This window comes from Serratia sp. G204Y (assembly GCF_051172435.1).
Taxonomy (GTDB): Bacteria; Pseudomonadota; Gammaproteobacteria; order Enterobacterales; family Enterobacteriaceae; genus Serratia; species Serratia sarumanii.
In genome coordinates this window covers 1,632,140-1,687,476 of record NZ_JBPIZA010000001.1, presented here as the reverse complement: position 1 = coordinate 1,687,476, position 55,337 = coordinate 1,632,140, and the positions used below count along the sequence as shown (strand labels likewise).

At 61.4% G+C, this 55,337-nt stretch carries 52 protein-coding genes and 1 pseudogene (1 of these 53 cut by a window edge); 20 read left to right on the top strand and 33 right to left on the bottom strand.

The genetic code is table 11. The annotated features are described in order from the left end of the window. Nucleotides 1-349: 349 nt before the first annotated feature. Entirely contained in the window at nt 350-1,231 is an 882-nt protein-coding gene (locus ACSBQQ_RS08200) for a nucleoside-specific channel-forming protein Tsx (protein WP_004941293.1), read from the top strand. Nucleotides 1,232-1,284: 53 nt separating this feature from the next. Here the strand turns inward: ACSBQQ_RS08200 and ACSBQQ_RS08195 are convergent, their stop codons facing one another. Beyond that, nucleotides 1,285-1,464 carry a hypothetical protein gene (locus ACSBQQ_RS08195; protein WP_025160261.1) on the bottom strand — a complete coding sequence of 60 codons (180 nt, stop codon included), beginning with the start codon at nt 1,462-1,464 and terminating at the stop codon, nt 1,285-1,287. A gap of 443 nt (nt 1,465-1,907) precedes the next feature. On the opposite strand from ACSBQQ_RS08195, the gene ACSBQQ_RS08190 reads away from it, so the two are divergent. Both ACSBQQ_RS08190 and ACSBQQ_RS08185 read left to right on the top strand, forming a co-directional pair. After that, nucleotides 1,908-2,393: an anti-virulence regulator CigR family protein gene (locus ACSBQQ_RS08190; RefSeq protein WP_033646351.1), complete on the top strand. Its 486-nt coding sequence runs from the start codon at nt 1,908-1,910 to the stop codon at nt 2,391-2,393. Between the two features lie 114 nt (nt 2,394-2,507). Then, complete coding sequence (locus ACSBQQ_RS08185) at nt 2,508-3,038, top strand: chorismate mutase (RefSeq protein WP_048321491.1); 531 nt, start codon at nt 2,508-2,510, stop codon at nt 3,036-3,038. 3 nt (nt 3,039-3,041) lie between these two features. Here ACSBQQ_RS08185 and ACSBQQ_RS08180 read toward each other — a convergent pair whose 3' ends face one another. From ACSBQQ_RS08180 to hutC, 4 genes are all read right to left on the bottom strand, one after another. Beyond that, on the bottom strand, nt 3,042-4,577 hold the full coding sequence (locus ACSBQQ_RS08180; protein WP_048321492.1) for a serine hydrolase domain-containing protein: 1,536 nt from the start codon (nt 4,575-4,577) through the stop codon (nt 3,042-3,044). Between the two features lie 245 nt (nt 4,578-4,822). After that, on the bottom strand, nt 4,823-5,626 hold the full coding sequence (gene hutG / locus ACSBQQ_RS08175) for an N-formylglutamate deformylase (RefSeq protein WP_047567892.1): 804 nt from the start codon (nt 5,624-5,626) through the stop codon (nt 4,823-4,825). After that, nucleotides 5,623-6,846, bottom strand: coding sequence for an imidazolonepropionase (gene hutI, locus ACSBQQ_RS08170; protein WP_060425648.1), 1,224 nt, complete (start codon nt 6,844-6,846; stop codon nt 5,623-5,625). Before hutI ends, hutG begins: the two co-directional genes overlap by 4 nt. Before the next feature lie 157 nt (nt 6,847-7,003). Beyond that, the gene (gene hutC / locus ACSBQQ_RS08165; RefSeq protein WP_033638258.1) at nt 7,004-7,759 is read right to left on the bottom strand and encodes a histidine utilization repressor; all 756 of its coding nucleotides are present in this window, start codon (nt 7,757-7,759) and stop codon (nt 7,004-7,006) included. A gap of 180 nt (nt 7,760-7,939) precedes the next feature. On the opposite strand from hutC, the gene ACSBQQ_RS08160 reads away from it, so the two are divergent. The 3 genes from ACSBQQ_RS08160 (at nt 7,940) to ACSBQQ_RS08150 (ending at nt 10,944) form a co-directional block, all read left to right on the top strand. After that, nucleotides 7,940-9,310, top strand: coding sequence for a formimidoylglutamate deiminase (locus ACSBQQ_RS08160; protein WP_060425649.1), 1,371 nt, complete (start codon nt 7,940-7,942; stop codon nt 9,308-9,310). Then, complete coding sequence (locus ACSBQQ_RS08155; protein WP_060425650.1) at nt 9,310-9,873, top strand: HutD/Ves family protein; 564 nt, start codon at nt 9,310-9,312, stop codon at nt 9,871-9,873. Before ACSBQQ_RS08160 ends, ACSBQQ_RS08155 begins: the two co-directional genes overlap by 1 nt. Nucleotides 9,874-9,942: 69 nt before the next feature. Next, nucleotides 9,943-10,944, top strand: coding sequence for a LacI family DNA-binding transcriptional regulator (locus tag ACSBQQ_RS08150; protein ID WP_060418472.1), 1,002 nt, complete (start codon nt 9,943-9,945; stop codon nt 10,942-10,944). 41 nt (nt 10,945-10,985) lie between these two features. On the opposite strand, the gene ACSBQQ_RS08145 is transcribed toward ACSBQQ_RS08150, so the two are convergent. The 4 genes from ACSBQQ_RS08145 to pckA form a co-directional block, all read right to left on the bottom strand. Beyond that, complete coding sequence (locus ACSBQQ_RS08145; protein WP_060425651.1) at nt 10,986-12,428, bottom strand: glycoside hydrolase family 32 protein; 1,443 nt, start codon at nt 12,426-12,428, stop codon at nt 10,986-10,988. Continuing rightward, a complete protein-coding gene (locus ACSBQQ_RS08140; protein WP_060428563.1) occupies nt 12,425-13,684 on the bottom strand; it encodes an MFS transporter in 1,260 nt (419 codons plus the stop codon). The genes ACSBQQ_RS08145 and ACSBQQ_RS08140 overlap by 4 nt, the downstream gene beginning before the upstream one ends. 168 nt (nt 13,685-13,852) lie before the next feature. Next, on the bottom strand, nt 13,853-15,157 hold the full coding sequence (locus ACSBQQ_RS08135) for an MFS transporter (RefSeq protein WP_060425652.1): 1,305 nt from the start codon (nt 15,155-15,157) through the stop codon (nt 13,853-13,855). Between the two features lie 207 nt (nt 15,158-15,364). Then, nucleotides 15,365-16,984 (bottom strand): phosphoenolpyruvate carboxykinase (ATP), encoded by a 1,620-nt coding sequence (gene pckA / locus ACSBQQ_RS08130; RefSeq protein WP_033653893.1) that lies wholly within the window; start codon nt 16,982-16,984, stop codon nt 15,365-15,367. Nucleotides 16,985-17,416: 432 nt separating this feature from the next. On the opposite strand from pckA, the gene ACSBQQ_RS08125 reads away from it, so the two are divergent. Both ACSBQQ_RS08125 and ACSBQQ_RS08120 read left to right on the top strand, forming a co-directional pair. Further along, nucleotides 17,417-18,760 carry a 2-hydroxycarboxylate transporter family protein gene (locus ACSBQQ_RS08125; protein ID WP_033638272.1) on the top strand — a complete coding sequence of 448 codons (1,344 nt, stop codon included), beginning with the start codon at nt 17,417-17,419 and terminating at the stop codon, nt 18,758-18,760. A 47-nt stretch (nt 18,761-18,807) separates the two neighbouring features. Next, a pseudogene (locus ACSBQQ_RS08120) lies at nt 18,808-19,020 on the top strand (M10 family metallopeptidase C-terminal domain-containing protein); the annotation flags it as partial. Nucleotides 19,021-19,293: 273 nt separating this feature from the next. Here the strand turns inward: ACSBQQ_RS08120 and ACSBQQ_RS08115 are convergent. Further along, the gene (locus ACSBQQ_RS08115; RefSeq protein ID WP_004931526.1) at nt 19,294-19,503 is read right to left on the bottom strand and encodes a hypothetical protein; all 210 of its coding nucleotides are present in this window, start codon (nt 19,501-19,503) and stop codon (nt 19,294-19,296) included. A 157-nt stretch (nt 19,504-19,660) separates the two neighbouring features. Here ACSBQQ_RS08115 and ACSBQQ_RS08110 point away from each other — a divergent pair, with 157 nt between their 5' ends. Continuing rightward, on the top strand, nt 19,661-19,813 hold the full coding sequence (locus tag ACSBQQ_RS08110) for a hypothetical protein (protein ID WP_162846222.1): 153 nt from the start codon (nt 19,661-19,663) through the stop codon (nt 19,811-19,813). 38 nt (nt 19,814-19,851) lie between these two features. On the opposite strand, the gene yniD is transcribed toward ACSBQQ_RS08110, so the two are convergent. Beyond that, a complete protein-coding gene (gene yniD / locus ACSBQQ_RS08105; protein WP_223307179.1) occupies nt 19,852-19,944 on the bottom strand; it encodes a small membrane protein YniD in 93 nt (30 codons plus the stop codon). Nucleotides 19,945-20,282: 338 nt separating this feature from the next. On the opposite strand from yniD, the gene ACSBQQ_RS08100 reads away from it, so the two are divergent. Together ACSBQQ_RS08100 and ACSBQQ_RS08095 are read left to right on the top strand one after the other, a co-directional pair. Beyond that, complete coding sequence (locus ACSBQQ_RS08100) at nt 20,283-20,675, top strand: ASCH domain-containing protein (RefSeq protein ID WP_033638276.1); 393 nt, start codon at nt 20,283-20,285, stop codon at nt 20,673-20,675. A gap of 4 nt (nt 20,676-20,679) precedes the next feature. Further along, nucleotides 20,680-21,279: a hypothetical protein gene (locus ACSBQQ_RS08095; RefSeq protein ID WP_033646337.1), complete on the top strand. Its 600-nt coding sequence runs from the start codon at nt 20,680-20,682 to the stop codon at nt 21,277-21,279. A 55-nt stretch (nt 21,280-21,334) separates the two neighbouring features. Here ACSBQQ_RS08095 and ACSBQQ_RS08090 read toward each other — a convergent pair whose 3' ends face one another. From ACSBQQ_RS08090 to yebS, 10 genes are all read right to left on the bottom strand, one after another. Next, nucleotides 21,335-21,574, bottom strand: a complete 240-nt coding sequence (locus ACSBQQ_RS08090; RefSeq protein WP_004931517.1) for a DUF1480 family protein — start codon at nt 21,572-21,574, stop codon at nt 21,335-21,337. Between the two features lie 135 nt (nt 21,575-21,709). Continuing rightward, nucleotides 21,710-22,645 carry a Csu type fimbrial protein gene (locus ACSBQQ_RS08085; RefSeq protein ID WP_033638278.1) on the bottom strand — a complete coding sequence of 312 codons (936 nt, stop codon included), beginning with the start codon at nt 22,643-22,645 and terminating at the stop codon, nt 21,710-21,712. A 20-nt stretch (nt 22,646-22,665) separates the two neighbouring features. Continuing rightward, on the bottom strand, nt 22,666-25,086 hold the full coding sequence (locus ACSBQQ_RS08080) for a fimbria/pilus outer membrane usher protein (protein ID WP_170929826.1): 2,421 nt from the start codon (nt 25,084-25,086) through the stop codon (nt 22,666-22,668). 67 nt (nt 25,087-25,153) lie between these two features. Further along, the gene (locus tag ACSBQQ_RS08075) at nt 25,154-25,918 is read right to left on the bottom strand and encodes a fimbrial biogenesis chaperone (protein ID WP_033638279.1); all 765 of its coding nucleotides are present in this window, start codon (nt 25,916-25,918) and stop codon (nt 25,154-25,156) included. 24 nt (nt 25,919-25,942) lie between these two features. Beyond that, entirely contained in the window at nt 25,943-26,491 is a 549-nt protein-coding gene (locus ACSBQQ_RS08070) for a Csu type fimbrial protein (protein WP_086557004.1), read from the bottom strand. A 5-nt stretch (nt 26,492-26,496) separates the two neighbouring features. Continuing rightward, nucleotides 26,497-27,000, bottom strand: a complete 504-nt coding sequence (locus ACSBQQ_RS08065; protein WP_154632409.1) for a Csu type fimbrial protein — start codon at nt 26,998-27,000, stop codon at nt 26,497-26,499. A 2-nt stretch (nt 27,001-27,002) separates the two neighbouring features. Then, on the bottom strand, nt 27,003-27,542 hold the full coding sequence (locus ACSBQQ_RS08060) for a Csu type fimbrial protein (protein ID WP_033638282.1): 540 nt from the start codon (nt 27,540-27,542) through the stop codon (nt 27,003-27,005). Between the two features lie 274 nt (nt 27,543-27,816). After that, nucleotides 27,817-29,253: a 16S rRNA (cytosine(1407)-C(5))-methyltransferase RsmF gene (gene rsmF / locus ACSBQQ_RS08055; RefSeq protein WP_060428567.1), complete on the bottom strand. Its 1,437-nt coding sequence runs from the start codon at nt 29,251-29,253 to the stop codon at nt 27,817-27,819. Nucleotides 29,254-29,355: 102 nt separating this feature from the next. Continuing rightward, nucleotides 29,356-31,986, bottom strand: a complete 2,631-nt coding sequence (locus tag ACSBQQ_RS08050) for a PqiB family protein (RefSeq protein ID WP_033638759.1) — start codon at nt 31,984-31,986, stop codon at nt 29,356-29,358. After that, nucleotides 31,955-33,202 (bottom strand): membrane integrity lipid transport subunit YebS, encoded by a 1,248-nt coding sequence (yebS, locus tag ACSBQQ_RS08045; RefSeq protein WP_060428618.1) that lies wholly within the window; start codon nt 33,200-33,202, stop codon nt 31,955-31,957. Before yebS ends, ACSBQQ_RS08050 begins: the two co-directional genes overlap by 32 nt. A gap of 255 nt (nt 33,203-33,457) precedes the next feature. Here yebS and ACSBQQ_RS08040 point away from each other — a divergent pair, with 255 nt between their 5' ends. From ACSBQQ_RS08040 to ACSBQQ_RS08020, 5 genes are all read left to right on the top strand, one after another. Next, nucleotides 33,458-33,955: a GAF domain-containing protein gene (locus ACSBQQ_RS08040; protein ID WP_033638286.1), complete on the top strand. Its 498-nt coding sequence runs from the start codon at nt 33,458-33,460 to the stop codon at nt 33,953-33,955. Between the two features lie 96 nt (nt 33,956-34,051). Then, complete coding sequence (proQ, locus tag ACSBQQ_RS08035) at nt 34,052-34,762, top strand: RNA chaperone ProQ (protein WP_060441846.1); 711 nt, start codon at nt 34,052-34,054, stop codon at nt 34,760-34,762. 19 nt (nt 34,763-34,781) lie between these two features. After that, nucleotides 34,782-36,830 (top strand): carboxy terminal-processing peptidase, encoded by a 2,049-nt coding sequence (gene prc, locus ACSBQQ_RS08030; protein ID WP_033638289.1) that lies wholly within the window; start codon nt 34,782-34,784, stop codon nt 36,828-36,830. 309 nt (nt 36,831-37,139) lie between these two features. Beyond that, entirely contained in the window at nt 37,140-38,018 is an 879-nt protein-coding gene (htpX, locus tag ACSBQQ_RS08025; protein ID WP_033638291.1) for a protease HtpX, read from the top strand. A gap of 237 nt (nt 38,019-38,255) precedes the next feature. Further along, a complete protein-coding gene (locus tag ACSBQQ_RS08020) occupies nt 38,256-38,963 on the top strand; it encodes a hypothetical protein (protein WP_060387635.1) in 708 nt (235 codons plus the stop codon). A gap of 100 nt (nt 38,964-39,063) precedes the next feature. Here the strand turns inward: ACSBQQ_RS08020 and ACSBQQ_RS08015 are convergent, their stop codons facing one another. Then, nucleotides 39,064-40,458, bottom strand: a complete 1,395-nt coding sequence (locus ACSBQQ_RS08015; RefSeq protein WP_033646331.1) for an MFS transporter — start codon at nt 40,456-40,458, stop codon at nt 39,064-39,066. A 231-nt stretch (nt 40,459-40,689) separates the two neighbouring features. On the opposite strand from ACSBQQ_RS08015, the gene kdgR reads away from it, so the two are divergent. Further along, the gene (gene kdgR / locus ACSBQQ_RS08010) at nt 40,690-41,481 is read left to right on the top strand and encodes a DNA-binding transcriptional regulator KdgR (protein ID WP_048321503.1); all 792 of its coding nucleotides are present in this window, start codon (nt 40,690-40,692) and stop codon (nt 41,479-41,481) included. A 46-nt stretch (nt 41,482-41,527) separates the two neighbouring features. On the opposite strand, the gene ACSBQQ_RS08005 is transcribed toward kdgR, so the two are convergent. The 5 genes from ACSBQQ_RS08005 to phnR all read right to left on the bottom strand — a co-directional run bounded on the left by ACSBQQ_RS08005 (nt 41,528) and on the right by phnR (nt 46,237). Then, the gene (locus ACSBQQ_RS08005) at nt 41,528-42,331 is read right to left on the bottom strand and encodes an ABC transporter permease (RefSeq protein WP_435012823.1); all 804 of its coding nucleotides are present in this window, start codon (nt 42,329-42,331) and stop codon (nt 41,528-41,530) included. A gap of 2 nt (nt 42,332-42,333) precedes the next feature. Beyond that, nucleotides 42,334-43,197 (bottom strand): 2-aminoethylphosphonate ABC transporter permease subunit, encoded by an 864-nt coding sequence (phnU, locus tag ACSBQQ_RS08000; protein WP_033646329.1) that lies wholly within the window; start codon nt 43,195-43,197, stop codon nt 42,334-42,336. Between the two features lies 1 nt (nt 43,198). Further along, the gene (gene phnT, locus ACSBQQ_RS07995) at nt 43,199-44,329 is read right to left on the bottom strand and encodes a 2-aminoethylphosphonate ABC transport system ATP-binding subunit PhnT (protein ID WP_407046269.1); all 1,131 of its coding nucleotides are present in this window, start codon (nt 44,327-44,329) and stop codon (nt 43,199-43,201) included. A gap of 2 nt (nt 44,330-44,331) precedes the next feature. Next, nucleotides 44,332-45,342, bottom strand: a complete 1,011-nt coding sequence (locus ACSBQQ_RS07990; RefSeq protein ID WP_049196135.1) for a 2-aminoethylphosphonate ABC transporter substrate-binding protein — start codon at nt 45,340-45,342, stop codon at nt 44,332-44,334. Nucleotides 45,343-45,517: 175 nt separating this feature from the next. Then, on the bottom strand, nt 45,518-46,237 hold the full coding sequence (gene phnR / locus ACSBQQ_RS07985) for a phosphonate utilization transcriptional regulator PhnR (RefSeq protein WP_033653907.1): 720 nt from the start codon (nt 46,235-46,237) through the stop codon (nt 45,518-45,520). A 155-nt stretch (nt 46,238-46,392) separates the two neighbouring features. Between phnR and phnW the strand changes: the two genes are divergently transcribed. Both phnW and phnX read left to right on the top strand, forming a co-directional pair. Next, nucleotides 46,393-47,496: a 2-aminoethylphosphonate--pyruvate transaminase gene (gene phnW, locus ACSBQQ_RS07980; protein ID WP_041034837.1), complete on the top strand. Its 1,104-nt coding sequence runs from the start codon at nt 46,393-46,395 to the stop codon at nt 47,494-47,496. Between the two features lie 9 nt (nt 47,497-47,505). Then, entirely contained in the window at nt 47,506-48,315 is an 810-nt protein-coding gene (gene phnX / locus ACSBQQ_RS07975) for a phosphonoacetaldehyde hydrolase (protein ID WP_033653909.1), read from the top strand. Nucleotides 48,316-48,378: 63 nt separating this feature from the next. On the opposite strand, the gene ACSBQQ_RS07970 is transcribed toward phnX, so the two are convergent. From ACSBQQ_RS07970 to ACSBQQ_RS07955, 4 genes are all read right to left on the bottom strand, one after another. After that, on the bottom strand, nt 48,379-49,770 hold the full coding sequence (locus ACSBQQ_RS07970) for an L-cystine transporter (RefSeq protein ID WP_033638304.1): 1,392 nt from the start codon (nt 49,768-49,770) through the stop codon (nt 48,379-48,381). 181 nt (nt 49,771-49,951) lie between these two features. Next, nucleotides 49,952-50,500, bottom strand: a complete 549-nt coding sequence (locus ACSBQQ_RS07965; RefSeq protein ID WP_049212644.1) for a metal-dependent hydrolase — start codon at nt 50,498-50,500, stop codon at nt 49,952-49,954. Between the two features lie 423 nt (nt 50,501-50,923). Beyond that, entirely contained in the window at nt 50,924-51,589 is a 666-nt protein-coding gene (hxpB, locus tag ACSBQQ_RS07960) for a hexitol phosphatase HxpB (RefSeq protein ID WP_033638306.1), read from the bottom strand. A 64-nt stretch (nt 51,590-51,653) separates the two neighbouring features. Beyond that, a complete protein-coding gene (locus ACSBQQ_RS07955) occupies nt 51,654-52,934 on the bottom strand; it encodes an HdeD family acid-resistance protein (RefSeq protein WP_060428573.1) in 1,281 nt (426 codons plus the stop codon). Nucleotides 52,935-53,119: 185 nt separating this feature from the next. Here ACSBQQ_RS07955 and ACSBQQ_RS07950 point away from each other — a divergent pair, with 185 nt between their 5' ends. Then, nucleotides 53,120-53,680 (top strand): YniB family protein, encoded by a 561-nt coding sequence (locus tag ACSBQQ_RS07950; protein WP_033638308.1) that lies wholly within the window; start codon nt 53,120-53,122, stop codon nt 53,678-53,680. Between the two features lie 35 nt (nt 53,681-53,715). Here the strand turns inward: ACSBQQ_RS07950 and ACSBQQ_RS07945 are convergent, their stop codons facing one another. Then, a complete protein-coding gene (locus tag ACSBQQ_RS07945) occupies nt 53,716-54,585 on the bottom strand; it encodes a fructosamine kinase family protein (RefSeq protein ID WP_033646323.1) in 870 nt (289 codons plus the stop codon). A 239-nt stretch (nt 54,586-54,824) separates the two neighbouring features. Continuing rightward, nucleotides 54,825-55,337: the 3' portion of a metal ABC transporter permease gene (locus ACSBQQ_RS07940; protein WP_033646322.1), read on the bottom strand. 342 nt of this gene lie beyond the right edge of the window; only the last 513 of its 855 coding nucleotides appear in the window; the start codon falls outside the window, past its right edge; the stop codon is at nt 54,825-54,827.

Genomic DNA, 55,337 nt, shown 5'->3' with positions numbered 1-55,337 from the left:
GATTTTATGAAGGCCGACGTTTATACGTCGGCTTTTTCTTTGCCGCGGCTCAATGGCGGGCAGGTGACGCCCTGATGACAGTTGGCTCAAAAACTGCGCTAAAAATCGATGTGCATGACAAAAATCACAACGAATGTGAATTTGAATGAAACATAATTTGACAAATGTGAACGCAATCGATTACCTATTCGCGAAATGCGTAACTGGATCACAGATTCTTACAGTCAGTGGTTTCTATAATGCGCGCGTCATCCGAGTTTCTGTGTGAAGACAACGCCAGGTGTCGGCAGACTCATTGTCATCTTTTCTAAACGGGCAGGAAATGGCCCTTTAAGCATGTGGTAATAAAATGAAAAAAATAGCTCTCGCAGCAGGTGTACTGCTCGCAGCGTCTTACAGTGCATCATCAATGGCTGATAGCAAAGACAGTCAATATGTCTCCGACTGGTGGCACCAGAGCGTCAACGTGGTGGGCAGCTACCACACCCGCTTCGGGCCGCAGCTGAATAACGACGTGTATCTCGAATACGAAGCCTTCGCCAAGAAAGACTGGTTCGATTTCTACGGTTACGTTGACGTGCCGAAGTTCTTCGGCGTGGGCAATACCCCGGATCGCGGCATCTGGGACAAAGGTTCCCCGCTGTTTATGGAGATTGAACCGCGCTTCTCCATCGACAAGCTGACCGGCACCGATCTGAGCTTCGGTCCGTTCAAAGAGTGGTACTTCGCCAACAACTACATCTATGATCTGGGCCACAACGCCGACGGCCGTCAGAACACCTGGTACATGGGTCTGGGCACCGATATCGACACCGGCCTGCCGATGAGCCTGTCGATGAACATCTATGCCAAATACCAGTGGGAAAACTACCAGGCCGCCAACGAGAACAGCTGGGACGGTTACCGCTTCAAGGTGAAATACTTCGTGCCGCTGACCCAGGTGTGGGGCGGCAACCTGAGCTACATCGGCTTCACCAACTTCGACTTCGGTTCCGATCTGGGCAAGGACAGCCATTGGGTTGACGGCACCGGCAAACAGGTGCGCACCAGCAACTCGATCGCCTCCAGCCATATTTTGGCGCTGAACTACGATCACTGGCACTATTCTTTCGTGGCGCGTTACTTCCATAACGGCGGCCAGTGGCAGGATGGCGCGGATATCGGCACCCCGCAGGGCCCAATCAAGTCTACCGGCTGGGGTTATTACCTCGTGGTCGGCTATAACTTCTGATTTTCCGTGTTATCAGAAACAGAAAACCCCGCCTGGCGGGGTTTTTTTTGTCATCACTGGGCTTGTTCAACCGGGAGATGCTTCACCGGCATAAACAGCCTGCCTTTGATCACGTGACATTCATTATTTATCCAACTAATGATTTGTTCACGGCTGACGCCTTCCGACTGCGCGTAACGATGAAGATCGCCGTTAAAGTGCCGAGTGATGTATTCCATGAGGGTCATTTGCACGTCTTTTGCTCCTGAACGCCCACCCGTTGCCAGCCTGGCCACCGCGGGAGGTTGAGGTTTCTCAGACAGCGAATGTAAATTATTGGCAACCAAATCTCAACATAAAGCACCAGATTGGGGCGACAGCGGCGGGAAAAAGAATCCCGCACGGAGAGGCGGGAAGTGTTCGCTATTATCATTATGGATGATAAGAATAAGATTTGAGGTGCGACGAAAAAGAGCACGCTAACTCTTTTTTGTTACCCTCCCACGCTAGCGTAAGGCTTATTTTTCTTCAAGAAAAATCTGAGGTAAGTTTCGGAATTCTCGAGGCGTGTTGTGTTGAAACAAGCTATTGGCGCGACTGCCGTCAAACTGCACTTGTTATCTCGGAGTTTTCCTTATACTTCGTCCGGAAAAGACCCGCTATAGTCAACAGAGTCCCCCACGCAGGAATACACAACATGAACAAACGTCGTACGACCCTCACGGTGTTGGCGCTGATCGCGTCGCTGGGGTTGTCATCCGCCCCGGCCCTGGCTGACAAAGGCGGCAATGGTAACGGCAACGGTAATGGCCATGGCAACAGCGGCAATCACGGTAATAGCGGTAACCATGGCAACAACGGCAACAAAGGCAATAAAGATAAAGGCGGTTATAGAAACGACGATAATCTGGTTTCCGTCAGCCTCTCGCGCGACCGCGCCCGTTCGCTGGCGCGCAACTACGGCCTGACCGGCTACAGCTCGCTGCCACCGGGCATCGCCAAGAATCTGGCGCGCGGTAAACCGCTGCCGCCGGGCATCGCCAAAAAAGTGGTGCCTTACTCGATGCTGCGCGATCTGCCGCAGTACCCGGGTTATGAGTGGCGTATCGCCGGCGACGATCTGGTGCTGGTCGCACTCAGCACCGCGATTGTGGCTTCCGTCATCAACGGCGTGTTCGACTAAGGTTTGTCGAGCGTTATCGGGCCTCGCTGCGGCGGGGCCTTTTTATTTGCCAGCGCGGGGCGGACGTGGTGAACTTTGGGCCTTACGTTTTCACTGCATCATAAGGGAGGCGCCATGTTCAGGGCGTTATTGATAGCCTGCTGTTTGACCAGTTTTCCCGCGTTGGCCGACGGCGCCGCCGCCATCGGCGAACTGGTGAACCAACGGCTGTCGTTGATGAAAGACGTTGCCGGTTACAAGGCGCAGCAGCATTTGCCGATCGAAGACCTGGCGCAGGAGGCGAAGGTGTTGGCCAGCGCGCAGGCGGAGGCGGGGCGTTTGGGGCTTGAGCCCGCGTCGGTACGGCCTTTTATCGCCGCGCAGATGAACGCCGCCAAGGCGATTCAGTACCGCTATCGCGCCGACTGGCTGGCGAGCCCGGAACCCGGCTGGCAGCCACGGCCGTTGGCGCAGGTGCGCCCGGAGATTGCGCAGTTGAGCAGCCAGATATTGCAACGGCTGGCGGAGCGGCTGCGCGCCGGCCCGCTCGGCGAGGCGGATCGGGCGGCGTTTATGGCGTCAGTGGATCAGGTGAATCTCAGCGCCGCCGACAAACGGCGGCTGGCGGATGCGCTGCTGGCGGTCAAAACCGGCAGCGCACGCTGAGCGTCAGTCGCGGCCGACGGTGCTGCGGCGGAAGGTCAGCATCCGGCTGCGGTTGGCGATGAGATCCACGTTGTAACCGCGGAAATAGAGGCAAAAGCGTTTTAACCACGGGCCGTCCTGGCACTCCACCAGCATGCGGCCCTGGCCGAGCGGGCTGAGCGTCCCGGTCTGCGCCGCCGGGCCGACGCCGATATGCACCCGATCGCCGCGAATTTCAAAGGCGGTGCGATAGTGCGGGTGATACCACAGCCCCTGCACATGCTTCAGGCAGTCGCCGTTGGCCGTGACCGGCAGGAAACGGCGCGCCACATGCCCGACTTCGCCCTCGACCGCTTCGCCGGTCCACTTCAATTTGATTGGCATATGGGCGGACAGCGACACCGCGTAGCCGTCTTCGCCCTGATACAGCGGTTCATCGCTGCCCAGATAGGCCAGATTGCCATTTTTGACCTCCAGCCAGTGCGGCTCCGCCGGCGTGGCGTAAAGGCCGTCGGGGATCGCCATGCTGCGCTGCGGCAGCGGTTCGCCAAGCAGCGCCGCCATCACCTGCAAAGCCATACCGAAACTGTCGCAGTCTTCGCGGTTGGCCACCAGCGCGACGCCGGCCTGGCGATCGGGCGCCAGCAGGAAATAGGTTTTGTAACCGGCGTGGGAGCCGCCGTGGCCGAGCAAGCGCCGGCGGCCCAGCGGGGTTTGCGCCAGCCCCAGGCCATAGGCGCTGAGTTGGCCCTGATTGAGGCGGCGCGGTGCGCCGAGTTGCGCCAGCACGCCCTGGCCCGGGCCCTCGTCGGCCAGCAGCGTTTGCAGCCAGCGGGTGAGGGCGTGGAGGCTGCCGGTCAGGCTGCCGGAGGCGGAAAGATGCAGGCCGGCGCTGGCGTGTTGCCAGCCCTGCGGCGCTCGCCAGTAACCCGGCACCAACCCTGGCACCACGTCGAACCAGCTTTCCGGCGCCCGCATCTGCACCTGCAGCGGCCGGGCGATGTGCTGTTGCACCAGTTGGTCGAAATCATACCCTTTGCTGCGCAGCGCGGCCTCCAGCAGCCGATAGCCGGTATTGCTGTAGGCGATCTCGCTGCCGGCTTCGTAGTTCAATCTTTCCAACCCCTCGACAAACTGCATCACCGGCTGCGCCTCGCTGACGGCGTGCAGCGAGATGCCGAGCAGGCCGAGCGTCTCGCGCACGTCGGGCAGGCCGCCGGTCATGTCCAGCGCCTGGCCGACGGTGACGTCCGCCAGCGCAGGCTGCAGGGCGGGCAGCAGTTCGCCCAGGCGCTGTTCGAGCCGAATGGCGCTGCCGGTGGCGTTCAGCGCCAGCGCGGCAAAGATGTGCTTGGTCACTGAGGCGTAGCGCACCACGCTGTCGGCGGTGAAGGGGGTATTCTGCGCCAGATCGGCCAGGCCGGCGCAGGCGGTGGCGCGGAGTTGTTCGGCGTCAAACAGGGTGATGGCGCCGCCGGGTTCGCCATGCCGTTGCCAGCCGGCCAGCAATTGTTCGGCAACGGCGCCGGCAGCGCGCCAGTTTAACGGTGTTACAGACATAGGGCCTCCAGAGTGATGGTTCGAAACGGGCCAGCTCGGCCACACGCCGCCCGGCGCTGACGAGGAGCGCGGGCTTTTCGGCTGATTGTGGCGCAGTGCGTTTTTCGTCGGCCGCTGTTTTGTGCGCTGTTTAGACCAGTCGGTGGGGAATCACGCGAAACTTTGATATGGCGCGCAGAACGCGGCTGACGATGCGGTTAAAGGCAGGGGGAGAGACAGGCGCCCGGCGGCGCCTGCAGAGGGGATCAGTTGAGTCTGGCGGCGCCGTCCAACAGGCCTTCAATCATCTGCTTGAGCAGGCGCTGCAGCGAGGCGGCGCGCTGCGGTTCGAACGCGTAAGGATACTGTTCGGACATGTAGTTCACCTGCGCCAGCTCAAGCTGGATCGCATGCTGTTGCTGCTGCGGCTGGCCGTAGGCGCGGGTGATGTAACCGCCCTTGAAGCGGCCGTTCAGCACGTGGGTGTATTGCTGTTGCTGCTCGCAGCAGGCGACCAGCCGATCGCTCAGCGCCTGGGCGCAGCTTTCGCCGCCGTTGGTGCCGAGATTGAGATCCGGCAGCTTGCCCTCGAACAGCCGCGGGATCACCGAGGCGATGGAGTGCGCGTCGAACAGCAGCGCATAGCCGTGCCGCGCTTTGAGGCGCGCCAGTTCGTCTTGCAGCTGCTGATGATAAGGTTGCCAAATTTGCTGCAGATAGCCGGCGCGCTCTGCGTCCGTCGGTGCTTTGCCCGGCAGGAAGCTTGGACGGCCGTCGAACAGCACGTCGGGATACAGACCGGTGGTGGCGGTGGTGTACAGCGGCTTGTCGTCCGCCGGGCGGTTCAGATCGATGACGAAGCGCGAATAGTTGCCGACCAGCACGCTGGCGCCCATCGCCCGGGCGAAGTCGTACAGCTGTGGTATGTGCCAGTCGGTATCGGGCAGCGGGCGGGCGTCGTCGGTCAGCCCAGCCTCGACCGCCGGCGTCAGTTGCGTGCCGGCGTGCGGGATGCTGATCAGCAGCGGCAGGCTGCCGGTCTGGAAGCTAAAAGGATCGCGAATGGTCATTGACGTACTTCTCCTCGGAAAATCACCGTACAGGGCAGCTGACCGCCCAACCAATAAGCCAGTTCCGCCGGCCGCGACAGCGGCCAGTGAACGAAGTCCGCCACCTTGCCGGTTTCCAGCGTGCCGTGGCTGTGTTGCAGCCCCAGCGCTTTGGCGGCGTGGGTGGTGACGCCCGCCAACGCTTCTTCCGGCGTCAGGCGGAACAGCGTGCAGGCCATGTTGATCATCAGGCGCAGCGACAGCGCCGGCGAGGTGCCGGGGTTGGCGTCGCTGGCGATCGCCATCGCCACCTGGTGCTTGCGGAACAGCTCCACCGGCGGGCACTGGGTTTCGCGCAGCAGGTAATAGGCGCCGGGCAGCAGCACCGCCACGGTGCCGGCGTCGCCCATGGCGCGGGCATCTTGTTCGGTGGCGTATTCGAGATGGTCGGCGGATAGCGCGTGATGGCGTGCCGCCAGCGTGCTGCCGCCGAGGGCGGAGAGCTGCTCGGCGTGCAGCTTGACCGGCAGACCGGCGGCCTCGGCGGCGGCGAAGACCCGCTCCACCTGCGCCGGTGAGAACGCCAGATGTTCGCAGAAGGCGTCAACCGCATCCGCCAGGCCGGCTGCCGCCGCCTGCGGGATGATGGTGTCGCAGACCAGATTGATGTAGTCGTCGGCGCGGTTGGTGTATTCCGGCGGCAGCGCATGGGCCGCCAGACAGGTGGTTTTTACCTCGACCGGCAGCAACTCGCCCAACTTGCGCGCCACCCGCAGCATCTTCAGTTCGCTTTCCGGGCTGAGGCCGTAACCGGATTTGATCTCCACGCAGGTGACGCCTTCCGCCAGCAGCGGCCGCAGGCGGAACAGCGCCTGCTCCAGCAGCAGCGCTTCATCGGCCGCGCGGGTGGCTTTCACCGTGGAAATGATGCCGCCGCCCTGCGCGGCGATCTCGGCGTAGCTCACGCCGTTCAGCCGCTGTTCAAACTCGCCGCTGCGATTGCCGCCGAACACCAGGTGCGTGTGGCAGTCAACAAAACCGGGGGTGATGATGCCGCCGTCGAATTTCACCGTTTCGTCCGCGATCAGGCCGGACGGCAGCGCCGCATGTTCGCCAATCCAGACGATCTTGCCGTCGCGCACGGCGATCGCGCCGTCGGTCAGGGTGTGATACTTGCCGTCGCGCATGGTGACGATATCGGCGCCGTGCCACAGGCTGTCACAGTGAATCTCAGACGTCATTGCTTTCCTCCGCCGGAGCCGCAGCTCCCACATGGTTGTATATACAATTAAAAACAACCTAACGCATTCACCGGGATGTCACAAGAGGCGGGAGAGATTTTGTTATCAGGATGTGATCGACAGCGGAGATGCGGGCGCAGGGCGCGCCCGCCGGGGATCAGACTTCGCTGGTGAAGCGGCCGAACAGTTGATAACGGCTGCCGGGGTACAGCAGCCGGGCCGAGGTCACCACGGTTTTGCCGGACCAGGTGCGGCGATGGATCAGCAGACCGGGTTCATGGTCTTCCAGCTGCAGCAGCTCGCGCTCACGCCGGGTGGGGATCACCGCTTCGACGATGTGTTCGCCGGCGGTCAGCGGCGCGGCCTGCGTCAGGTAGGTGTAAGGCGTGACGCGGTCGAAATCCTGCTTCAGGTAATCCGGCGCCACCAGCGGGTTGACGCAGCGGTCTTCCACCTGCACCGGCACATCGTTTTCGTAATGCACGATCTGCGAATAGAACAGCCGTTGGCCGGGGTGAATGCCCAGCGCCGTCGCTTCTTCCTCGCTGGCCGCACGGGCCTTCAGCTCGAGGATCTTGCTGCTGTGACGATGGCCGCGCGCGGCGATCTCATCGGCGATGTTGTGCACTTCCAGCAGCGCGGTATGCGCTTTGGCTTCGGCGACGAAGGTGCCGACGCCCTGCATGCGAATCAAAAAACCTTCGCTGGTCAGCTCGCGCAGCGCGCGGTTGATGGTCATGCGGCTGACGCCCAGTTCCGCCACCAGTTCACTTTCGGAGGGCACGCGCTGGTGCGGTTGCCAATGCCCCGCACGGATTTGATTCACGATCGCCTGTTTGACCCGTTGGTAGATCGGGGCGGGGGCATCGCTCATTGCAGCCGCCAGTTGTAACACTGTCTGTTGTTCAGCCACGACGTTAACCTCGTCAAATAAAAAAATAATAACACCAGTTTACTGTTGATGTCGGCGTATGTATATGTATATACAACTAGTGGCCGTCGCGCCAGAAACTTGCCGGCGGCCGCCAAAAATTCCCGAAGGCGCGCCATCGCCGCGCCTCATTCGCCGTTACACCAACAGTGGAATACTGCCATGCCTGCTTATTTTGCCCCACGCGCTTTGCTCCCTGAGGGCTGGGCGCATAACGTCCGGCTGGACGTCGATGCGCAAGGTTATCTGACTCAAGTTACCGCCGACGCTGAGCCGCAAGGCTGCACCCGGCTGCACGGCGACGCGGTGCCGGGCATGCCGAACCTGCACTCCCACGCTTTCCAGCGCGCGATGGCCGGGCTGGCGGAAGTGGCGGGCAACCCGCAGGACAGCTTCTGGACCTGGCGCGATCTGATGTACCGCCTGGTGCAGCGCCTGACGCCGGAGCAGGTGGAGGTAGTCGCCCGTCAACTGTATATCGAAATGCTCAAGGGCGGATACACCCAGGTGGCCGAATTCCATTATCTGCATCACGACGCCGACGGCAAGCCTTACGCCGATCGCGGTGAGATGACCGGCCGCCTCAGCGAGGCCGCGCATCAGGCCGGCATCGGCATGACGATGCTGCCGGTGCTGTACAGCTACGCCGGTTTCGGCGCGCAGCCGGCGCAGCCGGGGCAGAAACGTTTTATCCAGGATACCGAAAGCTATCTGCACCAGCAGCAGGTGATTGCCCGCCAGTTGGCGGATCGTCCGTTGCAGAATCAGGGGCTGTGCTTCCACTCGCTGCGTGCGGTGGAGCTGGGCCAGATGCAGCAGATTTTGGCCGCGTCGGATCGCACTTTGCCGGTGCATATTCACATCGCCGAGCAGCAAAAAGAGGTGAACGACTGCCTGGCGTGGAGCGGGCAGCGCCCGGTGGCCTGGCTGTATGACCATCTGCCGGTCGATCAGCGTTGGTGCCTGGTGCATGCCACCCATCTGGATCGCGACGAGCTGGAAGCGCTGGCGCGCAGCCGCGCGGTGGCCGGCCTGTGCCTGACCACCGAAGCCAACCTCGGCGACGGCATCTTCCCCGGCGACGCTTACCTGCAGCAGCAGGGGCGCTGGGGCATCGGTTCCGACAGCCACGTTTCGCTCAACGTGGTGGAAGAGCTGCGCTGGTTCGAATACGGCCAGCGGCTGCGCGATCAGCGCCGCAACCGTCTGACGACGCCGGAACAGTCGGCGGTGGGCGATGTGCTGTACCTGCAGGCGCTGCAGGGCGGTGCGCAGGCGTGCGGCGCGCCGATCGGCCGGTTGCAGAGCGGCTATCGCGCCGACTGGCTGGTGCTGGACGGCGACGATCCGTATCTGGCGGCGGCGCCGGACGCCTCGATCCTCAACCGCTGGCTGTTCGCCGGCGGTAAAGAGCAAATTCGCGACGTGTTCGTCGGCGGCCGGCAGGTGATCGAGCAGGGGCGGCACGCGCTGCAGCAGCAGAGCGGCGCCGAGTTCCTGCAGGTGCTGAAAACCTTTCAGCAGGAGGCGTAATGAGCCTGACCCGTTTTAACTTCGCCGCGCTGCCGGTCAGCCCGTGGCGCAACGGCGGTGGGGAAACCCGTGAAATCGTCAGCTGGCCGCCGGGCGCGCAGGATTTTGACTGGCGCGCCAGCATCGCCACCATCGCACAGGACGGGCCGTTTTCCGCCTTTGCAGGCATCGATCGTTCGATCACGCTGCTGGAAGGCGACGGCGTGCGGCTGTTCAGCGCCGGGCATATCGACCATCAATTGGCGCGCGTCGGGGAGCCGTTCGCGTTCTCCGGCGACGTGGCGCTGGAAGCGACGCTGCTGGGCGGCGCCAGCCAGGATTTCAACATCATGACGCGCCGCGGCCGGCAGGCGGCCGAGGTGCGGCGCAGCACGGCGCCCGTCACCTTGCCACCCAACCAGGCGGGCGTGCTGTATGTGCTGAGCGGGGTCTGGTCGCTGCCGGGGGGCGGCGAACTGCGGGCGCGCGAGGGCGTCTGGTGGGCGGCGCAGGCGGCGGGCGGCGAAGTGGCGCCGCTGACGGCCGACGGCGCTCTTCTGTGGGCGAACATCATAGCCTGCTAACGCAGAGTAGAGTCCTGCGCCCGGTTATGGGATTATTCACTTTTCCCCATTAATCATAAAGAAGGGCGCATGGCTTCGCTGAAAGACGTCGCAAAACTTGCCGGAGTCTCTTTGATGACGGTGTCCCGCGCCATCAATGAACCCGGCAAGCTGCGGCCGGAAACCTACCGCCGCGTCAAACAGGCTATCGACCAGTTGGACTACGTGCCGGATCTGTCAGCGCGGCGTATTCGCGGTGACGGAAATCGCGTGCAGACGCTCGGCGTGCTGGCGCTGGACACCGCCACGACGCCGTTCTCGGTGGAAATGATCCTGTCGATTGAGAAAACCGCGCGTGAACGCGGCTGGAACAGCTTCGTCGTCAACCTGTTTGCCGACGACAACGCCGAACAGACCGTCGATCTGCTGCTGGCGCATCGTCCGGATGGGGTGATCTTCACCACGATGGGGCTGCGCGAGGTGACATTGCCGGCCAAACTGCTGGACAAAAAGCTGGTGCTGGCCAACTGCGTCAGCCCGGCGCATTCGATCGCCAGCTACATTCCTGATGACGAGCAAGGGCAGTATGAGGCCACGCGCACGCTGATCGCCAAAGGCTATCGCGCGCCACTGTGCATTCATTTACCGGCGGATACGCTGGCGGCGGGCCTGCGCCGCCGCGGTCTGGAACGCGCCTGGCGCGAAGCGGGGCGCGATGTTGAACAGCTGCGGCAGTATCATCTCGATCTGAGCGGCGGCGATCAAAGCTATCGCGACTGCGTCGCGCTGCTGGAGCGGCATTTCTCTCCCGGGCGGCGCGATTGCGACGTCGTGGTGTGCGGAAACGATCGGATAGCCTTTCTGGTGTATCAGGTATTGCTGGCGCAAGGATGGCGGATACCGCAACAGGTGGCGGTGCTGGGTTACGACAATATGGTCGGCACCGGCGAGCTGTTCCTGCCGGCATTGACGACGGTGCAGCTGCCGCATTACGAGCTGGGCCGCCTTGCGGCGCTGCATGTGATTGAGCAGCGGGAGCTGCGTGAGACGGTGAAAGTGCCTTGCCCGCTATTGGCGCGTGGTTCGCTATAAGCGCACCGGGTGCGTCGCTGCGCGCCCGGTGCTCATTCCCATTATCCCCAGATGCTTGCCAGCCGCCATCCCGTGATGGGCTCAAACTGTGCCCGGCCGCCTTCGGCGAACAGGCTGAGGTGGCGCTCGCCCGCCGTCGGGTAGATGCGGCTGGTCAGGCAGGCCTGGCCCTGATTGACGAAGATCTCCAGCGATGAGCGGTCAATGAAGATCCGTAGTGACAGGGTGTCACCTTCCGGTAGCGGCACGCTGCGGCAGGTGCACAGGGCGGGGTTGTCATGAAAACGTTCCAGCACCAGCCGGTGCGCCTGATTGTCGACGAACAGGCGCGCCGCATTCCCGATGGCCAGCCCGTAACGCTCGGCGTCGTTGTCGGCCGGTCTCAACGTCAGGGTGAGTTCCTGCACGTCTTCCGCCAGCGGCAGATGTTGATTGGTCAGCGTCTGTGCCAAAAAGGTGTGCGATTCTCGGCGCAACGCCGCCAGTTCACGCGCCGGGTTCATGAGGACGCTGCCGTCGGCGGCCAGCGTCAGCTCGCGCGGCAGGGTGAGGGCGCCGGCCCAGCGGTGCGCTTTGCTGGGCATCGGGGATTCCCACATATCCATCCAGGCAAACAGCAGCCGACGGCCGTCGGCGGCGGTGAAGGTTTGCGGCGCATAGAAATCGTGCCCGGCATCCAGCTCGCAGAAGGGCTGCGTCACCCTGAAGTCGCCGTCCGGCCGCCAGTGGCCGAGCAGATAGCCGCTCTGGAAGCGATTGCGGTAGCGGTAGCCCTGCGCCGCCAGCCCCTGCGGCGAGAACAGCAACAGGTGCTGTTCACCCAGCGGGAAGAAATCCGGGCATTCCCACATATACCCTTGATGCGCCGCCTGCGCGCCGGCCAGCACCCGATCGAAGCGCCAGGCGCGCAGGTCTGCAGAACGGTACAGGCGCACCTGGCCGAGACCGTTTTCTTTGGCGCCGACCACCAGCCACCATTCGCCGTTCTCGCGCCAGACTTTCGGATCGCGGAAATGCTGAATGCCGTCCGGCGGGGCCAGCACCGGCCCATGTTTAACGAAGCGTATGCCATCTTCGCTGGTGGCCAGACATTGCACTTCCCGCACCTGGCTGTCGTCGCCGGGTTCGCCCAGCCACACGTGGCCGGTGTAAATCAGCGTCAGGACGCCGTTGTCATCCACGGCGCAGCCGGAAAAACAACCGTCTTTGTCATAGGGCGCATCGGGCGCCAGGGCGATGGGCTGGTGCTGCCAGCGGATCAGATCGCGGCTGGTCGCGTGCCCCCAATGCATGGGCCCCCAGTGTTCGCTGTAGGGGTGATGCTGGAAGAAGGCATGATAGACGCCGTCAATACAGATCAGGCCGTTGGGATCGTTGATCCAGCCGGCGGGCGGCGCGAGATGGAACTGCGGGTAGTATTCGTCTCGGCGCTCTGCGCGCAGGGCCTCGACCGCATGGTCGGCTTGAGCTAAGGCAGTGTTCATTGGATAGACTCGCTTGATTTAATGGCGGATTGAAAGGGGGTTGCGCTGGCGGAACGTTCGCCGCGCAGCAGGAAACAGGAGACAAGCGTCGTGGCGGCGACCGCGCACCCCATCAGCAGATAGGTGTCGGCAAAGCCGATGCGGTCATAACCGTAGCCCGCCAGCGGCGACAGGAAGCTGGCCATCACCTGGGTGATGAACTGAAAGCCCACCAGGTAAAGCGTTGAGGAGAGGCGACTGTCGAAGCGGCTGGCGATGTATTTGAAGATAGCGATCAGCAGGATCGGCAACTCTACGGCGTGCAGCAGTTTCATGGCGGAGATCATCAATGCGCCACTGACCAAGCCGGAGCCGAACATGCGCAGCGCCATCACGCCACCGGCCAGCAACAACCCCTGTTTGGCGCCGATGCGGTTCACCAGCAGCGGCGCCAGGAACATGCCGCCGGCCTCGAGGAAGACCTGCAGCGAGTTGAGGAAGCCGTACATTTCGTTGCCCTGTTCGCGTGAAGCGAATTGCGAGGCGAAGTAGACCGAAAATTGCTGATCGAAAACGTTGTACACGCTGATACCGAGCACAAATACCACCAGCGCCCAGAAGCCCGGCATACGCAGCAGCGCCAGCGCATCCTGCAGCCGCAGATTTTCCGGTTTGCCGAACGCCAGGCCGGCCATGGCGTTCGGCTTCAGCTCGCGCACCTGGCTAAGCAGCAACAGGAATACCACGGCGGCGGCAGAGGCCAGCCAGAAATTGATGTTCGGATCGATATTGAAGATAAAACCGGCCAAAAAGGTGGCGCTGGCCCAGCCGAGCGATCCCCACATGCGGGCGCGGCCGAATTCGAAACCGCTGATGCGGCTGACTCGCTCGGTATAAGATTCCAGCGCGCCGATGCCGGCGAAGAAGGTGGCACCGATAAATACCCCGCCGACCAGCGCGCCGAGCGGCAGGATGCTCGCCAGCAGCGGGGCGTAAACGTAGATAAAGAACGGGCCGGTCAGCAATAGCATCACGCCGAGAAACTGCAGCAGGTGCTTGCGCAGCCCAAGTTTGTCCTGAATAAACCCGTACAGCGGCTGGGCGCACAGCGCCACCAACGAGATAGCGGAGAAGATCAGGCCGGTCTCGGCGCCTTTCAGGCCGATCTTCTGATTCAGCCACAGCGAGATCAGCGAAAAGCTGGCAGACCAGGTGAAGAAAAAGAAGAACAGCAGGCCGCTGAGCAGCACGTAATATTTTTTAGTTTCGCGGTTCATGGGTAGGGCCCCGGTGAGTGAAGTTAGCTCCATTGTTAACGTTAACTCGTAAAGGGATGAAGCCAGCAGATGTCACGCATGCGATGTTAATCACAAAAGTTAACGTTAACATTTGTGCCTTGTGATCGAGGTCACGGGTTGGCAAGGGGGCGATGTGCCCCCCGAGGATTAACGTTCGTTCAGCGAGCGCAGATGGTCGTCGCGGCGCAGCGTCATCAGCGCAAACAGGCTGACCACCGAGGTGGCGACCACGTAGTAGGCGGGAATGTCGATATTGCCGGTCTGTTTGATGAGGCCGGTGATAATCAGCCCGGCCGAGCCGGAAAACACCGCATTGGACAGCGAGTAAGCCAGCCCCAAGCCGGTATAGCGCACCCGGGTCGGGAACATCTCCGCCAGCATCGCCGGGCCGGGACCGGCCAGCAGGCCAACCACGGCACCGGCGATCATGACCGCCAGCCCTTTGGCCCACAGTGAACTCTGCGCATCCTGCAACAGGTGCAGCAGTGGGAAAGTGAGCAGGATCACCGCCGCCACCGCCGTCAGCATCACCGTTTTACGCCCCAGTTTGTCGCTGATGATGCCCGCCGGCAGAATGGTCAGGGCGAAGCCGACGTTGGCCAGCACCGTCGCCACCAGCGCCTGCTGGAAGGTGGCGTGCAATGAGGTTTGCAAATAGGAAGGCATCACCACCAGGAAGGTATAGCCGGCGGCCGACCAGCCCATCATGCGGCCGATGCCGATCAGTATGGTTTTCACCACGCCGCCCAGCTTCGCTTCCGGCGGCGCGGCGGCGTGTTCCGCATGTTGCTGCGCCTGGGTGAACGTGGGCGTCTCTTCGAGCTTGAGCCGCAGCCACAGCGCCACGGCGCCCATCGGCAGCGCCAGCAGGAAGGGAATACGCCAGCCCCAGTCATGCAGCTGTTGCACGCTGAGCAGCGCGGCCAGCAGCGCCACCAGTCCAGCCCCGGCCAACAGGCCGAGCGCGACGGTCAGCGACTGCCAGGCGCCGAACAGCCCACGCTTGCCCTTCGGGGCGAACTCGGTCATCAGCGACACGGCGCCGCCGAATTCGCCGCCGGCGAACAGCCCCTGAAACATGCGCAGCAGCGTCAGCAACAGCGGGGCGGCGACGCCGATCGAGGCATAGGTTGGCATGACGCCGATCAGCGCGGTGGCCAGCGTCATCAACAGCAGAACCGCAATCAGCGTTGGGCGACGGCCGATGCGATCGCCGATGCGGCCGAATATCACCGCGCCGATCGGCCGACAGAAAAACGCCAGCGCGAAGGCGGCGTAGGTGAGGATCAGGCTGGTGATTTCGTTTTCACCCTGCAGCGTGAAAAAATTGGCGGCGATAACGGTGGCCAGGAACCCGTACACCCCGAACTCATACCATTCGATAAAGTTGCCGACCGAGCCGGCCAGCAACGCCTGACGCGAGCGGCGCGCGTCGAGAGTCTGTTGATTCATCCCCGTTCCCATACTTTTGAATTATTGTTCGTCAGTTCTAAATTTATACGACAAAACAATCAATTGATTTCAGCGGGAACTGTGAGGCGCTCAGCGCATGCTGTCGATACGCCACCATTCGGGGCAAACATCGGCGAACGCAGTGGATGGCGGAAGAGTGAAAACAAAAAAGGGCCGACGAATCGGCCCTTGAGCGGGGGAATGCCGTTACCGTTTAGGCCCGGCGTTCACCAATTTTTCACCCGCCGGGGTGACGGTATATTTGGCGAAGTTATCGATAAAGCGCTGCGCCAAATCCTGCGCTTTCTCCTGCCACAGCGACTCGTCGGCGTAGGTTTTGCGCGGATCGAGGATCGACGGATCGACGCCCGGCAGCGCGGTCGGCACGTCCAGCCCGAAGATCGGCAGCGTGAACGTCTCGGCCTGCTCAATGTCGCCATTCAGAATGGCGTCGATAATGCCGCGCGTATCCTTGATCGAAATACGTTTGCCGCTGCCGTTCCAGCCGGTGTTAACGAGGTAAGCCTGGGCGCCGGCGGCCTCCATGCGTTTCACCAGCACTTCGGCGTACTGCGTCGGGTGCAGCGTCAGGAACGCGGCGCCGAAGCAGGCGGAGAAGGTCGGCGTCGGCGCGGTGATGCCGCGCTCGGTGCCGGCCAGCTTGGCGGTGAAGCCGGACAGGAAATGGTACTGGGTCTGCTCCGGCGTCAGGCGCGATACCGGCGGCAGTACGCCGAAGGCGTCGGCGGTCAGGAAGATGATCTTGCGCGCATGGCCGGCTTTGGACACCGGTTTGACGATGTTCTCGATGTGATAAATCGGATAGGAAACGCGGGTGTTCTCGGTCTTGCTGGCGTCGTCGAAGTCGATGCTGCCGTCGGCCAGCACGGTGACGTTTTCCAGCAGCGCATCGCGGCGGATCGCCTGATAGATTTCCGGCTCCGCCTGCGGCGACAGCTTGATGGTCTTGGCGTAGCAGCCGCCTTCGAAGTTGAACACGCCGTCGTCGTCCCAGCCGTGCTCGTCATCGCCGATCAGCTGGCGCTTCGGATCGGTGGAGAGGGTGGTTTTGCCTGTGCCGGATAGGCCGAAGAACACCGCCACGTCGCCTTGCTCGCCGACGTTGGCCGAGCAGTGCATCGAGGCGATGCCCTTCAGCGGCAGCAGGTAGTTCATGATCGAGAACAGGCCTTTCTTCATCTCGCCACCGTACCAGGTGCCGCCGATCAGCTGCATGCGTTCCGTCAGGTTGAAGGCGACGAAGTTCTCCGAATGCAGCCCTTGCTGCTGCCAGTCCGGGTTGGTGCATTTGGCGCCGTTCAGCACCACGAAGTCCGGCTCGAAGTCCGCCAGTTCGGCGTCGCTCGGGCGAATGAACATGTTTTTCACGAAGTGCGCCTGCCAGGCCACCTCGGTGATGAAGCGCACTTTCAGGCGCGTGTCGGCGTTGGCGCCGCAGAACGCGTCGACCACGAACAGACGCTTGCCGGAGAGCTGGTTGCCCACCAGCGTTTTCAGATGCTGCCAGACCTCCGGGGAGAGCGGCTGGTTGTCGTTCTTGCCGGTGCCGTTGTCCGACCACCAGACGGTATCGCGCGTGGTGTCGTCGCGCACGATGTATTTGTCCTTCGGCGAACGGCCGGTGAACTCACCGGTCGCGACGTTGACCGCGCCGAGTTGGGTGAGGGTGCCGCGTTCCAGCGGCGGCAGGTCGGCGCGGGTCTCTTCGGCGAACAGCAATTCATAGCTGGGGTTATAGACGATGTCGGCGGCCTGATGGATGCCGTAGCGAGCGAGGGTTTGTGGGGTAACAGCGCGTGAAGACATATTCTACTTCCTTATGAGTCATATTATGCCTCTTTCCCGTGCGGTGCCGCGCGCAGGATTAAGGTTCGGATCAAGCTGACCGGATTCAGCTAATGCGTTTCCGGTTCTTTATTAATAAAACAGGGGGCTTTTTCGCCCTCCTATAGCATAGCAGCGAATTTAAGCCTGCTTACTTTAATTACAAAATGCTGACGATAATTAATTAAAACCAACCTTGGCGGAGGGTCACAATATTGAATTTCGCCGGCGTAATTTAGTTTTGCATTTTTATTTTTTATCATATCGTCAGGGCTGTCCACTGTTTTATTTCTTATTAGAAAAAGCGAAATCCACAATAGGATTTTTCGTAATCATTTGTTTTTGCTTGGCTATGGCGGGACTGTTGTGCCAGGTGAATCTAACCGTACTGTACGCTTGTCAGCAGGGTGAATAATGAAACAGATAAATGCAGAACTGGCCTGTGATAAAAATGCGGCATCGTCCGAATCCTCAGGATTAATTAATCAACTTCGTCAAATAGATATCGGTGCGGTGCCGATCGCGTTGTTTATCACGATTTGCGCGATCGTGGCGATTTCCGCCTACGCCAACTTCCTGCCGAAGAATATGATCGGCGGCCTGGCGGTGATAATGACGCTGGGCTTTGCGCTGGCGCAGTTGGGAAAAAGCATTCCCGTGCTGCGCGATATCGGCGGGCCGGCCATTCTGTGTTTGATGGTGCCGTCGGTGTTGGTCTATTTCAATGTCTTCCAGCCTAACGTCATGGGCACCGTTCATCTGCTGATGAAAGACGCCAACCTGCTCTATTTCGTCATCGCCAGTCTGGTGGTCGGCAGCATTCTCGGCATGAACCGGGTGATCCTGATTCAGGGGATGATTCGCATGTTTGTACCCTTGGTGGTTGGTACGGTGACGGCGGTGATCACCGGGCTGCTGGTGGGCAAGCTGTTCGGCTTTACCTTTTATCACACCTTTTTCTTCATCATCGTGCCGATCATCGGCGGCGGCATCGGCGAGGGGATTTTACCGCTGTCGCTGGCCTATTCGGCGATCCTGGGCTCGACGCCGGACGTCTACGTCGCGCAGCTGGCGCCGGCGGCGGTGCTGGGCAACATCTTCGCCATCGTGACCGCCGGGGTGCTGGCGCGCATCGGCATGCAGCGCAAGGCGCTGAGCGGCGATGGCATGCTGATCCGCTCGGCGCAGGAGAACGCGATGTTCGCCATCAAGGAGCAAAGCGGCAACGTCGATTTCCAACTGATGGGCGGCGGGTTGCTGGTGATCTGCGCCTTCTTTATCGTCGGCGGCCTGTTTGAACACATCGTGCATATTCCCGGCCCGGTGCTGATGATCCTGTTCGCGGTGCTGTGCAAATACTGCCGGGTGATCCCGGCCTCGATGGAGACCGGCGCGCACAGTTTCTACAAGTTCGTCTCCACCGCGCTGGTGTGGCCGCTGATGATCGGTCTGGGCATGCTGTACGTGCCGCTGGAAAGCGTGGTGGCGGTGTTCTCGGTCGGTTATGTGGTGGTCTGCGGTTCGGTGGTGCTGTCGATGGGGCTGGTCAGTTTCCTGATTGCGCCTTACCTGAAGATGTTCCCGGTGGAAGCGGCGATCGTCACCTGTTGCCACAGCGGCCTGGGCGGCACCGGTGACGTGGCGATCCTGTCTGCATCGAACCGCATGGGGCTGATGCCGTTCGCCCAAATCGCCACGCGCATCGGCGGCGCTTCCACGGTCATTGGCGCGACGCTGCTGCTCGGTTGGTTAGTCTAAGTCCAGGGTTTCTTATGGATAGCCGGGGTTGGATTGCCCCGGTTTTTTATTTCGAGGACAGCCGCACCCACAGCGTGATGAGCTATTTCAGCGAAAGCAACATCGGGCAGGACTTTAAAGGCGCGTACTCATCCGGGCCATTGCTCAACGACATCACGGCGATCCCGCATTTCTACGGCGCCAACATGCACACCCGCATCGGCGATACGATCTACGGTTTCAATTCCAATACCGATCGCGACTTCCTCACCGCCACCGGCGGATTGGATCCGCGACTTCGTGCGCGGTGAAGACAAGAACGATCTGACGCTGTTCAACACCGGCAGCGATTTCCTGGTGAAAGTGGTGGGGCAGCCGCTGGATGCGGGTGATTTCGTGTTGGCGTAATGCAGGCAACAAAAATAGGGCGTTTTGGGCAAAAACCCGACAATTCCTATTAATTCCGTCATATTAGCGTGACATAGTAGCGCGCAGAAGGCCGGGCTTGCATACCTCGGGCTTCTGTCGGATCGCCAACCTTTTCGGTTGGCGATTCATTTTCCGCCTTTCAGCATGTTGATGGCGGCGCCGAGCAGGATGCGCCGTTCGATATCGTTGCTGTCCGCCAGCTGCCGCGCCAGATGTTTTTCCAGCGTTTCCACCGACAGCGCTTCGCCGCGATGGCGCAGCTGCATCACGCCGTCGCCGATCAGGCGTGCGACCTCATCCCATACGGGTTTAATCTCCTGTTCCGAGAACGTCATGGTCTACCTCGGCTGGTTGATTTTTGCCCAATGTAGCAGCTGAACTGCGGCTTCGCTACCGGCTGCCTAAAACAGGAAGCATAAAAAACAAGCCATCAGTATTTCTTCTGGTTTTTACGCTCAATACTTGCGGTGTTGAAAAGCAGGAGAAAACATCATGAACTGGGTCGAAACCTTTACGGAGTACTACCGCCTGAGCCGCACGGGTGAAACGCAGCATTGGCTGTGTCGCCGCTGGTTGCCGCAGGGAGAGGCGCGCTTGGCCTATTTGCGGGAGTTGCTGGAGCCGACCGCGCCGCGGCGGCGGTGAGCAGGGCGCCGGCGTTTGGCCGGCGTCGTTTCGCGGGATTAACCGAAGGCTATCGCCGCCCAACGCAACAGCAGCAACGCCAGGCAGATCAGCAGCAGCACCACCACCATTTTACTGAGCTTGGCGCCCATGCGTTTTGTTGCCACGTTGTTTCCCCTTTAGCTGAAATACCAACCACCGGCGAGGATGATGAGGAAAAGCGTCACTAACGCGACGCCGTTGAGTAAATCGCTGAAGGTATCGTCAGCATCGATGTCATTTTGCCGCATGTTGCCGCCTGGCGGTCGCCATTGGGTGAATAATGTTCACAGTATGCGCCCGACAGCGCGGCAGGCACAGCGAAGAACGGTAAAAACGCGTAAAGGCGGCGGTGGCGGAACGCGCAGTCGCGCTTGCGACGGATGCAGACGGCCGGCAATACGTTGTACTATCCTGTCTGCATTGATGCATTTTTCCTAAAGGTATAATCATGGCGACGGCAATTCCACAGAAATACGAGCACCTTGAGCGCTGGGCGTTCGGCGATACCGAGCAGCAGGCCGATGAAGTGGTGCAATTGATCCTCAATGGCACCAAAACGGCCACCTGTTCCAACCTCGACGGCGAGGGGATCCCGCAGGCCGGCGATCGGTTCCTGGTGGTGGACGGCAAGGGTGAGCCGGTCTGCGCGGTCGAGCTGACCGCGGTGGAAATGAAAACTTACGATCAGGTCGATGAAGCGCACGCCTTTGCCGAAGGCGAGGGCGATCGCTCGCTGGCGCACTGGCGCAAAGAGCTGCAGCGCTTCTTCGAAGAGTACGATCTGTTCTCGCCGGACATGACGCTGGTGCTGATGAATTTCAAAGTCGTCGACAAATTCTAATCTTATGCGCGCCGTTCCCTACGAGTGCCAGTGGGCCAGCCCGGAACTGGCCGCCGATCTGATCGCCGGCCGCGCGACGCTGGCGCAAGACGAAAATTGGGCGCGCAGCGGCGCCCGCGATCGGGCGGAGTACGTCGAGTGGGCCAATCACGTGTGCGGCATGGCCTGTCTGAAAATGGTGCTGGGCCACCGCGACGGCGAAGCGCCGCCGCTGCTGGAGCTGGCGCGGCGCAGCCTGCCTTACGGCGCCTATGTGCGCGAAGGGGAGCGGATAAAGGGGCTGATTTACGCGCCGTTCGTCGAGTTCGTACGCGAGCAGTTCGCGCTGCAAGCGGAGGTGAAGGTGGGGCTGGAGGCCGCTGACGTGCCGGCGCTGCTTCAAGAATGCCGTTACTTTATCGCCTCGGTGCATCCCTCCATTCGCCGGCCGGAGAGCATACCGCCGCAGCGGGGCGGGCATCTGGTGCTGATCACCGCCGCCGATGCGCAAAGCGTGACCTTCCACAATCCTTCGGGCGACAGCCCGGCGACGCGCGAGCGGGTGCACCTGCCGCTCAGCCGCTTCACCCCTTTCTTTGCCGGCCGCGGCATCGCCATCGCATAAAAAAACGCGCTGTTTCCGATGAAAACAGCGCGTCGTCAGCAGTTCTGATGCATTTTCATGCCAGCCGCATCACCCAGGCGTCCGCCTGCCGATCGTAGTGCTGCTTGTACAGCAGTGACTGTTTGCCGTCGAGGATCGCCGGAATGCTGGTGTGTTCATCCCAGCCGTCCAGCTGCATGCACAGATCCGGATCGGACTTGCAGGGAATGCTCAGGGTGCCGGCGCGGTCGGCGCCGGCGTGAAGATGCGCGTCATCGACCTCGAAGCTGCCAATTTTTACGACGGTTTTGCTCATGGGAACTCCTTGCTCAATGGTGTGGTAGGAGGTTAGACCAGTGCGGCCATCGGTAACAGCATAGCCAAGTGAGCAAAAAATGCCACATAAAAATTACATTTTGGAAACAATTTCCACGACGGCAAAGCACCGCGCCTAGTATTCCACCACAAAACTGAGATTGTCTTGATAGCTGCCGACCGCCACTTCCGTCTGCGCCGCATTGACCGCCGCCTTATACGGGATGCTTTGCGCCAGCCCGGTGCCGGCGCCGCTCTGTTTGTTGGTGCTATCCCAAACGGTCGTCGTATTGGGCAAGTAAATCTGATACTGCATGAAATTGCTGGTGCCGCTTTTCATACGCCGCCAACCGGAGACCGGGTTATTACCGTTGGTGAAATAGGTGTTGTATCCCTCGGTTTTGGTGCAGGTCAGGGTGATGCTCTGATTGACAGGATTGAACTGCCCGACCAACGCCATGCTGCCGAAGTTGACGTTGGGCGCGGTGCCGATCAGGCAGTCTTTGGTGATGGCGACGCTGACGCTGACCGTGCTGGCCTTGTTGACGCCGTCCCACCAGATGCACAGGCCGAGCACGCCGAGGCCGCAGATATGGTAGTTCCAGATCAGGTTGATGGTGTCGGTATAGGTGCCCGAACGCACGTTGGCGCCGGCGGTGGTTTTGATATACAGCGGAAAGTTGACGTTGGAGGAGATCAGGATCAGCGACAGCAGGTTCAGCGAGCTGTAGTCAATGGTCTGCCCGATGCTGTAGGGATATTGATAGTTGGCGTCGGGATAGATCAGGTAGGCGATTTTATCGCCGGAACCGTCGGTGTTGGCGACCGCCATGCCGTTGGTGGTCGACGCAACCTTGACCGTGACGGTGTTCTGCGACAGCAGCGATAGCCCGAGGCCGGTGCAGTTGAGGCCGGCGGTGCCCTGGGCGTTGATCTGCCCGTTGTAGACCACGAAAGAGCTGCTTCCCGGTAAGGTGACGGTGCCGTTGGTGGTGGCGCAGTCGGCGAATGCGCGCTGACAGAACAGCAGCGAGAGGGTTAACAATAAGAAGGCTTTCAATCCCCGAAACATAGTGACTCTCCGTCGTTGAATTAGCGGCAGACAACCGGGCCGACGCGCTGGATGCCCTGAGGCTTCGCCAGGCTGAATTCCGCCTGACACGGCGGGCCGCCGTCGGCCGGGATCACGCTCAGCCGATTGTGTTGTTGCACCGGGTCGATATAGGTCATGCCATCCCAACCGACATAGCTTTGCTGATTGCCGCCAACCACCGCCACCTGGCTACCGTTGGCCAACGGTTTGCCTTGCTCGTCAACCAGTTCGACGTCGGCGGCGGAGATGGGTTGGATGGGGAACTCAACCAGAAAACCGCTGTGATCGCGAATGGCGACGGTTTTCTCCACCGTCAGCAGCGCGACGTCGGCGGGCAGGTTGAGCGGATCAATCTGGAATTTCGCATGGTAGTAAGAGGTGACGGTCGGCACCAGTAAATAGCCCTGGGCGTCGGTCTTGCCGATCGGCTGGTTCTCATAGCTCACCGGAATGTCGGCGTATCCTTGCGTGGACACCAGCGCAAAGGCATCGTTGATGGTGTTGGTGGCGTACACGCCGCCGTTCATCGCCACCAGCGAACCGCTGATTTCTCCCCAGTGGTTGGTTTCATCGCGGGTGCCGTATACGCCCGCTCGGGCTTCGAGTCTGCGGGTGCGCCAGGTCAGATCGGCCTGGCGGTAATCGCCGCCGCTCGGGTTATTGGCGTAGGCCAGATTCCAGCCGAAACCGCCATCGGTCGGCGCGGCGCGGCTGTAGCTGACGCGTTCGCTCCAGCGGTTGTTGTTGTCGCGCGCGGCGCTGAAGCTGGCCGTGCCCCAGCTGTCGAACGGAATGGAGAGCTGCAGCTGGGCGCTGTAACCGCTGCTGCCGATTTCCCGGTTCAGCGAGGCGTACAGGCTGCTGTTGCGCCAAAGCGATACGCTGTAGGACAGGTTCACCAGGCGGGTTCGCTGAGCGATGGCGTCGCGGACGTCAAAATAACCGGCGCCGAGGCTACCGAGCCGGCCCAGGCTGACGCTGCCGGTCAACTGATCGGTGCGGCGGCTCAGGCGGTAGTCGCTTTTATACACGGAAATGTCGCCAAAATCGGCGCTGCGCAGGATGCGTTGGGCGTTGAGGCTGAAACGTTGGTTGCTGTAGGTGTAACCAAAGCTGCTCTGATCGCCGTGGTTGCCGGTGTAGCGATAGACGGGCTGGGGATCCGGCTGTTGCAACGGCCTGCCGGTCAGCGGATCGTAATAGGTGGGGGATTGTATCGCCCATTCGCCGTTAAACGCTTCATCGCCGGCCTGGCTGACGCTGTAGGACGCGTTGAGAACCCCCCATTGCCCGACGCGAAGGTCGGCGCCGGCGCCGCCAACCGCCAACTCGGCTGCGCCTTCGGCGCGTCCTTCCAGGGTTAACCAATCAGTGACGCCGTAACGTAAGCTGGCGCTGCCTACCCATTGCCCGTAATCGGCAGAATTCAACCCGTAGTTGCGCCGCAGCAAACCGGTGGAAATGCTGAAATCGCTCATGCCGGTCTGCAGCAGGTTGCTGGCCACGTAGAACGGCACCGTGGTGCTGACCTGGCGGCCGAGGGCGTCGGTGGTGACGACGGTGGCCTGACCCGCGCCGTTAATGTAGGGCACGCTGTTGAGGGTGAACGGCCCGGGATTGATGTTGGTGGTGCTGTTTTTATAGCTGTTGATGTATAAATCGACGCTGCTGGGCAATGCCGCCTGGCCGGAAAATTGCGGCAGCGGGTAGGTGATAAGATCCGGGCGCACCGCGAAATTGCGCGCCAATTGCAAGCCGCCGATGCGCACGGCGCTGCTCCAGGGGAGCGAGCCGGTGGTAAGGTCACCGGCGATCACACTCAGCATCCGCTGGTCGTCGTTGAAACGCCAGTAGCTGTCGTATCGAATATAGCGCCCGCCATCGTCGTTCGGCCCGCCGTTAAACCCGCTGCGGTAGATGCCGGTGTTGGCGATGACGCCGAACCCGTCGAACAGCCGCTGTTCGCTCCACGCCGACAGGTAGCCCGGCCGGCCATTGCCGTTGCTTTGGCTGGCATAGATGTCGTAGTTGAACAGCAAACCCAGACTGCTTTGCGCCGGCAAGCGCTGCAACGGTGAATGGGCGCCGATGGTTTGCTGCGGCAACCAGTCGTTGGGCACGTTGATCAGCAACTGCTGGCTCTCGCCGCTGTAGCTGACATCCACCTTCTCCAGCCGATCGACGGCGATCTCTTTCGCCTGCTTATCCGCTACCGGCAGCCCGGCGTCGAGCAGTTGCTGGGGCGTCATGTAGTAATGGCCGCCGCGGTAGTTGACCTGCACGACGTTGCCGGTTTGGCGCCCGTTGACGACCGGCTCCAGATACAGCGTGGTGTCCGGCATGCTGACGGCGCTGGGCGGCGGCGGCAGATCGTCGCCGAGCGCAAACGGCAGCCAGCCGCCGGCCGCCATGCTCAGCATGGCAAACGCCAGCGGCTTAAGGCTGAAACGCCGCGTCGATAGCCTCCCTGTCGGCTGCACCTGGGCCTCAATAAGACGGAATGGCTACGGGCTGTTTGTTGTCATTGACCGTGGCCATCAGCTTGCCGCTGCTGAAACCGCCGGCGGGCGGTAAGGCGAAGCGCATTTGCGAACCGGGCAGCACGTATCCCATCAGGCCGGGATTCAGGCTGCGGCCTTGCAGCGTCACTTTCGAAATGCGGGCATGCACTGCGCCTTGATTTCGCACCTCCAGCCAGCGTTCGCTGCTTTGCTGCTGTAGACGATAGCTGAGCTGAGGTTGGCTGGCGGTCGCGTAATCGCGCGGTTTTTCGCTGTCCTGTTTGGTCCAAATGCCCTTGCCGCTGACGAACAGCGGCACCGAGTAGCGCATCTGGAATTTCAGCCCCATCTCCGCACCGCCGGGGGCGGCGCCCGACGATTGTTCTTTCACCGGCACCTCATCGACCAAAATGCGGTAGGCGCGCTCCTGTCCCGCCGCCGGGGCCGACTGTTTGATCAGGCGTATCAGCTGGCGTTTGCCTGGCGCGATCGACGCCACCGGCGGGCTGGCGATCACGTCGCTTTGGTTGCTGTAATCGTCTTTGCCGGCGGTTTGCCGCCAACCCAACACGCGAATTTGCATATAGACCGGTTTGCTGTCGCGATTTTCCAGCCACAGCGCGGTGGCCTGTTGTTGATCTTCAATCACCGGATCGATCGGCCAAATGAGAATGGAGGCCGCGGCCAGGGCGTGCTGCTGGCTTGCCAGGAGCAGGGCTGCCGTTAACGGCAGGCGGAAGGGTATGCGCATAACTCATCCTTATTGCAAAAAAACTTAATAAGTGACCGTCAACAAGACCGTATCGCTGTAAACGCCACTGGTGGGCAGGGTACTGGTCGAAAACAGACGGGCGTAAACCTTGATTTCTTGCGTGCTGCCGGTGGCGGCGACGGTCTGCGCCGCGCCGCCGTTGGCGCCATCCCCCCAAAGGGTGGCGTAGTTGCTGTCTTGATAAAGTTGATACAGCAGCGTTTCCGACGTGGCGGCGTTTTGTAATTTTCTGCCGCCGGCGATGGATCCGGTCACATGATTGCCGACGCCGAGGGCCAGCGTAACGCTTAGCCCCGGGTTGCAGCGAAACAGCACCGAACCGGCGCCGCTGCTGGAGACGACGCTGACCGCGTTGCTCAGCGAGGACAGTTGGCCGAAGTTCAGGGTGCCGAAGGTGGTCACGTCACTGACGCCGCTGCCTAATACGCAGCCTTTTACCACGGTTGCATTGACGGTGAACGGTTGGCTTTTGGTCAAGTCGTTGACGCCGGTATCGCTTTGGGCCGGGGAAAGCGGCAGGCAGAACAGCAAACCGCAAATGGAAGCGCGCATCGTCATTACCAATTGATCGTGACCTGTACCGTGTCGGTGTAGCTGCCTGTCGGGGGCGTGGACTGCGCCGGAATCATGCCATAGACCGGCAGCCAGTTGTCCGAACCGTTGGCGGTTTGTGACACGCCCGTCAGATTGTCCCAAATGGTGCTGTGGGAGGCGTTGGTGTACAGGTTGTAATTCACCCGTTGGCCAGCCGCGCTTTGCAGGTAGCGGGCAGCGGTATTGCCGCTTTGCCCGCCGCCAAGCAGAACGCTGTAGCTGGTGCCGTTGGTGCATTTCACCCGAATGGCGCCGGCGTTTTGCTGCCCGGCGACGCTGGTGGCGGTGCTGAGAAAATACAGCGTGCCGAAATTCAGCGTGCCGAAGCTGACGTTGCCGCCTGAGCTGCTGCCGGCTTCACAGGCGCTGAGCAAGGTCGCGCTGACGCCGAGGGTCGCCGTTTTACTGTCGGCCTGCGCCAACAGGCTGCACGCCCATAATCCGCCGCAGCAAAGCGCGAGCCGCACCGTTACCAGGTGACCGTCATCGTGACGGTGTCGTTATAGGTGTCCGCCGCGGGGGTAGAACCGGCCGCCGGCACGCGGCCATACACGATCAGCGGAACGGCGGCGCCGGTGCCGGTGCCGGTCAGCGCGTTGGCGCCGCTGCCCCAGGCGGTGGTGCGCGCGGCATCCTGGTAAAGGTTATAGCTGATGAATGCGCCTGCCGTGCTGGCCATGCGGCGTTGGGTGCCTGACGTGACGTGGAGCCCGTTGTCCAGCGCCACGGTGTAGTCTGTGCCGGTGGTGCAGGTCAATGACAGCGTACCGGCCCCACCTGCGCCGGTGGCGCTGGCGTCGATGATGTTGGCCAGTGAAGAGTAGGTGCCGAAGCTGATGGAGCCGAAGTCGTTGACGGAACCGCTGCTGTTGCCGCCACCCACGACGCAACCGGCGCCGATGGTCAGCGTCACGCCTAGCGTGCCCTGAATGGTGCCTGCTGCGTTAGCCGCGCCGTTGGCGCACAGCAGGGTTGCTACCGAGGTCAATGCCATCAGAGTTTTTTTCATCTTATATTCCTTGCCGTATGAGAGAAAGCCCGCAAAGACGCCACCCAGAGGTGGGTTGAACGTATTCATTTAGCTGCACTTTAATTAATAGAATAAGAATCGGGAATTGTCTTGATGAAAGCGAGAAACTTTTTATTCCCATCCCCCGGCTGACGGGGCTTGCAGGTGAGGTATACCGATAAATTGAAATGATTAGAATAATAACGAACGGTGATGGGAATATTATTAGCGTTATTTTATCGCCGGGGCGTTTTATTCCCCGGCGCGGTATTGTTTACAGGTGGAAATCCAGCGCGCCGTCGCGCACCAGCTCGCGCGGCAGGTTGTTCTTGATACGGCTGCCGATGCGCTTGGCGATGCCCAGCGGCTGCCCCTGGTAGGTGACGATGCATTCATCGCCCGCCGGCGGCAGTTCCGGGTAGAGATCGCGGCCGTGATACCACTCCTGCGCCAGCGCGGCGTCCAGCTCGAAATGCGCTTTGCCGCCGGTGCCGGCCAGCGCGATCGCCGCCTCGTGCTGCCAGCGGAAACCTTTCGGGAAACGCTCCGCCAGTTTGAGGCCGATGCGCGAGAAGCGCACCTTGCCGAACAGCGGTTCCAGCTCGGCCGGGAACAGCCAGATCTCTTTGTCGCGCTCCCATAGCCGGCCGTCATCGCCCCAGGTCAAGCCGGATGCGGCGGCGGCTTGGGCGACCTGCGCCGCTTCTTTGCCGGACAGCGGGCTGAACGGGAATTTACCGACTTTGTAGGTCGGCTTCGCCAACGGCGCCACGGCGCGCCGTTTGCGCAGGCGGGCGACGAAAAAGCCTTCGCTGTCGTAAATCTGCGGGAAGACGTGCAGGAAACCTTCGGCGGTCAGCGCCTTGTTGGCGCCGGGGAACAGCTCGCCCAGCGGCTCGATGCTGACCGCGTCGCCGTAGGTGTCCAGCAACCAGCGCACCACCTGCTGGTTTTCCTGCGCATTGAGCGTGCAGGTGGAGTAAACCATCACGCCGCCCGGCGCCAGCGCATGAAACGCGCTGTCGATCAGCTCGCGTTGGGTGGCGGCGATCTCGGCCACGCTTTCCGGCGACCAGTTGCTCATGGCGTCCGGATCCTTGCGCACCACGCCTTCGCCGGAGCAGGGGGCGTCGAGCAGAATGGCGTCGAAGCTCTCCGGCAGCGCGGCGCCGAACACCCGGCCGTCGAAGTGGGTCAGCGCGGTGTTCTTCACGCCGCAGCGGCTGATATTGGCGTGCAGCACTTTCACCCGGCTGGCGGAGTATTCGTTGGCGACGATGCCGCCCTGATTGCCCATCAGCGCGGCGATCTGGGTGGTTTTGGATCCCGGCGCCGCCGCCACGTCCAGCACCCGAGTCGGCGCCGCGCCGCCCGCGAACAGCGCGCTGACCGGCAGCATCGAACTGGCTTCCTGAATGTAGAACAGGCCGCTCAGGTGTTCGGCGGCGCTGCCCAGGCGCAGCTCTTCATCGTCGCGCTCGATCCAGAACCCTTCCGCGCACCAGGGAATGGGCTCCAGTCGCCAGTCGTAATCCTGCACCAGCGCCAGGAAATCGGCGACGCTGATTTTCAGCGTATTGACGCGCAGGCTGCGGCGCAGCGGGCGCTGGCAGGCGGCGATAAAATCGTCCATCGCCAGCTCGGCGGGCATGATGGCGCGGGTGGCGTCAAGGAAAGCGGGGGGCAGAAAAACGGCGGTGGATTTGGCCACGGGGCGAACTCTCAGGGTGCAAAAAAGATAAGGGCGAGAGTTTATCACAAAGCGGAAAAAAACAGGGCCTGGCGATGCCAGGCCCTGAGGAAAATGCGAAATTTAATCGCGCGGAATGGCGGTGCCCCAGGTTTTCCAGTCCTTAGGCTCTTCCGGATTCAGCAGGAAGTGTTTGTTCGGCGTGGCTTTCGGCGCCAGCGGAATGGTCGGCGGCGTGGCGAAGGCGATACCGCCGCGGATGAACTGCTGGAAGGTGCCGCTCTTGATCACGCCGCCGGTCAGGCCGAACTGCAGGTTGTAACCCGAAGCCAGCCAGAACACGCTGTTGTTGCGCACCAGATGCTGATATTTCTTGCTGATGCGCAGCGCGACGTGCACCCGATCGGACATGGCGCCAAGGTAGAAGCCGGTGATGGTACCGACCTCTACGCCGCGGAACAGCACCGGCGTGCCGATCTGTAGCGAGCCGGTTTCGGCGGCGTCGAGCACTACGCTCAGGCCGTCGAGATAGCGCGAGTCGGTGATGCTGGCCTGCTGCAGCTCGAAGGTGCGCAGCTCGCGGCCGCGCCCCGGCTCCACGTTGATATAAGGCTGGAGCAGGGTATCGAGATTGCTGACGCCGGCGGCGGAGATCTCCGGCGAAACGATCGAGAAGCGGCTGCCCAGGCGCGCGAAAGTGTGCACATATTCCGGATACAGCACCGCTTTGGCCAACACTTCGTTGCGCTCCGGCGCCAGCTGCAGCGACTCCACCTGGCCGACGTCGATACCGAGGTAGCGCAGCGGCATGCCCGCCGACAGCTTGCTGGCGTCGTAGGTTCGCAGCATGATTTGGCTGCCCACCGCGCGGGCGGCGGTTTCGCTGGCGTACAGCACGCGGTTGGCGCCCTTGTTGAGCGTCACGCCCTGCAGGTTGTCGAAGCTGATGGCGCCTTTCAGCGCGCGGTTAAGCGGCGAAGCCTGCACCGTCAGCCCGCTGCCGTTGAGCTGCACCTTGGCGCCGCCTTCGGCCCAAAAGATGCTTTCGCGGGTCAGCAGCTTGCGGTATTCCGGGCTGATGTAGACGTCCACCTCAAACTCGTTGGCCTTCGGCCGAACGTTGACGATCTCGCCCACCTGGAATTTGCGGTACAGCACCACCGAACCTGCTTGCACATCCGGCAGGCTGGTGGCGCTGAGGGTCAGGGTGGTGGAAGGGGCGTTGCCGACGATGCCTTCCTCGGCTTTTTCGCTGTTGGCGTACAGCGGGTATTGGCCGCCCGGTTCCCCCTTGCTGCCGGGAATAATGCGCACGCCGCCGTCCACCCATTCCTGAGCGCTGGCGCCGAGCACTTCCATGCCGTCGATGCCCAGCTTGACGTCGAGCCGGCTGTTGACCACGAATTTGCTGTCTTTGTGCAGCAGGCCGCGATACTGCGCGTCGATGGCGGCGGTGAACACCACGCCGCCGGCGGTCAGGGTGCGGCTCAGGATCTGGCCGACTTTCACGCCGTGCACCACCAGCGGTTGCCCGACGTCGATGCCGTAGCTTTGCGGCGCATTCAGCGTGACGGTCAGCACGCCAGGCTGCTGCAACAGCGTTTCGCTGCTGTCCAGCACGTTGAAGCGCTGCTGCGGCTCACCTTCGCCCGGCACCAACTCCAGCGTGGTGCCGGTCAGCAGTTGGCTGAGCTTGGCGTCGTTGAGGCTGATGCGCGGGCTGCGCATCACGATGCGGGTGCCGCTGCGCATCAGATCGACCACCGAAGGATCGATGGTCAGTTCACCGACCACTTTGCTGTCCTGTTGCAACGTCAGCTTGGTCAGGGTGCCGACCTGCAGCCCTTGGTACATCAGCGGCGTGCGGTTTTCACTCAGGCTGTTGCCGCTCGGCAGATCCAGCAGGATATTGACGCCGCGTTGGCTGTGGGCCAGATCCGGATACAGGGTATAGCTCTGATCGCCCTTGGCCTGCTGGCCATCGGCCGGCGAATCGAAGGCGATGGCGCCGTTGACCAGCGCCGCCAGGCTCTCCATTTGCACCGTCGCGCCGGACAGGCTGAAATCGCCCTTGAAACCGGAGACATTCCAGAAGCGGCTGTTGCTCTTCACCAGGTTGGCGAAACGGCGGTCGATCAGCACGTCGATGGTCACGCCCTTGTTGCCTTCGCTGATGGTGTAGTCATACACCTTGCCGACCGGGATTTTACGGTAGTAGACCAGCGAGCCGCTGTTGAGCGAGCCGAGATCGTCGGCGTGCAGGTGGATCATCAGCTCGCCGGTGTTCAGGCGGTATTTCGGCTGGGTATCGAGCGCGGTGAAGTGGGTTTGCTCCTTGCCGCTGCCGGGCATCATGCCGATATAGTTGCCGCCGACCAGGGCATCGAGCCCGGAGACCCCGGCCAGCGAGGCTTTGGGCGTCACCAGCCAAAACTGGGTGCCTTCGCGCAGCGAGTCTTCCAGATCGCTTTTGATGCTGGCCTCCACCACGATGCTGCGCAAATCTTTGCTCAGGCTGATTTTCTGCACCGTGCCGACCTCTACGCCCTGATAGCGCACCGGCGTGCGGCCGGCGACGATGCCCGCTGCCGATTGGAAATCGATGGTGACGGTGGTGCCGCGCTCCTGGACATTGTTATAAACCAGCCACCCGGCGATCAGCAGGGCGATGAACGGCAGTAACCAGAACGGTGAAATGCGGCGCTTGTTCTTGACCCGCGCTTCAGTCGGTGTAGTCGGCGTTTCCTGTTGCATGTGCATCCCAAATCAATCGGCTATCCAGCCACTCAACGGCAAGAATAGTCAAAATGACCGCCGAGCCAAAGTAAAACGCGGCCGGTCCCATAGTAAAAGATAACAGCTGGTCGCGGTTTACCAGCGACATCATCAAGGCGATAACGAACAGATCGAGCATCGACCAGCGGCCGATCCAGGCGACCAGACGTAGCAGACGAATGCGTGTCTTCAGGCTGTGCGAGGTTTTGAAGTGAATGCTGAACAACAGCGTGATCAGCACGATCACTTTGGTAAAGGGCACCAGCACGCTGGCGATGAACACGATGGCGGCGATCGGCACGTTGCCGGAGGTGACCAGCGAGACCACGCCGGAGAATATGGTGTCTTCGAGGCGCACGCCGTTGGCGTAAATGATGGAAATCGGCAGCAGGTTGGCCGGTATCAACAGGATCATCGCCGCGATCAGCGCCGCCCAGGTTTTCTGCAGGCTGTAAGGCTGGCGGTGGCACATCGGCACGTGGCAGCGCGAACAGCGGCCGCGCGCGTCGGGGTAGCCGGTATAGTGGCAGGACAGGCAAATGTGCAGCGCCGCCGGCGGGCCTTTCGGCTGTTCCTGCGGATAGTAGCGCTCCCACAGCTGCTCCAGGTTGGCGTGGATCAGCGTCAGGATGCTGAGCAGGGTGAGCGACAGGTAGGCGATCAGCGCGCTGCCCGCCTGGATGTCGGCGTAATCCTGCACCTTGATCGCCGCCACCGCCATGCCAATCAGATAGATGTCCAGCATCACCCACTCTTTCAGCCGCTCCAGCATCAGCAGCACCGGCCGCAGGTTCATGCCGAGCGCGTGGCCGAAGCGCAGGTACAGCAACGACAGCGCCAGCGTCAGCGGGGCGCCGATGGTGCAGAACGCCACCATGCTGGCGGTAAGCGGGTCGCCCTGACGGCTCATCTGCCAGATGCCTTCCAGCAAACTGGCGTCGATGCGCGTGCCGAGCAGGCGGATGCTGATCAGCGGTTCGGTGAAGGCGAACGGCATCAGCAGCAGCATGGCGATCGCCATGGCGGTCAGGCGCGTCATCGACCAGTCGCGGCCGTTCACTACCTTGGCGTTGCAGCGCGGGCAATAGGCGGCCTGGTTGCCGCTGAGCGGCGGCAGCACGAACAGCAGATCGCACTCGCAGCAGCGCTGGTGGCGCGCTTTGGAAAGGGGGGCGGTGATCGCGTGTATTTTCATCTTTGACAAGTCGCTGCCCTTGAGCCCGCCGGAACTGTCAGCGTAGCTGAAAAATAAACCGGCCGCGTCACTGGCGATCGGGCGCCGGACGGTAAAACGAGGTAAACCGGGATTCTGAGCGGCAAACATACCCCGAGCGACAGGGTTTTGTGAAGCAACAGATGATTAACCTTGTGGCTATACGCATTTAATGCTTATTTTATAGAGCCTAAGCTTTGGGCTTCTGGCCATCTTCACTGTTTCAATGGTTATCACATGACAAAAGAACAATTCTACGCGGAATTAAAACGTGACCTGAGCGCGTTGCTCGGCGGGGAAACCAACTTTATCGCGGCGTTGTCCAACGCCAGCGCGTTGCTCAACGAGCGTCTGGATGACGTGAACTGGGTCGGTTTCTATCTGATGGATGGCGGCCAGCTGGTGCTGGGGCCGTTCCAGGGCAAGATCGCCTGCGTGCGTATTCCGGTGGGCAAGGGCGTGTGCGGCACGGCGGTGGCGGAAAATCGCGTGCAGCGCGTCGGCGACGTGCATGCGTTCCCGGGCCATATCGCCTGCGATGCGGCCAGCAACGCGGAAATCGTGCTGCCGCTGGCGGTTGGCGGCCGAGCGATCGGCGTTTTGGATATCGACAGCACGGTTTATCAACGCTTCGACGAACAGGACGAAGCGGGCTTGAAAGCAGTGGTGGCGGGGCTTTGTGAGCAACTGGAACAGTGCGACAGTGCGAAATATGTGACTGTGGCGGCAAGTTGATCGACGGTTAACGTGGCAATTACCGATGGCGTCATTATAATGACGCCTGTTCATGCCTGTGGCTTGTTGGCAATACCGTTGTAATCAGGAAATTTCATGGAAAATCAACCTAAGTTGAACTCTAGTAAAGAAGTCATTGCTTTTCTTGCCGAGCGTTTTCCGCTCTGCTTTAGCGCCGAAGGCGAAGCTCGTCCGCTGAAAATCGGTATTTTTCAGGATTTGGTAGAGCGCGTGCAGGGGGAAGAGAATCTCAGCAAAACGCAATTGCGTTCTGCCCTGCGCCTGTACACCTCAAGCTGGCGTTACCTGTACGGCGTCAAAGTCGGCGCGCAGCGCGTCGATCTGGACGGCAATCCGTGCGGTGAACTGGAGCAGCAGCATGTCGATCATGCTCGCCAGCAGCTTGAAGAAGCCAAAGCGCGCGTTCAGGCACAGCGTGCCGAACAAAACGCCAAAAAACGTGAAGCCGCCGGTGAATCCGCCGATGCCGCGCCACGCCGTCCGCGCCCAGCCGGTAAAAAGCCCGCTGCACGTCGCGAAGGCGGAGCCGCGTCGGAGAACCGCAAGCCGCGCCCACAAACTCGCCCACAGCCAGCTCGTCAACCTCGTGCAGCAAAAGAGGAAAACCAGCCGCGTTATGCGCCAGTCACGGATATCTCTAAACTGCAAATTGGCCAGGAAATCAAAGTCAGAGCAGGCAAGAGCGCGATGGATGCTACCGTACTCGAAATCGCTAAAGATGGCGTACGTGTGCAGCTCTCTTCCGGTCTGGCGATGATTGTGCGCGCAGAACACTTGCAGTTCTGATACGGAGGCCAACCCAGGCATGAACAAATTCGTCAGATTAACAGCGATTGCAGGGCTGCTGTGGGCGGGTGTCAGTTACGGCGCGGAAACAGCCAACATCCGCATCGGCCAACTGCCTCAACTGCAACAGGAACCTCAGCACGCTACGGTGAGTGAGCGCGTCACCTCGCGCTTCACTCGCTCTCATTACCGCCAGTTCGCCCTCGACGCGGAGTTTTCAGGCAAGATCTTCGATCGCTACCTGAACATGCTGGACTACAGCCATAACGTGTTGCTGGCCTCCGACGTGGCGCAGTTCGCCGGCAAACGCAATCAGGTGGGCGAAGAGCTGAAAACCGGCAAGCTGGACACCTTCTACGCGCTGTTCAATCTGGCGCAGAAACGCCGCTTTGAGCGTTACACCTATGCGTTGTCGTTGCTGGACAAGCCGATGAACTTTACCGGCAACGGCACTATCGATCTCGACCGCAGCAAAGCGCCGTGGCCGAAAGACAAGGCCGAGCTGGATAGCCTGTGGGATGCGAAAGTCACCTATGACGAGCTGAACCTCAAGCTGACCGGCAAGACCGACAAAGAAATCCGCGACACGCTGACCAAGCGCTATCAGTTCGCCATCAAGCGCCTGACGCAAAGCAACAGCGAAGACGTCTTCCAGCTGGCGATGAATGCCTTTGCGCATGAAATCGACCCGCACACCAACTATCTGTCTCCGCGCAACACCGAGCAGTTCAACACCGAGATGAGCCTGTCGCTGGAAGGCATCGGCGCGGTGCTGCAGATGGATGACGACTACACCCTGATCAACTCGATGGTGCCGGGCGGCCCGGCGGCGAAGAGCAAGGCGATCACCGTGGGCGATCGCATCGTCGGCGTCGGCCAGGCCGGCAAACCGATGGTGGACGTGATCGGCTGGCGCCTGGACGACGTGGTGTCATTGATCAAAGGGCCGAAGGGCAGCAAGGTGCGCCTGGAGATCCTGCCGGCAGGCAAGGGCACCAAAACCCGCGTGGTCACCCTTACCCGCGAGCGCATCCGCCTGGAAGACCGCGCGGTGAAAATGACCATCAAGACCGTCGGCAAAGAGAAGGTGGCGGTGTTCGACATCCCCGGCTTCTACGTCGGTCTGACCGATGACGTGAAAGTGCAGCTGCAGAAGATGGCCAAGCAGAACGTCAAGAGCGTGATCATCGATCTGCGCACCAACGGCGGCGGCGCGCTGACCGAAGCGGTGTCGCTGTCCGGCCTGTTCATTCCGAGCGGCCCGGTGGTGCAGGTGCGCGACAACAACGGCAAAGTGCGTGAAGACGCCGACACCGACGGCGTGACCTACTACAAAGGCCCGCTGGTGGTGCTGGTCGATCGCTTCAGCGCCTCCGCCTCCGAGATCTTCGCGGCGGCGATGCAGGATTACGGCCGCGCGCTGATCGTCGGCGAGCCGACCTTCGGTAAAGGCACCGTGCAGCAGTACCGTTCGCTGAACCGCATCTACGATCAGATGCTGCGCCCTGAGTGGCCGGCGCTGGGGTCGGTGCAGTACACCATTCAGAAGTTCTACCGCGTCAACGGCGGCAGCACCCAGCGCAAAGGGGTGACCCCGGACATTCTGATGCCGACCGGCGTCGATCCGGCGGAAACCGGCGAAGCGTTTGAAGACAACGCCATGCCGTGGGACAGCATCAATGCGGCGACCTACAGCAAGACCGGCGATATGGCGCCGTTCGAGCCGGAGCTGCTGAAAGATCACCAGCAGCGCATCGCGCAGAATCCGGAGTTCCAGTACATCGCGCAGGATATCGCGCATTACAAGGCGCTGAAGGATAAACGCAATATCGTGTCCCTCAATCTGGCTGTGCGCGAGAAAGAGAACCACGACGACGATGCGACCCGTCTGAAACGCATCAACGAGCGCCTGGAACGTGCGGGCAAGAAGCCGCTGAAATCGCTCGACGATCTGCCGAAGGATTACCAGGAACCGGATCCGTACCTGGATGAAACCGTGCATATCGCGCTGGAGCTGGCTCATCTGGAAAAAGATCGGCCCGCTCAGCAGCCAACGCCGGCCAAATAAGGCCGCGTCCGGCAGGATGAAAAACGCACCCTCGGGTGCGTTTTTTTATGGCGACGCGAAGGCCTGCTTCCCTGCAGGGGGAATGGGGGCGGGCTTATGCGTCGCCTGACAAAGTTATGGCAAAAAACCCTCCGCCTTACGCAACAATCGTTTACAATTTGCCAAATCCCGGTCGCGCGCCGTTTTTGTAAAGTTTCGTATTTTTAGTAGGTTAATGACGCGCGACTCTTGAAACTGTGACGAATGCCCATACGATCTAGGGTATCTTAGACAGCGTTTTGTTAACATTTATGAGGAAGTAAACATTTTATGATGCGTATAGCTCTGTTCCTGCTCACCAACCTGGCGGTGATGTTGGTTTTCGGGCTGGTGCTCAGCCTGACAGGAATCCAATCCAGTAGCGTTCAGGGCCTGATGATCATGGCCGGTCTGTTCGGCTTCGGCGGCGCTTTCGTGTCGTTGCTGATGTCCAAGTGGATGGCGCTGCGCTCCGTCGGCGGGGAAGTGATTGAACAACCGCGTAACGAAACCGAAAACTGGCTGCTGGAAACGGTGCGCCGTCAGTCGCAGCAGGCGGGCATCGCCATGCCGCAGGTTGCTATCTACCACGCGCCGGACATCAACGCCTTCGCCACCGGCGCGCGCCGCGACGCCTCGCTGGTCGCCGTCAGCACCGGCCTGCTGCAGAGCATGAGCCGCGACGAAGCGGAAGCGGTCATCGCGCACGAAATCAGCCACGTCGCCAACGGCGATATGGTGACCATGACCCTGATTCAGGGCATCGTGAACACCTTCGTCATCTTCATTTCGCGCCTGATCGCGCAGGTGGCCGCCGGCTTCCTGGGCAACCGCGACGGTGAAGGGGAAGGCAACGGCAACCCGATGATTTATTTCGCGGTGTCGATGGTGCTGGAACTGGTGTTCGGCATCCTGGCAAGCATCATCACCATGTGGTTCTCGCGTCACCGCGAGTTCTACGCCGACGCCGGCTCCGCCAAGCTGGTGGGCCGCGAGAAGATGATCGCCGCCTTGCAGCGCCTGAAAACCAGCTACGAACCGCAGGAAGCGGGCAGCATGATGGCGTTCTGCATCAACGGCAAATCCAAGTCGTTCAGCGAGCTGTTCATGTCGCACCCACCGCTCGACAAGCGCATCGAAGCGCTGCGTTCCGGCCAGTACCTGAAGTAATCGGCTGAATGAAAGGAAAAACCCCGGCTCGCCGGGGTTTTTTTATGGCATGACGAAATCGCTTTTTCAGGTGGAGGATGCTGATTCAAGCGTCTGATTTCGCGATTTGAATACGGCCTTTCCGCCTCTCGCGGTACGCTAGCCGCTGCAGGCTACCATGCCTGACGCCTTCGCTTGCTTGGTTTGGGAAGCTCATGCTATACGCTTTGGCACCATAACGTCTGTCCCTGAGACCCTATGAAAATCAACGCTCTTCCCTTGCTCGGCTGTGATGAGGCGCTGGCGCGCCTTACCATATTGGCGGGCGGCGTCGCCGATGCGTCTGCGGAGTTGTTAAACCGGAATGGTTACGATTCTGAACAGCCAGCTATACGCTGGCATTCAGGCGACCTGCACCTCCCATCGTTTTTCCCAGACGAGAACGACAGGCACGATTACGATTATCTGGTCGTAGAAGGAGATCTGATCGTAGAGGGGTGCATGGCGGTGTCACCCCAGCGGGAGGACGGCGGCATCATTGTGCTGGGGCGGCTGCAGTCGGATACGCTGATTTGTTTGGGCGAGCTGCTCGTGCGTGACGATGCCCGCATACGCCATGCCTATTGCAGCTCTGGAAACGACGGCGCGTTTGTGGTGGGGGGAAATCTGGCCGTGCTCACCCTGGTAGAAACGGGGGAATTTGTCCATGTACATGGCGATCTCGACGCGCGATGTCTCGCCTCATTGCAGAACTTCGTTCAGGTTGACGGAGAGACGCGCTGCGACTGTCGAATCGACAGCGCGCAGTCCGCTGAACCGATCACGCGCATGTTCGCTTCAGACCTGCTGAAGGCCTTTGAGGGGGAGGATAACGACGGCCAACACATTGTTGGCTGGTATCCGGATGACGATGCCTATTTAGCGTGTTTGCAACAAGGCCGCAGCCCTTTGAGGAGCGGCGACTGACGCCAAGCGTATCACACCTGGCGCGGCGTGATTCAGGCCGGCCGCATTGCTGGAACCGCCGGCTTTAGAATCGATGGGGTTTCGGCTGTTTCTATGGCCGCTATTTCACCTCGCGGCTTGGCTGCGCCGTTTGCGCCGTCGATTGGGTGATGCGCAGGCTGCTGACCGCCGCCGCCAGAGTGGCGAACACGCCGGCCAGGACCAGCGATGCGTGGGTGCCGGAGGTGGGGAACAGGTTGAACATCAGCGCCACCAGCGCGGCCCCCGAGGTTTGCCCCAGCAGGCGAGCGGTGCCCAGCATGCCGCTGGCGCCGCCGCTGCGGTTGCGCGGCGCGGCGGAGATGATGGTGTGGTTGTTGGGCGACTGGAACAGGCCGAAGCCGGCGCCGCACAGCACCATGCGCCAGATGATGTCCCCATTCGACGGGTCCGCGGGCAGCAGCGCCAGCGAGAACAGCCCAAGTGCGAACACCGCCAGCCCAATGCAGCCCAGCAGGCCGGCGTGCACGCGCTCTACCAGCCGGCCGGCGATCGGCGCCATCACCACGATCGCCAGCGGCCACGGCGTCAGCAGCAGCCCGGTCGCCACTTCGTCGCGGCCCAATGCGCTTTGCAGAAAGAACGGCAGCGATACCATCGCCAGCATCTGCGCAGCAAACGAGCAGATTGAGGTGCCCATCGACAGGGCGAAGATCGGGATGCGCAGCAGGTCGACCGGCAGCAGCGGAAATTCCTGGCGCAGCTGGCGGCGCACGAACACCGCGCCAATCGCCAGCAGCGCGGCGATCTCGCTGAAGATCAGCGTCAGGCTCTGGCCCTGGGCGAAGCCGCTGATGGCAGTGATCAGCAGGCCGAAGGTCAGCGCGTTCAGCACGGCGCTGGTGGGATCGAAACGGCGGTTATCGCTTTTTTGGCCGTTGGCCGGCAGGAACTTCATGCCCAGCAGCAGCGCGACGAGGCCGATCGGCAGGTTAATGGCGAACAGCCACTGCCAGGACGCGACCGACAGGATCGCCGCCGCCACCGTCGGCCCGGCCGCCGAGGAGCAGGCGACGATCAGCGAATTGATGCCCATGCCGCGGCCGAGAAAACGCTGCGGATAGATGATGCGGATCAGCGCGGTGTTGACGCTCATGATGGCGGCGGCGCCAAAGCCTTGCAGCACGCGGGCGATGGTCAGCGTGAGCAGCGAGTCGGACAGGGCGCAGAACAGCGAGGTGATGCTGAACACCAGCAGCCCGGCCTGATAGATGCGGCGATAACCGATCAGATCGCCGAGCGACGCCAGCGACAGCAGAGAGACGGTGATCGCCAGCTGATAGGCGTTAACCACCCAAATGGAGCTGGCCGGGCTGGCGTTGAGATCGCGCGCGATGGTGGGCAGTGCCACGTTGGCTATCGCGCCGTCGAGCACGGATACGGTAATGCCGAGGGCGATGGCGAGGATCGCCCCATAGCGTTGCGGGACGGGGAGGCCGTCGGAACAAGGACGCATGTTGGTCTCAGCGGTATTTATTCAGGGGAGTATTATCATGCTAATCATATTCGCCCGCGATTGCATGCCCCTTGTCCGCTGAATTGTAAACGGCGGTGAGCGGGCCGGCAGTTATCCATTTGGCTTCAATCGCTTAGCGTTCAACTGCGTTGCGCGTCGCGATCTGTTCCGATTATACTGAAACCCTTGTTTAAATTTCCTGAAACAGAACCGTTAAGTAGGGTATTTGCCATGGCTAACGCAGATTCAGACAAGCAACCGGATGCCGTCTCATCCGTAATGAAAGTGTTCGGTATTTTGCAGGCGCTCGGCGATGAGCGCGAGATTGGCATTACTGAACTATCCCAGCGGGTGATGATGTCCAAAAGCACCGTCTACCGTTTTCTGCAGACCATGAAAGCGCTGGGCTACGTTTCGCAGGAAGGGGAGACGGAAAAATATGCGCTGACGCTCAAGCTGTTCGAGCTGGGCGCCAAATCGTTGCAGAACGTCGATCTGATCCGCAGCGCCGACGTGCAGATGCGCGAACTGTCGAACCGCACCCGCGAAACCATCCACCTTGGCGCCCTGGACGAGGACGGCATCGTCTATATCCACAAGATCGACGCGATGTACAACCTGCGCATGTATTCGCGCATCGGTCGCCGCAACCCGCTGCACAGCACCGCCATCGGTAAAGTGCTGCTGGCCTGGCGCGATCGGGATGAGGTGGCGCAGATCCTGTCGCAGATTGAATTTACCCGCAGCACCGAGCATACCCTGACCAGCGCCGCCGAACTGCTGCCGGTGCTGGTGCGGGTGCGTGAGCAGGGATACGGCGAAGATGCCGAAGAGCAGGAAGTGGGGATCCGTTGTATCGCGGTGCCGGTATTCGATCGGTTTGGGGTGGCGATCGCCGGGTTAAGCCTCTCTTTCCCGACGCTGCGCTTTTCCGAGGCGGCGCGGGAGGAGTATGTAGCGCTGTTGCACGTCGCCGCCCGGCGCATCAGTGAACAGCAGGGCTATTACGACTATCCGTTCTGACCCTTCGCTTCCATGAACAAGGCGCTGCCATGGCAGCGCCTTGTGGCTATTTCACGCCCGGCGTCAGCCGCTGCGAAATCCGTTCCAGCACTAACATCAGCAACAGCGTGGCCGCCACCAGGATCATGGTCAGCGTCGCGCCGTTGGCGATGCTGCCGCGATCGGTCAGGCTGAAGATAGTGACCGGCAGCGTCGCCCAGCTCGGCGGGTAGATCATCATGGTCGCGCCCAGCTCTCCCATCGACAGCGACAGGCTGAGGGCGAAGGCGGAGATCATATAGGGGGCGATCATCGGCAGGGTGACGTGGCGCAGGCGGAACAGCGGCGAAGCGCCCAGGCTGGCGGCGACGTTCTCGTAGTCGCCAGGCAGCCGGGCCAGCCCGGCCATCACGTTGCCGAAGGTGAAGGCGGAAATCAGCACGAAGTGCGCGACGGGCACGATCAGGAAGGTGCCGTTCATCTGCAGCGGCCCCTGGCTGAACGCCACCAGCATCCCGAGACCTATCGACACCGAAGGCACCGCGCTGGGAATGAAGAACAGCGTGCTCAGCAGGCGCTGGCCGCGCCCCTGATGGTGGCGCAGCGCCAACGCCGCCCAGGTGCCGCACAGCAGCGCGAACAGGCTGGCGCTGAAACCGATAGCCAGGCTGGCGACCAGCGCGTCCCAGGAGGCGCCGCCAAAGGCCTGGCGGAAGTGGCTGAGGGTGAAATCGCTCGGCAGCACGCCGTTCCTCTGTTCGCTCAGGCTGGACATCAGGATCACCGCCAGCGGCAGGCAGAAGAACAGCGCGAACAGCGTGACCGCCAGCGTGCAGGTCAGGGTGCGGCCGGTGCGAGACCAAATCAACATCGTCAGTTCCTCAGCCCGGCGCGCGCCGCGGCGTAGCGGTAAAGGGAGAACAGCCCGAGCGACAGCGCGATATTCACGACGGCGATCGCGCAGGCGACGGCATAATCCGACTCCAGAATCGCTTTGGAGTAGACCATCATCGGCAGCGTGGTGACGCCCTTGGCGCCAATAAACAGCACGATGCCGAACTCATTGGTGGTCAACAGCAGGCACAGGCTGCCGCCGGCCAGCAAGGCCGGCAGCGCGGCGGGCAAAATCACCTGGCGCACCACGCGCCCCGGCCGGGCGCCGAGGATGCTGGCGGCTTCGAGCTGGCTGCGATCGATCTGCGACAGCGCCGCCATCAGCGGACGCATCACCAGCGGCGTAAACACGGTGATTTCCGCCAGGATCACGCCCCAGATGGAGTAAAGAAAGTCTACCGGCGGCAGGGTGAAACCGAAGGTCGCCATCAGCGTACCGTTCAGCAGGCCGGCGGAGCCGTAGATAAAGGTGAAGGCCAAGGTGATCAGGAAGGTCGGCATGGCGATAAAGGTATCGATCACCCAGGCGATCAGCCGGCTGCCGGGGAACGGCGTGAACACCAGCAGCAGCGACAGCAGGGTGCCGAGCACCAGGCAGCCCAGCGTCGCCAGCAGCGCAATCTGCAGCGTATTGAGCAGGGCGCTGACAAAGCGTCGGGATTCGAACACCTGCTGCAGCGCGGCGGCGCTGAACAGCCCCTGATCGTCGGTAAACGCCTGTTTGACGATCAGCGCCAGCGGATAGAAAAACAGCGTCGCCAGCACCAGCAGCGGCAGCAGGATCCATAAACGGCGCGGTGAACGCGGCCGCCGGGCCGGGCGAGTAAGCGTAGAGTCGGTCATGTCAGTCCTCGATCAGTACCGCGTCGTCAGGGGCGAAATAGAGCGGCACGCGCTCGCCGATCTGCGGCATCCGGCTGCGGTGGGTGGTGACCACGCGCAGCGGGTGGCCTTGCGCGTCGAACTGCAGGTGCGTCAACTCCCCCTGCCAGTGAATATCGCGCAGCGTGCCGACGATGCAGTTGCTGCGCTGGGCATCGGCATCGAGCGCAATATGCTGCGGCCGAATGCACAGCAGTTTGTCGAAGCCGCGTTGTGCGCCGTAGGTGAAACAGCCGATCACTTTTCCAGCGCAGCTGACGGTGGTCATGCCTTGGCCGGCGGTGGTTTCCAGCGCGGTGGCCGGCAGCAGGTTGGCGCGGCCGAGGAACTCGGCGGCGAAGCGGTTTGTGGGATGACGGTACAGCGCGCGGGTCTCGCCGTGGGCGATCAGGTGTCCGTCGCGCATGATGCCAATCTTGTCCGCCAGCGTCAGCGCTTCGCCCTGATCGTGGGTGACGTACAGGATGGTCAGCTCCGGCAGCTCGCGGTGCAGGCGGGCGATCTCTTCCACCATGCTGTGGCGAATCTGCGCGTCCAGCGCCGACAGCGGTTCATCCAGCAGCAAGACTTTGGGTCGCACCGCGATGGCGCGGGCGATCGCCACGCGCTGCTGTTGGCCGCCGGAGAGCTGGCTGGGATAACGCCTGGCGTAGGCGGACATGCCGACGATGGCCAGCGCCTCCTCGACGCGCTCGGCGGTGAGGCCGCGCGGCTTGCCCTGGGCGCGCAGGCCGAACGCCACATTGTCCTCGACGCGCATATGCGGAAACAGCGCGTAGTTCTGTACCACCATGCCCAGACCGCGCTCATAGGGCGGCACGTCGGTGACATCGACGTCACCGATGGCAATACGCCCGGCGGAAGGCTGCACGAAACCGGCGATCGCCCGCAGCACGGTAGTTTTGCCCGAGCCGGAGGGGCCGATCAGCGCCAGCACTTCGCCGGGGGCGATGGTGAGCGTCAGGGGTTTCAGCACTTCGGTGCCGCGATACGACACGCTGACGCGGTCGAGTTGGATGCCCGACGGCCCGGCGATGTCGAGGCTGTTATCCCGCGCCTCGGCGCGGGAAGAGAGGGTAGAGGGCATTGTCAGCGTCATTCGGTCACCTTGTGCCAGCGTGAGATATCGGCGGACAGGCTGCTTACCACCTGATTCCAGTCCGGCGCCCAGATGTCCACGCCTTTCAGCGCCGCCTGCGACCGCTTGAAGTTATCGTCGGTCGGGATGACGTCCTTACGCACCGGCATGCCGTAGGACATGGCGCTAACGCTGCTCTGCGCTTCTTTGCTCAGCAGGAAGTCGATCAGCTTTTTGCCGTTGGCGCTTTGCGGCGCGCCTTGCACCAGGCCGACATAGTAAGGCAGCGCCAGCGTGCTGCGCTTGCCGTCCGGCCCGGCCGGCCAGAACACCTGCACGTTCGGGTTGCTGCGCATCTGCGCCAGGTTCATCTGCAGATCGCCGTTGGCCACCAACAGCTCGCCTTTATTGACCAGCGCGGTCAGCTTGCCGGTGGAAGCGGAAGGGCCGACGTTGTTGCTTTGCAGCTTGCCGAGGTAGTCGAAACCGGCGTCTTTGCTACCGAAGCTGTGAAACGCCTGCAGCAATACTGCGGTGCCGTCACCGGCCTGGCCCGGCGTGGAGTACTGCAGCTTGTTGCGGAACTGCGCGTCCAGCAGCTGTTGATAGCTGGCGGGCGCCTGCGGCAACAGTTTGGCGTTATAGATGAAGCTCAGGTAGTTGTTTACCAGCGGCACGAACTGCGGCTGAGCGTCGGCGATCTGCGCCGCATCCTGCGGGGTGAAATCCTGCAGCAGTTTTTCCGCGGCGGCGCGCTGGATGAACGGCGGCGGCGTCACCAGCACGTCGGCCTGCGGGTTGCTGCGCTCTTTCGACAGCCGCTCTACGATGGCGCCGGAACCGCCTTCGACGTACTGCACCTTGATGCCGGTTGCCTGAGTGAAGGCGTCGAACTGGGTTTGATACCAGCTGTGATCGCCGGCGTGCAGACCATCGGCGGAGTAGACGGTCACCACCGCGTCGGCGGCCCAGGCCGGCGCGGAGCCGAGTGCGATGGCGGTCATCACGACCAGACGAGAAAGTTTCATAGCTTCAGCCTCACTGTTGCGGATTTATGCGTAACTGGTATACACCAGATATGCGGCCACGCTAATCGGCGAATATGACAAACAAATGAAAGCGGCAAAATATATTTGCCGGCAACGGGGAATTGGGCGTGGGGGAGAAAGGCGGGGCGGCGGGCGCAGCCCCTGTCATGCGGGGTTAAAGCGTATCGACTTCGATGCGCAGGCTGTCGTGGCGCCAGTACTCGATATCGAAATCGAGAATGCGGCCGTGCTGGTCGTAATTCAACCGGCGCAGCAATAAGGCGGGCAGGCCGACCATGGCGCCGAGCGCGTTGGCGGCGCGGTAAGGCAGGGCCGTCGGGTAGAACGACAGGTGCATGTTGCTGTAAATCAACGCGTAATGCTGTTGATAGACTTCGGTCAGGCTGCCGTTGAGATCGTGGCTGAGCAGTTCCGGCACCCGCTGCGGCAGGCAGTGGTTTTCGCAATAACAGATGGCGCGGCCGTCGGCGTAGCGCACGCGGCGCAGCAGATACACCTGGTCGAAGGGTTCGAGCGCCAGCGGCTGCATCACGTCGAGCGGCACCGTGGTTTTTTCGCCGGACAGCAGCGCGGTGCGCGGCGCGCGCCCCTGCTCCTGGCACAGGCGGTGGAAGTTGGTGTTCTGCGTCGGATCCAGCCACAGCCGTTCCGGCGTGACGAACCAGCCGCGGCGATCGGCGCGATAGATGGCGCCGGTGGCCTCCAGCTGCGCCAGGCTCTCGCGAATGGTAACGCGGGTGGTGGAGAAGATGGCGCACAGCTCGCGCTCCGAAGGCAGCTTATCGCCCGCCTGCAGCGCGCCGCGGGTGATGCGCGCCTGAAGCTGATCCTTGATCTGCAGGTAGTGGGGCATTTCGCCCTGATGTTCTTTCATTTCATCTCGCTATGGCATCGGCCCGTCATTCCGGCACGCGCTTATTATACATAGCCAGATGAATTTTTTGTTTCACCGCGCTTTGTCGTTTGACCGGGGAAGGAATTTGCCGCCACAATGCCTGCAATCTGGTATAGACCAAATAGGTGAATAACATGTCCGATCGAAACTACCTGCTGTTGACCCCCGGCCCGTTGACCACGTCGAAAACGGTAAAAGAGGCGATGCTGTTCGACAGCTGCACCTGGGATGAAGATTACAACCTGGGCGTGGTGCAAAGCATCCGGCAGCAGCTGGTGGCGCTGGCGACGCCGTCCGCCGGTTACACCTCGGTGTTGCTGCAGGGCAGCGGCAGCTTTGCGGTGGAGGGCGTGCTGGGCACGGCCATCGGCCCGCAGGACAAGCTGCTGATCGTCAACAACGGCGCCTATGGGGCGCGGATGATCGAAATGGCGCGGCTGATGGATATCGACCACCACGCTTTCGACTGCGGCGAGGTCAATGAGCCGGACGTGGCGGCGATGGAGGCGGTGCTGAAAAGCGATGCGCGCATCAGCCATATAGCCATGGTGCACTGCGAAACCACCACCGGCATGCTCAACCCGCTGCAGAAGGTCGCCGGCCTGGCGGCGCGCAACGGCAAGACCTTTATCGTCGACGCCATGAGCAGCTTCGGCGGCATCCCGCTGGATGTAGACGCGCTGGGCATCGATTTTCTGATCAGCTCCGCCAACAAATGCATTCAGGGCGTGCCGGGCTTCGCTTTCGTCATCGCCCGCCGCAGCGAACTGGAGAAATGCGCCGGCCGCTCGCGCTCGCTGTCGCTGGATCTGTATGCCCAGTGGCGCTGTATGGAAGACCAGGCCGGCAAATGGCGCTTTACGTCGCCGACCCACACCGTGCTGGCCTTCGCGCAGGCGCTGAAAGAGCTGGAACAAGAGGGCGGCATTGCCGCGCGCCACCGCCGCTATCAAACCAATCAGCGGCGGCTGGTGGCGGGCATGCGCGAGCTGGGCTTTGAGACTCTGCTCGATGATGCGTTGCATTCGCCGATCATCACCGCATTCTATTCGCCAAAGGCCGACACTTACCGCTTCGCCGAATTTTATCAGCGCCTGAAACAGCAAGGGTTTGTGATCTATCCCGGCAAAGTGTCGCAGAGCGACTGCTTCCGCATCGGCAACATCGGGGAAATTTATCCGCAAGATATCGAACGTTTGCTGGCGGCCGTCGGGCAGGCGATGTACTGGAATCAATAAGGATTGACCATGAAACAGATCAACGCAGTGATCCTCGACTGGGCCGGCACCACGGTGGACTTCGGCTCCTTTGCGCCAACGCAGATTTTCGTCGAGGCGTTCAAACAAACCTTCGATATCGACATCAGCCTGGCGGAGGCGCGCATTCCGATGGGGCTGGGCAAATGGCAGCACATCGAGGCGCTGGGCAAGCTGCCGGCGGTCGACGCGCGCTGGCGGCAGAAGCTGGGCCGCTCGATGAGCCACCAGGACATCGACGCGCTGTATCAGGCGTTTATGCCGCTGCAAATCGCCAAAGTGATCGACTTCGCCGATCCCATCGAGGGTGTGCCACAGGTGATTGCCGGGCTGCGCGAACAGGGCATTAAAATCGGCTCCTGCTCCGGTTATCCGCGTGCGGTGATGGAGGTGCTGGTGCCTGCCGCCGCGCAGCGCGGCTACGCGCCGGATTACTGGGTCGCCACTGACGATCTCGCGGCCGGCGGGCGGCCGGGGCCGTGGATGGCGTTGCAGAATGCCATCGCGCTGGGCATCGATGCGGTGGCGCACTGCGTGAAGGTGGACGACGCGGTGCCGGGCATTCATGAAGGGCTGAACGCCGGGATGTGGAGCGTCGGGCTGGCGCTGTCCGGCAACGAGTTTGGCGCGACCTGGCAGGAGTACCGCCAAATGGCGGCGGCAGAGATCGAGCTGCGCCGTACGGCGGCCGCCGATAAGCTGTATGCGGCGGGCGCACATTATGTGATAGACACGCTGGCGCAATTGCCGGGCGTTATCGCCGACATCAACCGGCGGCTGGCGGACGGCGAGCGGCCGTAACGACCGGGCGCGGGGCATAAAAAAACCGGGGAGAATCCCCGGTTTTTTCGTTTTGAGACGGCGTTAACGGTGAGCCAATTCGACTTCGTCTTCGCTGTCCATCACGGTTTTGTCGGTTTGCTTCATCAGCTGGCTGGTGATGGTGCCCGCCGCCATGGAGCCGTTGACGTTCAGCGCGGTACGGCCCATGTCGATCAGCGGTTCGACCGAGATCAGCAGCGCGACCAGCGTCACCGGCAGGCCCATCGCCGGCAGCACGATCAGCGCGGCGAAGGTGGCGCCGCCACCCACGCCCGCCACACCGGCGGAGCTGATGGTGACGATGCCGACCAGGGTGGCGATCCACACCGGATCCAGCGGGTTGATGCCGACGGTCGGCGCAACCATCACCGCCAGCATTGCCGGGTAGAGGCCTGCACAGCCGTTCTGGCCGATGGTGGCGCCGAACGAAGCCGAGAAGCTGGCGATGGATTCCGGCACGCCCAGGCGACGGGTCTGCGCTTCCACGTTCAATGGAATGCTGGCGGCGCTGGAGCGGCTGGTGAAGGCGAAGGTGATCACCGGCCACACCTTGCGGAAGAATTTCAGTGGATTAACGCCGGTGAAGGCCAGCAGGGCGGCGTGAACCACGAACATGATGGCCAGGCCAATGTACGAGGCCACCACGAAGCTGCCGAGCTTGACGATGTCGTGAATGTTGGAACCGGCAACCACTTTGGTCATCAGCGCCAGCACGCCGTACGGCGTCAGTTTCATGACCAAACGCACCAGCTTCATCACCCAGGCTTGCAGGGTGTCGATAGCCACCAGCACGCGCTCGCCTTTCGGCTTGTCGTCTTTCAGCAGCTGCAGCGACGCCACGCCGAGGAAGGTGGCGAAAATCACCACGCTGATGATCGACGTCGGGCTGGCGCCGGTCAGATCGGCGAACGGGTTTTTCGGGATGAACGACAGCACCATCTGCGGCACGGTCAGATCGGCCAGTTTACCCACGTAGTTGGTCTGGATTGCCGTCAGGCGCGCGCTTTCCTGCGCGCCCTGCACCAGGCCTTCGGCGGTCAGGCCGAACAGGTTGGTGACCAGTACGCCCACCAGCGCCGAGATCAGCGTGGTGAACAGCAGCGTGCCGATAGTCAGGACGCTGATTTTGCCCAGAGAAGAGGCGTTATGCAGCTTGGCCACCGCGCTCAGGATCGAGGCGAACACCAGCGGCATGACGATCATTTGCAGCAGCTGCACATAGCCGTTGCCGACGATGTTGAACCAGCTGATGGATTCTTTCAGTACCGGGTTGTCGGAGCCGTACACCAGCTGCAGGCCCAGGCCGAACACCACGCCGACCACCAGGCCGACCAGCACTTTTTTCGCCAGGCTCCATTGCTTGTGGCGGGTTTGCGCCAGCAGCAACAGGAGCGCGACAAACACCAGCACGTTAATCACGAGCGGAAAATTCATCCCCAATGTCTCCAATCATCTTTCTTATAAAAACGACTACGCATCACGTATGTCGCGATGTAAATATCGTAACAGTTTGCCGAGTGGCCTACTTATATCCAAATGGAATTTGATATAGCTTTTTGTGTGTTTTTGTTCATTTTATATACATGAAGGTGATTGGTTGAGCGGATTTTTGTGATCAGAGTCTAATATTTCTGATTTGCTCGACATAGGATTGCACCGGCAGGGTGAAATCACCTTGCCAGCAGATGGCAAACGCCACCAGGCACAGACACAACACACGCTCGAGCTGGTTGCCTTTTTGCGAGTTGAGCAGCGGCAGACGAAAACGCCAGCGGCACGGCCACAGCAGCGGCACGCCGGCGGGGGTGAGCATATCGGCCAGCAGATGGCTGAAGTAGCCGATGATCATGGCGTGCAGCGCGTCGGCCGGGATCGGCCAGCTGCGCGGCACGTCCAGCTGGAACAGCGCCATGCCGCCGGCGATCGCCAGCAGGCTGTGGGTGAAACCGCGGTGGCCGAATGCGCGGGCGATGGGAATGGCGAGCCAGCGCAGACGCTGGCCCAGCACCGACTTGGGGTGATCGATATCCGGCAGCAGCGAGGTCAGCAGCGCGGCGGGTATGATGTGCCACCAGTCGCCGGTAGCCAGCTCTGGCGTCACTTCCGCCTTCTTGGCGAAGATCGCGCAAGCGACAGAGAATATAAGGTGTCCTTCCGCGGTCATGCTGTTGCGATTCCGGCTGGTAAACTGTTAATTTATCCAGTATATGGGAAAATTCCCAGTAGTGGAAGCAGTTACCCTGTAACCAATTGTTTATTTTCCCCTGTTTTACAATGGGTTGTTACGGCAATGCGTAACAAATCATCGATTTTGACCGGTGAGAATTAACGGCGGGCGATGGGCGGTGCGGAACGGAAAGAAACGAGGGCGGTTGTTTGGCGTGCGGCGGGAGGAAGCGGCGGCCTTGAACAGCGCTGCGTGGCAGTGACAACGCTCCGCGGGCCGTCGCTTTCCCTGCCGCCCAGCATAATAATAACAACATGCCAATTCAATAATAATGAAACACTGTTTCGTTTGTTTTGCGGCGCGGATCCCTTTTATGCCGCAGAGCGGCAAAGCCAGGGCGCCGGTGGCCGGCGCCGCAGGTCAGGCAAAGTGGGCGGGGGTGAGCTGTTCCAGGGTCTCCAGCTGGTGGTCCGCCAGCGCCCAGCGCGGATCGTGGCGGTATTCGGCGGCCGGGATGACGATGGAACGCATGCGCGCGGCCTTGGTGGCGATCATGCCGTTAAAGGAGTCTTCCAGCGTGATGCAGCGCAGCGGATCGCTGCCCAGGCGCTCGGCGGCGATCAGGTAGACCTCAGGGTGCGGTTTGCTGTACGGCAGGTATTCGGCGGAAACCAACTGATCGAAGTAGCCCTCAAGATCGAACATCTTCAGCACCTGCCGTTGCATGTGCAGCGGCGAGGCGGAGGCGAGGCCGATGTTCAGCCCCTGCTCGCGGCACAGCTCCAGCGCCTGCCGGACGCCCGGCAGCAGCGGGCGCGTCTCGTGCACCAGCTCGATGGCGCGTTCGATAATCCGCGCCGACACCTCATCGAGCGATACGCCTTGCCACGGCATCGCCTGGTACCACATCTTCACCACCAGATCGATGCGCAGCCCCAGGGTGTCCGGCAGTTTGTGGCGATCGGACAGATCCAGACCCAGCGCGCCGAAGATATCCAGCTCGGCCTGCAGCCACAGCGGTTCCGAGTCGATCAACAAGCCGTCCATATCAAAAATTGCGGTTTCAATGCGTTGCGAATAAGCCATTAACGGTTAACTCCTGCCGGCGCGGGTGAATGTGCCCGATACTCTATCATCGCCGGTGGCGAGACTAAAATCTTTGCCTGCGCGTTTGGCTTTTGCCAAAGCGAAGGATATTCCACACCTCGCGTAATTTTAACCACCAGCGTTGGTGTTGGCGCTCGGTGACCTGTTGCAACATGCGGGCATAGTCCAGCACCAGTCCCGGCGTCCAGGTCATGCTTTCGCCACGGCTGCGCAGTACCGCCAGCATCCACAGATTGGGATCCAGCACCAATAACAGAAAACGGCGCCACAGATGTTTATCGCCCAGCACGCCCTCCAGCGCGCTGTCGAGCGCGCCGATGACCGTGGTGGAGCAGTTGCGCCGAGTCAGGTTGTAAGTCGCGTCCTGCCGATACCGCAGCCAGAATGCGCGCAGCGCCGCCGGGTTATAGCGATAGAACTGAATTTTCTTGTCCGGCGGGCACCAGGCGGCGATCTCGCCCGGCAGGTCGGGCAGGAAACGCCCGTCGACGTTGTTCTGTTCGCCGGCATGCAGCAACTGGCGGAAATCTTGAACGGAATGGCTGATGTCGTTGAGCGGGTAGTGACTGATATACACATCCGGCGCGAGCGCCAGGGCGGCATGACCGGTGGAGATATTGCCGCCGCCGTCGACCGCCGCGATGTATCGGTCGACGATGTAACGCCGGCGTGGATCTTTAGCCGCACCAATCGGTGTCCAGACATACACCGTGAGCGGCGTAGCCTCGTCCGCCGGGGGCGGTGGCTGCCGCGCGGGGTGCTGATTCAGAGAGAAGCTTGCCAGCCTCCGGGCGATACGCAATAAAGCCCAGCCGGAAAGCACCATCATCACGCCGAGGCAAAAGGGCACCGTCATCCGGTGCGGCGCCGGCCAGCCGACAAAAATCATCAACGAAAGCAGGATCTCGCCGCCGCCCGCCAGCGCCACGGTTTTCCATCGACTGTGTTGAATCACCGTGGAGGAGGCGATGCGCACGGTGCCGTCAAGCAGCAGCGCGCTGCCAAACACAACGGTGGCGACGATGTTATCGTCTGCGGGCACGTCCAACATTAAAAAGGCCATAAACACGAAGCCCAGCCCCTTCAGCAGCACCGGCCTGCTGGCGGAAGAGCCGATCACCAGCGCGGCGGATATCGCCACCAGCCCCTCCAGCGCCAGGATGACCGCCAGCGCATCCAGCGCCAGCACGGATCGGCCATCCTGCAGTATGTCGAACAGCACCAGCGCCCCTGCGGCTATCCACAGCCAACCGAACAGCACCAGCAGGCGACGCTGGCCGTGCAGCGCCTGCGCGCCCAGCAATAAGATAATCAGTCGAATCATGGCGGCCTCTGCCCGAATGGATAACTTTATCTCTTCAATGATAGTGCCCGGACGGCGTTAAGCAGTTGATTTCGGCGAATTCGGCTAAGCTTGTAGCACAGCGGGAATGAAGAAAACGGTGGGCGAGCTTTGCCAACTGCAGGTAGACTTAGCCGATTCGGTTACGTCGCTAACAAGGGGAACACATGACGTATCAACAGGCCGGGCGTATCGCCATTTTGAAACGCATTCTCGGATGGGTGGTTTTTATCCCGGCGTTGCTGTCTACGCTGATTTCCGTGCTGGGCTTTGTCTACCAGCACAGTGAAAAAACTAAGGGCATCAACGCGGTGATGCTGGATTTTGTCCACGTGATGGTGGACATGGTGCGTTTCAATACGCCGTTCCTGAATCTTTTCTGGTACAACTCCCCGGTGCCTGACGTGGATAAAAGCCTGTTCAGCGGCGCCAATCTGATGTTCATCATCATCTACATACTGATCTTCGTCGGGCTGGCGCTGCAGGCTTCCGGCGCGCGCATGTCGCGCCAGGTCAAGTTCATCCGCGAAGGGTTGGAAGACCAGATGATCCTGGAGCAGGCCAAGGGCAGCGAAGGGCACACGCGCCAGCAGCTGGAGGAGCGCATTACGCTGCCGCACCACACCATCTTCCTGCAATACTTCCCGCTGTACATCCTGCCGATCGTGATTGCGGTGATCGCCTGGTTCGTGATCCGCCTGTTGGGGCAGTTGGCCGGCGCGGCCTGAGGCATGAACGGGGCGCCGAGCGGCGCCCCGGAACGTTACGACGCCTCGGGCTGCAACAGCGCCTCCACCGCGCGCTGCGCAGCCACCAGATGCTGGCCGCCGAACAGGTTGCTGCGGTTGAGCAGGTAGTACAGCTGATACAGCGGCTGGCGCTCGATAAACCCGGCACCCAGCGGCCACACGCTCTGATAGCCGTCGTAGATCTGCGGCGGCAGCTCCGGATACAGCGGCAGCATCGCCAAATCGCACTCTCGGTCGCCCCAGTAACTGGCCGGATCGAACAGAATCGGCCCGTTGGTGGTCATCGCGCAGTTGCCCGGCCACAGGTTGCCGTGCAGCAGGGAAGGCTGCGGCTGGTGGTGCTGCAAGCGCAGATACACCCGATCGACGATGTCGTCGATATCGCCGAAGGTCATGCCTTTCTCCGCCGCCAGCTGCAGCTGCCAGCCGATGCGCTGCTCGGCGAAGAATTCCGACCAGCGGCGCTGCCAGGCGTTGGGTTGCGGGGTGGTGGTCAGATCGCTGTCGAAGTCGAGACCGAACTGCGGTTGCTCGCTCCACTGGTGCAGATGCGCCAGCTGCTGGCCCAGGCAGTAGGCGCCGTGGGCGTCGAGGGGTTTCAGCTGCTGATACTCCAGCAGCAGGAAGCTGTAGTCGCGATCGCTGCCGACGCCGTACACTTCCGGCACCCGCACGCTTTTGCTGCGCGCCAGCAACGCCAGCTGATCGGCCTCGGCGGTGAATATCGGCAGTTGTTCACGGGCGTCGCATTTCACGAACACCTCGTTGTCACCGTAACTCACGCGCCACGCCGGGTGAATGTCGCCCCCGGGCAGTTCAATCCTTTCGCGTATCTCTGCGCTGCCAAGATGTTCACTTAACAGACGGCTAACGGCTTGCCACATGGTATCTCCCCCTCTGTGCTGCCTGATAATTCATTAGGTTAGCGTCTTTCCCGTGGTGAAAACACGACGCGGCGCACAGCCGGCGTCAAAGGTGGCGATTTTTTCAGCGTCTCGCCAGCTCAAAGTATATACCCTATTGATTAATTTAAGCGCAATACCGGTTGCAACTTGATGACAACAACGCAATGAGCGGGGGCAGGCGATGCGGCGAGCAGAGGGCATCGCCGCATCGGAGGGGATTAACCGCCGGTGAGGGCGTTTTGGTTACGCTGTAACGGACGCAGCTTGCTGTACAACAAGGCGATAACGAACAGCACGGCCTGTACGATGACGATGCAGGGCCCGGTGGCGCCGTCGATGTGGAAGCTGATCAGGGTGCCAAGCACGCAGGAGAACACCGACACTACCGTCGCCACCACCAGCATGCGTTCGAAGCGGCGGCACAGCATAAAGGCGATGATGCCCGGGGCGATCAGCATGGCGATCACCAGGATCACCCCCACGGCCTGCAGCGAGGCGACGATGGTCATCGCCAGCAGGCACAGCAGCCCGTAGTGCAGCAGCTTGACCGGCAGGCCAATCACCCGCGCATGATGCGGATCGAAGCAGTACAGCATGAAGTCTTTGCGCTTGAGCAGCACCACCGCCAGGGTGATGCCGGCGATCAGCAGGGTTTGCTTCAGCTCGCCGTCGGTAATGCCCAGCATGTTGCCGAACAAAATGTGGCTCAGGTGTTGGTCGGTATCGATGCG

Excerpts from the sequence above, each read along its gene's own strand:
- hxpB (WP_033638306.1), bottom strand. The coding sequence starts at position 51,589 with ATGGCTTATTCGCAACGCATTGAAACCGCAATTTTTGATATGGACGGC.
- ACSBQQ_RS08200 (WP_004941293.1), top strand. The coding sequence starts at position 350 with ATGAAAAAAATAGCTCTCGCAGCAGGTGTACTGCTCGCAGCGTCTTAC.
- ACSBQQ_RS07950 (WP_033638308.1), top strand. The coding sequence starts at position 53,120 with ATGACGTATCAACAGGCCGGGCGTATCGCCATTTTGAAACGCATTCTC.
- ACSBQQ_RS08095 (WP_033646337.1), top strand. The coding sequence starts at position 20,680 with ATGCGCGCCGTTCCCTACGAGTGCCAGTGGGCCAGCCCGGAACTGGCC.
- ACSBQQ_RS08085 (WP_033638278.1), bottom strand. The coding sequence starts at position 22,645 with ATGTTTCGGGGATTGAAAGCCTTCTTATTGTTAACCCTCTCGCTGCTG.
- proQ (WP_060441846.1), top strand. The coding sequence starts at position 34,052 with ATGGAAAATCAACCTAAGTTGAACTCTAGTAAAGAAGTCATTGCTTTT.
- ACSBQQ_RS08185 (WP_048321491.1), top strand. The coding sequence starts at position 2,508 with ATGTTCAGGGCGTTATTGATAGCCTGCTGTTTGACCAGTTTTCCCGCG.
- ACSBQQ_RS07945 (WP_033646323.1), bottom strand. The coding sequence starts at position 54,585 with ATGTGGCAAGCCGTTAGCCGTCTGTTAAGTGAACATCTTGGCAGCGCA.
- ACSBQQ_RS08020 (WP_060387635.1), top strand. The coding sequence starts at position 38,256 with ATGAAAATCAACGCTCTTCCCTTGCTCGGCTGTGATGAGGCGCTGGCG.
- ACSBQQ_RS08070 (WP_086557004.1), bottom strand. The coding sequence starts at position 26,491 with ATGCGCGCTTCCATTTGCGGTTTGCTGTTCTGCCTGCCGCTTTCCCCG.
- ACSBQQ_RS07990 (WP_049196135.1), bottom strand. The coding sequence starts at position 45,342 with ATGAAACTTTCTCGTCTGGTCGTGATGACCGCCATCGCACTCGGCTCC.
- phnU (WP_033646329.1), bottom strand. The coding sequence starts at position 43,197 with ATGACCGACTCTACGCTTACTCGCCCGGCCCGGCGGCCGCGTTCACCG.
- ACSBQQ_RS08040 (WP_033638286.1), top strand. The coding sequence starts at position 33,458 with ATGACAAAAGAACAATTCTACGCGGAATTAAAACGTGACCTGAGCGCG.
- kdgR (WP_048321503.1), top strand. The coding sequence starts at position 40,690 with ATGGCTAACGCAGATTCAGACAAGCAACCGGATGCCGTCTCATCCGTA.
- ACSBQQ_RS08050 (WP_033638759.1), bottom strand. The coding sequence starts at position 31,986 with ATGCAACAGGAAACGCCGACTACACCGACTGAAGCGCGGGTCAAGAAC.
- hutG (WP_047567892.1), bottom strand. The coding sequence starts at position 5,626 with ATGACCATTCGCGATCCTTTTAGCTTCCAGACCGGCAGCCTGCCGCTG.
- yebS (WP_060428618.1), bottom strand. The coding sequence starts at position 33,202 with ATGAAAATACACGCGATCACCGCCCCCCTTTCCAAAGCGCGCCACCAG.
- phnW (WP_041034837.1), top strand. The coding sequence starts at position 46,393 with ATGTCCGATCGAAACTACCTGCTGTTGACCCCCGGCCCGTTGACCACG.
- ACSBQQ_RS08110 (WP_162846222.1), top strand. The coding sequence starts at position 19,661 with ATGAACTGGGTCGAAACCTTTACGGAGTACTACCGCCTGAGCCGCACG.
- pckA (WP_033653893.1), bottom strand. The coding sequence starts at position 16,984 with ATGTCTTCACGCGCTGTTACCCCACAAACCCTCGCTCGCTACGGCATC.
- ACSBQQ_RS08005 (WP_435012823.1), bottom strand. The coding sequence starts at position 42,331 with ATGTTGATTTGGTCTCGCACCGGCCGCACCCTGACCTGCACGCTGGCG.
- yniD (WP_223307179.1), bottom strand. The coding sequence starts at position 19,944 with ATGGGCGCCAAGCTCAGTAAAATGGTGGTGGTGCTGCTGCTGATCTGC.
- ACSBQQ_RS08160 (WP_060425649.1), top strand. The coding sequence starts at position 7,940 with ATGCCTGCTTATTTTGCCCCACGCGCTTTGCTCCCTGAGGGCTGGGCG.
- ACSBQQ_RS08135 (WP_060425652.1), bottom strand. The coding sequence starts at position 15,157 with ATGAATCAACAGACTCTCGACGCGCGCCGCTCGCGTCAGGCGTTGCTG.
- ACSBQQ_RS08180 (WP_048321492.1), bottom strand. The coding sequence starts at position 4,577 with ATGTCTGTAACACCGTTAAACTGGCGCGCTGCCGGCGCCGTTGCCGAA.
- phnR (WP_033653907.1), bottom strand. The coding sequence starts at position 46,237 with ATGAAAGAACATCAGGGCGAAATGCCCCACTACCTGCAGATCAAGGAT.
- hutI (WP_060425648.1), bottom strand. The coding sequence starts at position 6,846 with ATGACGTCTGAGATTCACTGTGACAGCCTGTGGCACGGCGCCGATATC.
- ACSBQQ_RS08090 (WP_004931517.1), bottom strand. The coding sequence starts at position 21,574 with ATGAGCAAAACCGTCGTAAAAATTGGCAGCTTCGAGGTCGATGACGCG.
- ACSBQQ_RS08015 (WP_033646331.1), bottom strand. The coding sequence starts at position 40,458 with ATGCGTCCTTGTTCCGACGGCCTCCCCGTCCCGCAACGCTATGGGGCG.
- ACSBQQ_RS08190 (WP_033646351.1), top strand. The coding sequence starts at position 1,908 with ATGAACAAACGTCGTACGACCCTCACGGTGTTGGCGCTGATCGCGTCG.
- ACSBQQ_RS08155 (WP_060425650.1), top strand. The coding sequence starts at position 9,310 with ATGAGCCTGACCCGTTTTAACTTCGCCGCGCTGCCGGTCAGCCCGTGG.
- ACSBQQ_RS07965 (WP_049212644.1), bottom strand. The coding sequence starts at position 50,500 with ATGACCGCGGAAGGACACCTTATATTCTCTGTCGCTTGCGCGATCTTC.
- ACSBQQ_RS08115 (WP_004931526.1), bottom strand. The coding sequence starts at position 19,503 with ATGACGTTCTCGGAACAGGAGATTAAACCCGTATGGGATGAGGTCGCA.
- ACSBQQ_RS07970 (WP_033638304.1), bottom strand. The coding sequence starts at position 49,770 with ATGAATTTTCCGCTCGTGATTAACGTGCTGGTGTTTGTCGCGCTCCTG.
- ACSBQQ_RS08125 (WP_033638272.1), top strand. The coding sequence starts at position 17,417 with ATGAAACAGATAAATGCAGAACTGGCCTGTGATAAAAATGCGGCATCG.
- ACSBQQ_RS08140 (WP_060428563.1), bottom strand. The coding sequence starts at position 13,684 with ATGAACCGCGAAACTAAAAAATATTACGTGCTGCTCAGCGGCCTGCTG.
- ACSBQQ_RS08100 (WP_033638276.1), top strand. The coding sequence starts at position 20,283 with ATGGCGACGGCAATTCCACAGAAATACGAGCACCTTGAGCGCTGGGCG.
- htpX (WP_033638291.1), top strand. The coding sequence starts at position 37,140 with ATGATGCGTATAGCTCTGTTCCTGCTCACCAACCTGGCGGTGATGTTG.
- ACSBQQ_RS08060 (WP_033638282.1), bottom strand. The coding sequence starts at position 27,542 with ATGAAAAAAACTCTGATGGCATTGACCTCGGTAGCAACCCTGCTGTGC.
- prc (WP_033638289.1), top strand. The coding sequence starts at position 34,782 with ATGAACAAATTCGTCAGATTAACAGCGATTGCAGGGCTGCTGTGGGCG.
- phnX (WP_033653909.1), top strand. The coding sequence starts at position 47,506 with ATGAAACAGATCAACGCAGTGATCCTCGACTGGGCCGGCACCACGGTG.
- ACSBQQ_RS08080 (WP_170929826.1), bottom strand. The coding sequence starts at position 25,086 with ATGCTGAGCATGGCGGCCGGCGGCTGGCTGCCGTTTGCGCTCGGCGAC.
- ACSBQQ_RS07955 (WP_060428573.1), bottom strand. The coding sequence starts at position 52,934 with ATGATTCGACTGATTATCTTATTGCTGGGCGCGCAGGCGCTGCACGGC.
- ACSBQQ_RS08150 (WP_060418472.1), top strand. The coding sequence starts at position 9,943 with ATGGCTTCGCTGAAAGACGTCGCAAAACTTGCCGGAGTCTCTTTGATG.
- ACSBQQ_RS08075 (WP_033638279.1), bottom strand. The coding sequence starts at position 25,918 with ATGCGCATACCCTTCCGCCTGCCGTTAACGGCAGCCCTGCTCCTGGCA.
- ACSBQQ_RS08145 (WP_060425651.1), bottom strand. The coding sequence starts at position 12,428 with ATGAACACTGCCTTAGCTCAAGCCGACCATGCGGTCGAGGCCCTGCGC.